Below are 54,862 nucleotides of genomic sequence, written 5' to 3' on the forward strand. Positions count from 1 at the left end.
GTCATAGCGCAGCGACTGGTAGGCCGCGTCCTCGATGATGGCGATGTCAAGTTCCTCGGCGAGCTTCAGCAGCCGTTCGCGCGTGGCCCGGTCGACAGTCTCGCCGGTCGGATTGCAGAAATCGGCAGACAGATAGGCGAACTTGACCTCGCCGCCGAGGTTTTCGGCGGTCGCCTTGTAGCTTTCCGGTGTCCGGTTGCCGAGCGTCAGCTGGTCGTAGTTCGGCTCATAGGCGTTGAAGGCCTGAAGCGCGCCGAGATAGGTCGGCCAGCTGACCAGCGCCGTATCCTTGGGCGACAGGAACAGCTTGCCGAGATAGTCGAGTGCCTGCTGCGAGCCCGAGGTGATGAAGATGTTGTCGGCCGTGCAGGCGACGCCGATCTTCTCCATCTCGCCCTTCAGCCATTCGCGCAGCGGCTTGTAGCCCTCGCTGACCGAATACTGCAGCGCGGCCGTCACCTGGTCGCCGCTGAAGATGTCGGCATAGGCCGCCTTGAATTCCTGGTCGGGAAAGAGTGCCGGGTCGGGAATGCCGCCGGCAAAGGAGATGATGTCCGGCCGTTCCAGAAGCTTCAGCAGCTCGCGGATTTCGGAAGCGCGCATGCGCGACGAGCGCGTCGCAAAGATATGGTCCCAATTCAGCACAGGGGTTTCCTCGTAGTTTTTTATGATGATGAAAAGGACCACATAAAAGGCGATATGTCAACAATGCTGACCTATCATGCTTCGCAAGATTTTGCATGTTTGGTCTGGCTTGGCCGAAATTATCGTACGCCAGATACAGGCCCTGCGCACGATTCGACTTAAAGGGGACTCACGTAACGTAAAGTGGAGACACAAGTGCCAGAACCCCGGCGCAGAAAGGATTTGCTTAAACATTCTGCATTAGCGTGACGCCATACAAAACAGAGCATTGGCCTGATGTCGGTTCCATTTCATTACCTCCTCCAGTCCGCGGTCGGCCGGGAATACGGATCCGATCGCCATGGCTGGTCGATGCTCGATGATCTTTTCGACATGTGGCCACACGTGACGGCGGCGATCGCCATTCTTCTGACGGCGCTGAACACCTACCTGTTGGGCGATCCGCAATATCTCGGATGGTGCGTGCTGGCGCTCGCGGTGCAGTTGGTCGCCAGGGCCATTGCCAAGCTGGCCTATCGACGGCGCGACCTCGCCGACACGCTCGACCGCTGGCTGCTGGTCTTCTGGTTCACCGCCTCAGGCTCCGGCCTCCTGTGGGGCCTGTCTCTCAGCCTGCTGCTGATCGATGCGACGCCGGATGCACGCGTCACCATCCTCACCGTCGGCTGCGTCATGGTGCAATCGGCCTCCGCGCGGGCCTACATGGCGCCGCTTCCCGCCCTCACGCAATCAGGCCTCATGCTCGCCATGCTGCTCGGCGTCACGGTGGCGCACGGCGATCTGCTGATCGTGCCGATCTGCGTTCTCTTCGTGCTGTTCCAGATCGCCTATATCCGCCGGCTGATCCAGCTCCGGCTGGCGCAGATGCAGGCGGAAAGCGAAAAGAACACACTGCTGAACCAGCTGGAGAGGACGAACTCCGAACTCAAGCTCGCCAATGAGCGCCTGGCGCGGCACGCCCTGACCGATGGGCTGACCGGGCTGCCGAACCGCCGGCATTTCGACCGCAGCCTGTCCGAGATGCTGGCCCGCGCCACGCGACGCCGTCAGTCTTTCTCGCTGGTGCTGATCGACGTCGACCAGTTCAAGCGCTTCAACGACACCCATGGCCACCTGGCCGGTGACGGATGCCTTGCGGCCGTCGGCAAGGCCATGGCGCAAACCATCCGCGGGACGGATGTGATCGCCCGTTACGGCGGCGAGGAATTCGCCCTGCTGCTGCCGGAGACCGGCAAGGACGCAGCCCGCGCACTGACGGAGAACCTCAGACGGGCCATAGCCGCCGTCGACCTGTCGCACCTGCCCGGCAGTCCGGCCTCGGTGACTGCAAGCCTTGGCATCGCCAGCAAGTCTGCCGACGAAATCACCAGCGCCGAGCAGCTGATCGCCTGCGCCGACGAAGCACTCTATGCCGCCAAGCACGAAGGCCGGGACTGCGTTCGCCATGCCGACGATCTCCCGCGCGAGACGACCCTGCGCGCCTGACCGCCCTGCCGACTGCGCTGGCGCTGGTTCCCCCGCCTTTGGGCCAATTGAGCACCCTCTCCAGACAATGAAAAATCCCCGGCTCGTCACCGGGGATCTTCTGATTGCGGTCGCCGTAGCGCTAAAGCGGATCTGCCTTAGTTGCGGGCCTTGTCGACCAGCTGGTTCTTGGCGATCCACGGCATCATGGCGCGCAGCTTGGTGCCGACTTCCTCGATCTGGTGGCTGTCGTTCAGGCGACGGATGCCCTTGAAGCGGGCGCCGCCGGCGCGGTATTCCTGCATCCAGTCCGAGGTGAACTTGCCGGTCTGGATGTCGGTGAGAACCCGCTTCATCTCGGCCTTGGTCTCGGCGGTGATGATGCGCGGGCCGGACACGTATTCGCCCCATTCGGCGGTGTTCGAGATCGAGTAGTTCATGTTGGCGATGCCGCCTTCATAGATCAGGTCGACGATCAGCTTCACTTCGTGCAGGCACTCGAAATAGGCCATTTCCGGCGCATAACCGCCTTCGACCAGGGTTTCGAAGCCGGCGCGGATCAGCTCGACCAGACCGCCGCAGAGGACGACCTGCTCGCCGAACAGGTCGGTTTCGCATTCTTCCTTGAAGTTGGTCTCGATGATGCCCGAACGGCCGCCGCCGACGCCGCAGGCGTAGGAGAGCGCGAGTTCGAGAGCATTGCCGGAGGCGTTCTGGTGAACGGCAACCAGGCAGGGAACGCCGCCGCCCTTCTGGTATTCGCCGCGAACCGTGTGGCCCGGGCCCTTCGGCGCGATCATGACGACGTCGAGCGAAGCCTTCGGCTCAATCAGGCCGAAGTGAACGTTGAGGCCGTGGGCAAACGCGATGGCCGCGCCGTCGCGGATATTGCCGGCGATGTCGGCCTTGTAGATGTCGGCCTGGAGTTCGTCCGGGGTCGCCATCATGATGAGGTCGCCCCACTTGGCGGCGTCGGCAACCGTCATGACCTTGAAGCCGTCGGCTTCGGCCTTCTTGATGGTCGGCGAACCGGCCTTGAGCGCGATCGCGACATTGGCCGCGCCCGAATCCTTGAGGTTCAGCGCATGGGCGCGACCCTGGGAGCCGTAGCCGACGATGACGACGTTCTTGGCCTTGATGAGATTGAGATCGGCATCACGATCGTAATAGACGCGCATTGTATGTTCCTTCCCTATGCTTGTCGGTTGTGGTGACTGTCATTGACCGGCTGGCCGGAACGGGTTGCCCCGTCGCGGCCGGCCAGAACCTTTTCCGTGCCGTAGAGCGTGAGGAAGGCACTGACCGCCTTCTCCGCCCGGGCAGCGAAACTCTTTGTCTGCGGCATGTCGCCCAGCAGCATGCGCACGTGCATGTCTGAGACGATCAGCCCGTACAGCGTCCGATAGGCTTCCTCGCCGTCGGAGAATCGCAGCAGGCCGTCGCGTTGTCCCGCGTCCAGAAGCGCCCTCGCCCGCCGGTCGATCTGCCGGCGGCCGCGCTCGAGCAACAGCGTGCCGAGCTTCGAGCCGTCGCGATTCGTCTGGCCGATCGCCAGCCGGTTGAGCGCCAGCGACACGTCGCCGGCCAGCACGTCCAGCAGGTCGTGGGCAAAGATTTCCAGATGTTCGGTGAGGCTTGCCGCCGTCAGCCGCTCTCCAGGGCGCTCGAAGGTACGAACCTTGCTCGCCTGGTAGGAGATCATTGCCGACAGCAGCCCGTCGCGATCGCCGAACCACTTGTAGAGGCTTTCCTTGGAGCAGTTGGCCGCCCTCGCCAGCCCGGCCGTCGTCAACGCCTTGTCGCCACCCTCCACCAGAAGCCTCAGGGCTTCGGCGAGAACGGCGCTTTGGCGCGGCGTGAATTCGGCGTGGGCGGATTCGGTCTGCACGATTGACATCTCTCAAGTACCGTACGGTACGGTTCTGTTTAAGGACAAATTTCGGGACCGTCAAGAGGCTTCACATCCGCTGTGCGGATCCTCCGGTTACGATTTCGACGGGCATCACATTTATTTGAACGTAATGTCCCATAACTATTTACGCGCCTGGAATGACCACCACAAGCAACACTCATCCATTTGTTTTTAATAGCATTATTCACCGCATAATCGCCAATTTTCGCTTTGCAAGGGGTAGAACCGTATGGTTCGATTGTGCGCAATCAACTCTTGCAATGAGCGAAGAAGAGGCGCAAATCATGTTCATCGAACCACACAGTTCGACCCAAACAACACAGAGTGCAAAAGGAATTTGATCATGAAAATCGCAATCGCAGCAGCGCTCGCCACCCTCGTCGCAGCACCGGCCGCCTTCGCCCTCCAGCCGATCCCGGGCTCCATCACCTATGGCGGCCACCAGGCCCAGCTCGAAAAGGCACCGGCCGGCTCCAACTTCTTCCATGTCTTCTACGGCCCGTATGGCGAGGAAGTCCGTGAAGTCTACCAGGTCAATGCCGACCGCACCGTCTCGCTGGTGGCGCGCACCGTCGCCAATAACGACTGACCCCTGCTCCCGCTGAGGACCCCCGCCCTCAGCTCCACAACCTAACGAAGACCTGATGAGTAGCTATGCCATCAGGAAATGAAATCAAGGAGACATCCCATGAAGACCATTGCAGCAACCGCCCTTCTCGCAACGCTCGTCGGCGCATCGTCGGCCTTCGCGCTTCAGCCGATCCCGGGCTCCATCACCTACGGCGACCATCAGGCCCAGCTCGAAAAGGCCCCGGTCGGTTCGAACTTCTTCCACGTCTTCTACAGCCCGAACGGCAACGAAGTCCGTGAAGTCTACCAGGTCAATTCCGACCGCACAGTCTCGCTGGTGTCGCGCGCCGTCGCCAACAACGACTGACCATCCGCCCCAGCTGAGGACACCCCGCCCTCATCAGCACAACCTCAAGAAGAACTGGTGCGCGATCACGCCATCAGAAAATGCAAACAAGGAGACATCCCATGAAAATCGCAATCGCAGCAGCGCTCGCTACCCTCGTCGCAGCACCGGCCGCCTTCGCCCTCCAGCCGATCCCGGGCTCAATCACCTATGGCGGCCACCAGGCCCAGCTCGAAAAGGCACCGGCCGGCTCCAACTTCTTCCACGTCTTCTACGGTCCCAACGGCAACGAGGTCCGTGAAGTATACCAGGTCAACGCCGACCGCACCGTTTCGCTTGTCTCGCGCACCGTCGCCAACGACGACTGAACGCCCGGCCAGCAACAAGAACAGGCCCCGAAGCGCAAGCTCCGGGGTCGTAATTTTTTGCGGTTCCCGCCCCTTGTCCCATTTTTGGCGTTTGGCGAAGAGGGCTCCCGGCGCTATTGCATGGAGTGCCCGCAACAAGGAACCGCACCGATGCAGCCGCGCCGAACCGCCCTCCTCCTCAGCCTCGCCCTTCTCGCCGCGCCGCAGCTCGCCGCCGCCAAGGAAAACCGCTGCGGCTGGATCCAGAATCCGACGCCGGGCAATTACTGGCTCGACGACTCCGAGGGCATGTGGGTCCTGCTGACCCAGGGCTCGGACGAAGAGCCGCTCGGCATGGAGAACTTCCCCGACATCTCGACCGGCGACTATGTCGCCTCGAACGGCAATTACGGCTACACCTGCGGCTGCATCCAGGCCGAGACCGAACGCAGCACCGACAGCCAGGAAGCCGCCGCCGGCCGGATCACGGCGATCTACGGCGTGAAGCTGCTGCCGCTGAAGAAGTGCCTCGCCGATCCGGCCCTGCCGAAGCCGGAGTGAGCTATACGGCGTGGTCGACCGGCACGGCCAACCCCGCCTTCAGCGTTTCCATCGAGATGAAGGCCGACACGTCGAACAGCTCGATCCGCTTCACCAGGCGCCGGTAGACCACGTCATAGTGCTCAACGCGCGGCAGTACGATCTTCAGGAGATAGTCGTAGGAGCCGGTCAGCCGATGCGCCTCGACGATCTCGGCGAGATCGCTGATCGCCCGGCGAAAGCTCTCAATCCACTCGTCCGAGTGATGCGCCGTCTTGACCAGTGCGAAGACCGTGGTCGGCACGCCGACCCGCTCGCGGTCCAGCACCGCGATGCGCCGCTCGATATGGCCCGTCTCTTCCAGCCGCTGGATGCGCCGCGAACAGGCGGACGGCGACAGCGACACGCGCTCGGCAAGTTCGGCGATGGGAACCGAGGCGTCCCGCTGCAATGCATCCAGAATCTTCCGATCGCGATCGTCGAGCATTTGAGACCCACCTTATAGAATGTTGATGCATTCAATGTGCAGGATCCGGACGGATCACGCAATTGGCGCGCGTCACCCTCTGCACTTTTCGCGAAAAATGCAAACCGTTTGCCCGAAGGCTTGGCCATAATCCCCGACACCAACCAGGGGAACAAGACCATGAAGACAATCGGCCTGATCGGCGGCATGAGTTTCGAGAGCACGGCGGTCTACTATCGCCTCATCAACGAGATGGTCCGCGCCGAGCTCGGCGGCATCGCCTCGGCGGAAGTCCTGATGCACTCGGTCAACTTCGCCGAGATCGTCGGCTACCAGAAGGCCGGCCGGTGGGATCTTGCCGAGAAACGCCTTGCCGACTGCGCGCTCGGGCTTCAGGCTGCCGGCGCCGACTGCATCCTCATCTGCACCAACACCATGCACCTCGTCGCCGACGGCATCGCCGCCCGCCTCGAGGTTCCGCTCCTGCACATCGTCGACGAGACCGCAGCCGCCATCAAGGCCTCCGGTTTCCGCCGTCCCTTGGTGCTCGCCACCCGCTATACGATGGAACATGGGTTCTACACCGACCGCATGCGCGCGCTTGGCCTTGATCCGCGCGTGCCGGATGCCGAGGACCGCACGATCGTCCACGACGTGATCTTCGAGGAACTCTGTGCCGGCACGGTGAAGGAAACCTCGCGCGAGGCCTATATCGCCATCATCGAAAAGGCCAGGCTGGCCGGCGCCGATTGCGTCATCCTTGGTTGCACGGAAATCTGCCTGCTGCTCGATGCCGATGCGCTGCCCCTGCCGGGCTTCGATTCGACCACCATCCATGCGCGCGCCGCGTCCGCCTTCGCGCTCAGCGCCGCACCTGCGATGCGCGTCGCCATTTAGTTGACGGCGTCCACAAACTGATTGTCGAAATGGAATTGCCATGCTAGCGATCGGACCTCACGAAGAGGTCCGATCCATGCCCGAATCCACAGACGCCACGACCATCGAGGCGATGCGCGCCTTCAACCGGTTCTACACCGACCGGATCGGCATCCTCGACCGCGCCTATCTCAAGGCCGACTACACGCTGGCGGAGGCCCGCATCGTCTATGAGATCGGTACGCGGGGACAGGTCCTCGCCGTGGAACTCGTACGCGACCTGCGCCTCGACCCAGCCTATCTCAGCCGCATATTGAAAAAGTTCCGCGAGCGGGGTCTCGTCCTCGTCGCACAAGACCCGACCGACGGCCGAAGCCAGCGTCTATGCCTCACCGACAAGGGGAGGACCGAATTCGGGACGCTGGCCGAGCTGTCCCGCAGCCAGTTGCGTCAGATGGTGGCGCCGCTCGGTAAGGACGAGCAGGCCGCCCTCGTCGCGGCGATGGCGACCATCACCCGCCTGATCGAGCCGCAGGAGCGCGCCGATGCCGCCCCGATCCTGCGCCCGCACCGTCCGGGCGACCTCGGCTGGATGATCCAGTCGCAGACCGAGTTCTATGTCGGCACATTTGGCTGGAACGGGCGCTTCGAGGCGCTGGTCAGCCGGGTCGCCGCCGATTTCCTCGAGCGCTACGACGCAAGACGCGATCATTGCTGGATCGCCGAGCGTGCCGGCATCCGCATCGGTTCCGTAATCGTGATGGACGGCGGAAACGACATCGCCAAGCTGAGAATGCTCTATGTCGACGGATCGGCCCGCGGCCTGGGCCTCGGCAAGCTTCTGGTCGAGCAGTGCGTGCACTTCGCCCGCAATGCCGGCTACCGCCAGCTCACCCTGTGGACCAACGACATCCTGCATACGGCCCGCCACATCTACGTCGCCGCGGGCTTCCGGCTCGTCGCCGAGGAGCGGCACACGATGCTCGGACCTGAACTCAACGGCCAGACCTGGACGCTCGACCTCTGACGGCAGAAAACCTCAGGCGTTGCGCTCGTCGAAGCTACGGCGGGCATCCTTTACGGACAGATAGTTCGTCTCCGCCCATTCCAGCAGAACGCACAGTGCCTTGAACAGCGAATGCCCGAGATCCGTCAGGCGATATTCGACGCTCGGCGGTTTGGTCGGGAACACCGTGCGCAGCGCATAGCCGTCGCGCTCCAGGTCGCGCAGCGTCTGGGTCAGCATGCGCTGCGAAATGTCAGGCACCAGCCGACGAAGTTCGCCGAAGCGATAGGGCTTTTCCGACAGCGCCTGCAGGATGAGGGTCGACCATTTGCCGCCGATGTGATCGATCACCGTGCGCACCGGGCAGTTCTCCAGCTTGGGTCCGTCACCCCCGTATCCGGCGAGTTTTTCTTCAAAACGGGTGATGGCGACGGTCATGGCAGTTCCCTATCGGTAAGGTGGGCACCAAAAACTGCCTTCTTTACAAGCGCTCGTCAATCTCCAATTTAGCGTAACTCTCATTTTGAGAGCAGCTATTCGTTCGGCAGCACCTGCCGCCATCGCCAAAGGAAAGACCATGAGCAAGATCCTCGTCACCGGCGCCGCCGGCCATCTCGGCCGCCTCATCATCAAGCATCTGATCGAAAGCCAGAAGGTAGCCGCTACCGACATCGTCGCCGGCAGCCGCGACACCGCCAAGCTCGCCGACCTGGCGGCCCTCGGCTTGGAACCGCGCCGCGTCGATTTCGACGACAAGGCCTCGCTCGAAGTCGCGTTTTCCGGCATCGACCGCCTTCTGATCGTCTCCACCGACGAACTCGGCACGCCGGGCAAGCGCCTAGCGCAGCACAGCGCCGCCGTCGAGGCCGCCAAGACCGCGGGCGTCGGGCGCATCTTCTACACCTCCATGCCGCAGCCGGAAGATTCGGAGATCACCTTCAAGGGCGATCATCTGGGAACGGAACAGGCGATCAAGGCTTCCGGCCTCGCCTACACCATCTTCCGCAACGGCTGGTACATGGAGAACCTGTTCATGAGCCTGCCGCAGGCGATCGTCAGCGGCCACTGGTACACCTCGGCCGGCAATGGCCGGATCGCCCATATCGCCCGCGAAGACATTGCCCGCGCCATTGCCGCAGGCCTCGCCAAGCCGGCAGAAGGCAACGTCACCTACACGCTGACCGGCGAGACGGCCTATACGACGGAAGAGATCGCCGCCCTGGTGCGCGACGTGACGGGCAAGCCGCTCGCCGTCGTCAACCTGACCGATGCGCAGCTGTCCGAAGGCATGGCCGCCGCCGGCGTTCCGGCACCCTTCATCCCGACCTTCGTGTCCTTCGACGCCAATACGCGCGAAGGCAAGATCGCCATGGCGACGGCCGATGCCGAAACCCTGTCGGGCGCCAAGCGCATGACGCTGAAGGCCTTCCTTGAGGTCAACAAGGCCGCCCTCGGCTGAACAGCCCCCCGGGGCCGGACGATCCGATGCGCGGGACCGCCTTCCGCCGTCAGATCTTCTGGCCGCAGGCATGGCGGAAACGGCGTACCGTTTCCGCCATGCCGAACTCCAGTGCATCGGCCGTCAGGCCATGGCCGATGGAAACTTCAGCCAGCTTCGGAATACGCTTGATGAGTGCCGGAAGGTTGGCGACTGTCAGGTCGTGGCCGGCATTGACGTCGAGACCGACGGAAAGCGCGGCATCGGCCGTGCGACCGAGAAGATCGATTTCTTCGGCAGCTCTCTCCGGATTGTCGTAGCAGCCGCCATAAGGACCGGTGTAAAGCTCGATCCGGTCGGCGCCCGTCTCGCGCGCCTGTTGCACCGCCTCGGCATTGCCGTCGCCGTCGGCAAACAGCGAAACCCGCATGCCCCTGCCCTTCAGCCGCGCAACGACCTCGATCAGGAACGACCGGTGTCTGGCGAAGTCCCAGCCATGGTCCGACGTGGCCTGGCTCGGATCGTCCGGCACGAGCGTCACCTGCTCCGGCTCGGTCGCCTCGCACAGCGACAGAAATTCCTCCGTCGGATAGCCCTCGATATTGAACTCGGCCTGCGGGAACTCATCGTCGATCAGCGCCCTGAGCACGGGCAGGTCGGTGAAGCGGATATGCCGCTGGTCCGGTCGCGGATGAACCGTCAGGCCACTGGCGCCGGCTTGAAGCGCGATGCGGCCGAGATGGGCGACGTCCGGCCACGGCAGATCGCGGCGGTTGCGCAGCATGGCGATGGCATTCAGGTTTACGGAGAGCTTTGCGGGCATTCGGCGGTATCCATGAAGGGTGGCAATCGTCCAGACCTCATTTAGGCGATCACGCAAGGGAAGGCCAACGAGAATCACATATGATCCCATTGACGATACTGATGGATGCGCCGGACCACCCCCTGCGCCTCTGAAATCCCCCCTATTTCCGGTATTGACCGCCCATTGCGACTGCGATTCTCAAGTTTTGCTTTGTGCCATCCGTCACACTCGCTAAGTTGCGATGCAGCAGTTTCACCCAGAACGGATTGCACCTCGTGGCACCTGCCAAGGCGGTCGGCGCGGCGGGGCGGCGGAAAAACCCGGATGGAGACCCAATGACCCAGGTTCGGCGTATCGACGGAGAAAGGACCAGTCTGGCGCTCGCGGCAATCCTGTCGAGCCAGACCTTCGCGCGATCCGAGAGATTGCGGACCTTTCTCAAATTCGTCGTCGAGCACGAACAGCTCGGTCTTGCGCACCAGCTCAAGGGCTACACGATCGGCATGGACGTGTTCAGCCGCGATGGCGCGCTAGATCCCGGCGTGGATGCGCTGGTTCGGGTACAGGCCGGCAAGCTCCGGCGGCTGCTCAATCTCTATTACGCCGACGAGGGGCGCAACGACCCGGTGCGGATCCGCATCCCGCTCGGCGGCTATGTTCCGGTCTACGAATTGGCGACGGAATCGCGCCGCACGCTCGACGCCGTCTTGCCTTCCCTTTCCGCGGCGGACAAGAACGGGGCGGACGCGATCCGCATCGACATGGAGCCCGGCGGCAGCGATCCGGGCGCGGCCAATCGGCCGGCTCACGCCCCGGACCGGCAAATGCATGCCCTTCCGCAGATCTTTATCGTCATCACCTCCGGCAGCGACTGGCGGGCAAAGACCTTCGACAATGCGGTGAGGATTTCGGAGGCGCGGCTCTGCGGCTTCAAGCTGGCGCCGCAGCAGCCCCCCCTGCCGCAGGAGGCCGGCTGCCTCGACTTCCTGCTGCGACTGGATTCCTCGGCCCGCAGCGGTCCGCTCAGCGCACGTCTCGCGCATCCCGCGACCGGTCAGGCCGTCACCCGCCAGTCGCGTTCGGCCAGCGACACCGCGGACAGCCGCCAGATTGCCGCCTTTGCCAATCTTTTCGTCGCCGAGACGATGACACTGTGTGGCGAGGTCTACGCCTTCTGCCGCCGCCATCATCTCTCCTCCGCGCTGATGGATTGCCTCGAGGCAACCTACCAGTACAAGCTCGAGAACTCGCATGACGCCTATCTCGAAGCGAGCCGTCACCAGCAGCGCCTCGCCCACCCCCACCGCCTGCCGGCCTTCATCACCGAACTGTCCGACCTGCTTGCCCTGACAACGCGCCGATCCTGACGGAGCGGGCGGCGCAGCGCACGGATTTGCCAAACCCGATCAAGCCGAATAATCTAGTTTTCTCTATCTATTGCAGCGCAACCTGAAATAAGCTGAGGGAGATCGGCGCGCAGATGAGCGCGGCAGATCGCCGCTTGGGACGGAGCGGTGAATTCGCAGACTTGATGCAACGCTGGACGCGGGGGAGGTCATGGCGGACGGATCGAAAATTCTGCAGAGCGATAGCAAACGGTCAGACGGCGTGATGAACGACGCCGAATTCCTGCCCGACATCCCCCTGCCCCGCGACCTGCCCGCCGAACCGGTCGCCATCGCCGACATGGCGGAATTGTTTGGCGTCACTCACCGCACCCTGCACTTCTACGAGGAAAAGGGCCTGATCAAGGCCCGGCGCATTGGCTTGATGCGCGTCTACACCCGCGCCGACATCGCCCGCATGGCGCTGATCACCGCGTGCCGCGAGGTGGGCATGCCGGTCGCAGTGATCCAGGAACTGATGGAGACGCTGAAATCGGCGCGGTCGCGCGAGCATGCCGATGGGCTGTTCGAGGAAGCCCTGCTCGCCCGAAAGCGCGAACTGACCGCCGGCCTTTCGACCATCCATCGGCAGTTGCAGCAACTCAGTTCGCTGCTGTCGCACGACACGCTGGATGTGCAGGCGGAACGCGCCGTGCTGCGCAAGTCGATCCCGCTGACCGACCTCGAACGTCGCTGTCTCGAACTGATGGCCGAAGGCTATGCATCGCTGCGCGTCGCCCGCGCGCTCGCCTTGACCAGTTCGGAGGTTGCCGCGCTGGAGACGACGATCATCGCCAAGCTCGATGCGCACAACCGCTTCCAGGCGGTCGCCAAGGCGGTCCTGCTGGGCATCGTCGCATCCTGACGAGGCACTTGAATTTCGTCAAAGATGACAGAGATTTAACGGGACAACCGGGCTGGACGGCATTAGCGACTGGAGGAAAGAAACAAACAGATGGTCCTCCCAATGCCCACCTTCCTCGCCCGCTACGCCACGCCCTTCACAACCGGCCTTTTCCTCGTCTCGCTGATTTCCGGTATTGCCCTGTTCTTCCACTTCGGCACCTCCGCTTTCCGCGAGATGCACGAATGGCTCAGCATGGTGCTCATCCTGCCCTTCGTCCTTCACGTCTGGAAGAACTGGCGACCGTTCCTGATGTACTTCAAGCGAGCGCCGATGGCGATCGCGCTCGGCCTGTCGCTCGCCGCCGGCCTTGCCATGGCTTGGCCGGCCCTGACCGGCGAAACCTCCGTTTCGCCGCAGGTCGCCATGATCGAACTCGTCGCCAACGGCACGCCGGCCCAGGTCGCACCACTTTACAACCAGACCGAAGAGGCCTTCATCGCAGCCTTGAAGGAAAAGGGTTTCACCGCGGCTGAAACCGGCAAATCGCTGGTCGACATCGCCACCGCGTCCGGCAAGGGCGAGCGCGACGTCGTCATGACCCTGACCGCTCTGAAGCAGTAAGGTCCACGGCAGGCGCTCACCGGACGATGGTGAGCGTCTCCGCCGCGCGGGTCACCGCGGTATAAAGCCAGCGTTCGCGGGTATCGCGAAAGGCCCAGCTCTCGTCGAACAGCACGACGTCGTTCCACTGCGAACCTTGAGCCTTGTGCACGGTCAGTGCGTAGCCATAGTCGAATTCGTCATAGCGCTTGCGCGTGGCCCACGGGATCTCCGCATCCACGTCCTCGAAGGCGGCCTTCAAAAGCTTGATCTTGGCCGCGCCGCGATCCATGTCGTCGTCTTCCGGCTTGATCAAAAGGTTGATGCCGGGCTTCACCGTCTCGCGCGAAGAAGTCATCACCTGCCACAGCGAGCCGTTGAGCAGCCCCTTCACCTGATCGTTCCTCAGGCACACCAGCTTGTCGCCGGCCTGCGGATAATCGACGGTAAAGCCTTTGAGCTCGCGCAGGCGCTTGTTGTAGCGCCGCCGCGTCTTGTTGGTGCCGACCAGCACCTGATCGGCACCGAGCACCAGATCCTGCGTCACCTCGTTCTTGGAGATCACCTTGGCGGTGCCGTAGTCGCCATACATGATCTCCTTGCCCTCGCGCACATGCATGGCGAGCTGGATGATCGGATTGTCCCGCGCCTGGCGATGGATGTCGGTGAGCAGATAATCCGGCTCCTGGTCGGTAAAGAACCCGCCGCCCGAGACCGGCGGCAGCTGGCCCGGATCGCCGAGCACCAGGATCGGCGTGCCGAAGCTCATCAGGTCGCGGCCCAGCTGCTCGTCGACCATCGAGCATTCGTCGATGACGATCAGCGCGGCCTTGGCCAGCGGGCTCTGCCGGTTGATGGAGAACATCGGCGCGATCGAGGTGCGGCCCGTCTCCTCATCCTCCACGGCTTCCTCGCCGCGCGGCCGGTAGATCAGCGAATGGATGGTCCGGGCATTGGTCGCGCCGCGCGAGCGCAACACCTGCGCCGCCTTGCCGGTGAAGGCCGCAAACAGCACCTCGCCATCGACATTTTCGGCAAAATGCCGGGCAAGCGTGGTCTTGCCCGTGCCGGCATAACCGAACAGGCGAAACACCGGCTGCTTGCCCTCCTTCAGCCATTTGGCAACGGCTTTCAGGGCTTCGTCCTGCTGGGGTGCGAACTGCATGTCTGGTGCTTGGCAGGATTCCCCAGGCTTGGCAAGGCGAAGGCCGGCGCTCAGCCCGACCGTCCAAGGGTTTGCGACGGCGTCTCCCCATAGAGCTCGGCATAGTAGGCTGAGAACCGCCCGAGATGCCAGAAGCCCCATTTCATCGCCACCTCGGAAACCCCGACGCCGGAGCCTCTCAGGGCCAGCAGTTCGCGCCGCGCGCCGTCCAGCCGCCTCTGCCGCAACCAGGCTCCCGGACCAATCCCGACCGTCTCGACGAAGGCGAACCGCAGGAGTTCGGCCGGCACCGCGAGCCGCTTGGCCAGCGCCGTAACCGACATCGGTTCGTTGGGCTGATCCTCGACGATCTCGCGGGCTCGCCGGTAAAGGGCATAGTCATGTATCGACGGCGTCCTGCCAGTGCCCTCGCGCCGCATGATGGCCGCATAGAGAAAGCTCAGCTTGTCGCAGATCAGCTCCGGCAGAAAGCGGGCAAGATCGTCGCCGGGACAGCCCGCCTCGGTTGCAAAGGCCGCCATCAGCGTGAGGAACCAGCCCATCACCGCTTCCGCCTCGGGAAGCTTCTGCGCCGTCGTCACCGAGCTCTGCGGCGCGGCCATGTCGCCGAGCTTGGCCGCATCCACCATGGTGATCAGCACGTCGCTTCCCTCGTCCAGCGCGGCATGCACCTCATGCCCGCCCTTGAGTACGGAAACCTCTGAGGAACCGAGCGAAACGGCGTTGACGCGCCAGGCGTTGCGCTGTGCCAGCGAATGCAGGAAGACAAGGCTTCCCTCCGGCGGACAGGTGGCCTCCTCGACCGCGACATCGACCCGTTCGCGCGAGATCGACACCCCGTCGAACTGCAGCGTCTGCAAGGCGCCCTGGTAGCGACCTGGCCGCAACTGCGAGTAGCGTTGGCTCCAGCCGGCGAGACCGCCTTCCTGTTCGGAGGCGTCGGCAAAAAGGGCATTGGTTACGCGAAACTCGGACATGGCGGGCGGTCCTTCGGGCGGATAACCGGCACAATTGAAAGCGCATGCCGCCAAATAGTCAATCCGAATTTCTGCCCAATATTTAAGCTTAACGATTTCCGAAACTGGATAGCAGGATGCGACAATGAGCCGCTAGCATTGCCAGAGTTCAACATGGAGACCATGCCGTGGCAACGCTGAGCCGACTAGCCCTGGGCGCCCTGTGCGCCGCCGCAACCCTCCCCGCATTTGCCCATGCTGAGGAGTTCACGCCCGAAACCGTGACGCTGAAGGAAACCATCGATCCCGGCCCGAATGTCTTCGTCTATCAGCAGGAACTGAAGGGCGCCGGCTCGATCGCCGTGTTCAGCAAGGACGACCTCGCCTTCAAGGGCTTCATGACCGCCGGCGTCATGGGCCAGATGCTGATCGGCGCCGACGGCAAGACCGCCTACGGCCAGTCCAACTACATGAAGCGCCTGACGCACGGCCCCAATGAACAGGTCCTCGAGATCTACGACATCGCCAAGCTCTCGGCGACGCGCGAAGTGATCCTGCCGCCCAAGGCGACCCAGGCGCTCGGCTACGTGCCGATGCTGCAGCAGACGGCGACCGGCAAGTTCCTGCTCGTGCAGAACGCGACGCCGGCCACCTCGGTCACCATCGTCGACCTCGCCGCAGGTGCCGTGACCGAGGAAATCCCGACACCGGGCTGCTACGGCATCTATCCGTCCGCCTCCGGTGACAAGTTCGCAACCGCCTGCGGCGACGGCACCTTCGTCAGCTTCACGCTCGGCGCGGACGGCAAGATGGCGGAGAAGCTCGCCGGGGAAAAGGCCTTCGACGTGGATGCCGATCCGGTCTTCATCACCGCCGCCCCCTATGACGGCGGCTATGTCTTCGTCACCTATGGCGGCAAGGCGATCGTGCTGAAGGACGCCGACGGCCCGCTGAAGACGGTCGAGACCATCGCCCTCAACGACGGCATCGAAGGCAATTGGGCGCCGGGCGGCTATGAACTGGTTGCCGTCAATGCCAAGACCGGCGTGCTGTTCATCACCATGCATCCGGACGCCAAGGACGGCAGCCACAAGGCCGCCGCACACGAAATCTGGGCCTATGACCTGAAGGCCAAGAAGCTGCTGTCGCGTTCGCCCGTCGAGCACATCGTCTCGATCGCGGTGAGCCCGGACGACAAGCCCGTCCTGTTCGGCACGACCGAGACTGGCTCGCTGCTGCGCTTCGAAACCGATCCGGCCGCAGGATATGCACTGAAAGCCGCCGGCGAAGCCGGTCTCACCGGCTTCCCGCTCGTCGTACAGGTGGTCGAATGACTGAGCCCCTCGTCCCGCCGCTGGTCGCGGCCACCGCAACGGTCTTCATGGCACTGCTCTTTGCCCGCGCGGCCCTGCACAAGGTGTTCGATTTCACCGCCTTCACCGGCTTCCTCGCGGACTATGAACTCGTGCCCGAAAGCGCCGTGCGGCCCGTCGCGATCCTCGTCGCCCTCGCCGAACTGGCAGTGATCCTGACGGCGATCGTCCCGGCGCTGCATGTTGTCAGCGCCGTGCTCGCGGCCGGCCTGCTGCTTGGCTATGCCACCGCCATGGCGATCAACCTCAGGCGTGGCCGCGACCGCATCGAATGCGGCTGCGGCGGCGCGGTCCAGCCGCTCGCCTGGACGCTGGTCTGGCGCAACGCCGCGCTCGCCGCCTTCGCCCTCGTCGGCGCGGGATCGAGCGCCAGCGGCTTCGGCGTGACCGAGAGCGCCGCCGTCATCATCGGCGGGCTCACCTTCTTCACCGCCTATCTGCTGGCCGACCAGATCCTGGCCAATGCCGCCTTCATTCGCCTGAAACGCTAACGCCCAACCACGGAAAGTACAGTTCGATGAATGTCATGGTTTTTTCTCTGGCCTTGCTCTGGGTGGTCGTCCTCTTTCTGATCGTCGCCCTCTTTGCCCTTTCCCGGCAGATCGGCATCCTGTTCGAGCGCATCACACCGCTCGGCGCGCTGGTCAACGACAGCGGCCCGAAGGTCGGGGAGCCGACCCCGCTGTTCAAACTGCCGAGCCTCACCGGCGGCGAGGTATTCGTCGGTCCGCGTCCCGGCCGCTCAACGCTCATCTTCTTCCTCTCGCCCACCTGCCCGATCTGCAAGAAATTGCTGCCGATCCTGCGCTCGGTGCGGCAGGCGGAAAAGGAATGGATCGACGTGGTGCTCGCCAGCGACGGCGACGTCGAGAAGCACAAGCGCTTCATCCAGAACGCCGATCTCGCCTCCTTCCCTTACGTGAACTCGACCGAGCTCGGCCTTGCCTACCGCGTCTCGCGCCTGCCCTTCGCGGTCCTGCTCGATGAAAAGGGCATCATCCGCTCCAAGGGGCTGATCAACAGCCGCGAACAGCTCGAAAGCCTCTTCAACGCCAAGGAACTCGGCGTCGAGTCCATCCAGGGCTACCTGGACGGCTACGCCGCCTCCCGCAGCTGATTTCAGAAAGGAACGAAACCCGTGCTCTCTCTCATCGACAAGTTCACCGACTGGATGGACCGCCTGGCCGAAACCGGCAGCCGCCGCGTGGCCCAGTCGAGCGGCCGCCGCTCCTTCCTCGCCCGCTCCGGCGCAGTCCTGGTCGGCGGTGCCCTGCTCCCGGTCCTGCCGTTTGACCGCACCTTTGGCCAGGCAACCGCCTGGGCGGCGGAAGAAGGCGACGCCTCCACCTGCGAATACTGGCGCTACTGCGCGCTGGACGGCAACCTCTGCAATTCCTGCGGCGGCTCGCTCACCCAGTGCCCGCCCGGCTCGGAAATCTCCAAGGTCTCCTGGGTCGGCACCTGCACCAATCCAATGGACGGCAAGGACTATCTGGTTTCCTACAACGACTGCTGCGGCAAGGCGATCTGCGACAACAGCCCCTTCTGCAACACCAACGAGCGCGAGCGCCCCGGCTATCGCATGGGCCTGCACAACGACATCAACTGGTGCATGGCCAACGCCTCGCAGGGTTATCACTGCACCGTCGCCGCCCTGGTGGGTCTCGCCGAATGAGACTGACTGCCGCAATCATCCTGCTGGCGGGCCTCGGCTCGCCGGCAGCAGCACTCGCCGAAGACGGAGCCGCCCTGTTCGAGGCCTCCTGTTCCGCCTGCCACCAGTCCGGCGGGATCGGCACGCCGGGCATCGCTCCGCCGCTCAACGACCCGGCGCTGTGGCAGCGCCTCGGTGCCAAAGCCCCGGACTATGTCGCGGGCGTCATGATCTCGGGACTTTCGGGCACCATCACCGCCGGCGGCCAGATGTATGCCGGACTGATCATGCCGTCCCATGCCGCGATCTCCGACGCGGACCTGGCGGCGATCGGCACCTATATCCTCTCGAAGGTCAACGCGACCGGCCTTGCGCTGGACACGGCCCATCTCGAAGCCGCACGCCAGGCCAAGCCCTCGCATGCCGACCTGCGCAAGCTCCGCAAGGGATCAACGCAATGACGAAACGCCTCGCTCCCGCAATCGCCCTCGCCACCCTGCTCTCGGCCTCGCTCGGGTGGTCGCCCGCCGCCCGTGGCGAGAGCGCGGGGCCTCTTTCGGCCCGGGCAAACTACATCCTGCGCTGCACCGGTTGTCATGGTCTCGAAGGCGCCGGCAGCGAGATCGGCGGAATCCCCGATTTTCGCGGCTATGTCGGCGCCTTCTCGCGCACCGAGGACGGCCGCGCCTATCTCATGCATGTGCCCGGCGTGGTGAACTCCAGCCTCACCAATACGGAGATCGCCGCGGTGATGAACTACGTCATGCAGACCTTCGGCGGAAAATCCCTGCCGGCCGACTTCAAGCCGTTCACGGTGGAGGAAGTCGATGCGTTGCGCACCCATCCGGTCGAGGACGTCGTCGCCTACCGTCGCGACGTGGTGAAGGCGCTGACGGCCGCAGGCATCGCCACCGCCGGCTATCCCTGGCCGTAGTTTTGCGGCCGATAAAATATCTTTTGCCCGGGCGGGAATAAAACTGCCCCTTGCGATGTCCAATGCACAGGCAAGCCCAGAACGGCGCCTGCCGCAAACCTCTTCGGAGAAGACATCCATGAGAAACCGCATTCTCCTCACCATCGCGCTCGCCGCCTTTGCCGGCTCCGCGCTCGCCGCCCCGGTCAAGACCGTCAAGAGCGACAAGGGCCAGGTCGTCGCCGCCGACAACGGCATGACCCTCTACACCTTCAAGAACGACAAGAAGGGCGTTTCCAACTGCTATGACGACTGTGCCAAGAACTGGCCGCCCTTCATCGCCGCTTCCGGCGTCCAGGCCGAAGGTGCATATTCGCTGGTGACCCGCAAGGACGGCGCCATGCAATGGGCCAAGGACGGCAAGCCGCTCTACTTCTGGGTCAAGGACATGAAGGAAGGCGACGCCACCGGCGACGGCGTGAAAGGTGTCTGGGATGCCGCAAGGCCCTGACGGCGATAGCCGGAAGCCGGGGAGCTCCTCCCCCGGCTCCGGCCCGTTCGAAAACGACGTGCTCGCGCTGCTGCCGCAGCTCAGGCGCTATTCGCGCAGCCTTGCCCGCTCGGAAGCCGAAGGCGACGACCTCTTGCAGGATTGCGTCGAGAAGGCGCTGGTCAACCGGCGTCACTGGCGCGGCGTCAACCTCAAGGCCTGGACCTATGCGATCATGACCAATCTCTACCGCAACCGCTATCGCCGCAACGCGCGCCATCCCGCCGTCAGCATCGATGAGGCGGTCGATCTGCCGGCGGCAGAGATCCACGGCGACCCGCTCGAGCGCGACCGGCTGGTGGCGGCCCTCGACAGCCTGCCCGAAGAGAACCGCGCCGTGCTGATGCTGGTCACCGTCGAGGGCTACGGCTATCAGGAGGTGGCCGACATGCTCGATCTGCCGATCGGCACCGTCATGTCCCGCCTGTCGCGCGCCCGACAGCGCCTGCGCGATCAACTGAACGACAGCAACATCATCTCGTTGCGGAGACCGCGATGACCGACCAGAATACCCCCGTCAGCGAAAACGACCTGCATGCCTATGTCGACGGCTTTCTCGATCCGGATCGGCGGCGTGAGGTCGAGGCCTGGCTGGACGCCAATCCGGACGCCGCCGCGATGGTCGCCGACTGGCGGCAGCAGAACGCGGACATCCGCAGCCTCTTTGCCGGCCGCGCCGAGGCACGGGCGGAAGATGCCGTCCTTGTTTCCAAGGCGGGAGATCGGGCGGAGCGCGGGTCTGCCCGCAACCTTCGGCCGCTCTGGCAGGTCGCCGCCGCCGTGATGCTCTTCGTCGGCGGCGCGATTGCCGGCCAGTTGGCGCCGCCCTTTTTCACCGGCGAACCGCAACCGGCACTGCAGGCCATCGCCGCCCTGCCCGACCAGTCACGCTCGGCCTTCCTGATCTATGCCAGCGACGTCCGTCATCCGGTCGAGGTCGGCGCCGACGAGCAGCAGCATCTCGCCGCCTGGCTCGGCAAGCGGCTCGACACGCCCTTGCGCATCCCCGATCTCACGGCCGTCGGCCTGAAACTCGTCGGCGGTCGGCTGGTGCCCGTCAGCGGCAAGGCCGGCGCGCTGCTGATGTACGAGGACGATGCCGGCGAACGGGTCACCGTTCTGCTCGGCCGCAACGAGGAGAACCGCGAGACCAGCTTCCGCTACGCCAGCGACGCGGGTCTCGAGACCTTCTACTGGATCGACGGCCCGATCGGTTATGCCGTGACCGGCGAGATCTCGCGCGCAAGGCTGCAGCAGGTGGCCGACGAGTGTTACCGGCAGTTCGAAACCTGACGGCAGGCGGGCCGGAACGCGCCCGGCCCGGCAAGCTCGGATCCCGCCCGCTCAGCCGGCGACCGCCAGCTCGACCGCCGCCGACGTGCCGCCGCCCTGCGTGCCCGCCACGACGACGACCGGAAGCTTGCCCGGCCTCTCCAGGTCCTCGGACGACAAGGTGACGACCAGCAGACCGGCATTCTTGAACACGCTGTCCCGCGTCTTGTCACCAACCTTGACCGTGGACTTGGCATCGAAGCCGCTGCCTTCCACCTTGAGCGTCAGGTCCGGGTCGTGCACCTTCTTGGCGGCGGGATCGAGCCTGTCGATCTTCGGTCGCGCCACCGGCGGCTTCTCGGCCGTGCGGAACACCGCCTTGAAAATCTCTTCCAGCTTGTCGGAGGCCTCCTTGGCGAACATGCCAGCCAGCGCGCCGAGTGCGGCAAAGCCGAAGGGATTGGCCGTATCCATCACGGCGCCGCTGTCGCTGAGCGAGGCCGAGAACAGCCCGCCGCGCACCACCAAGTAGAGGAACAGCGCGAGCCCCATGCCGATCGGCACCTTCATCAGGTACCACCAGGTCCAGCTCGGTTCGTAGCGGCCGAGGCCGTGGAAATTGGCGTAGGTGCGCGCCGCCGAAACGGCACTGCCAAGCGCACCCGAGACGAGCACGATCATCAGCAGCCGGACCTCGACCTGATCGGTGAAGTTCCACAGCGACCGGATCTCCGGCACCGTCTTGCCCGGCGGCGTGAACGGGCTCGGCCAGATCGCCACCAGCAGGCAGGTGAGAAGGATCGGCAGGATCAGCAGATAGACGCCGAGCGTCCGCTCGCGCCGCTTCTCCGTCGCCAGCGCCGCGTTGGTTTCCGCATCCAGGCTCTGCGCCTGTTGATTGCTTCCCGTCGGATTCGTCGTGTCCCCAGCCATCCCGTCCCCCGGGTTGCATCGCCCGCACCCGATAGGAACGATACTCCAAGGCGGAACAAATGCAACCGATCCGCGAGAACGCCTTTAGGATGAACGCAGCGGATCGTTGGTCAGCAGGATCGGGCTGCCATGCGGCGTGGCCTCCGCCGCGCGTTTCCAGCTTTCCTGCAGCGACAGCACCGTCTCCGGCTCGGCGAGCCCCTTTTCGGCAAGAAGCGTGGTCAGCGCCGAAACCCAGCCGTCGAAATAGTCCGAACCGTCCTCGGCGCGCCCGGGCTGATGCAGTTCCGCCGATAGCGTCACCGCCCATTCGGCCCAGCTGAACAGGCCCCGCTCGTGCAGATGCACGGTCATGGCAAAGGCCTGCGCATGCCACGGCTCGGCAAACACCGGATCGCCCTCCGACGACTTCGGCAGGCCGGGCGACTGGCTCAATGCAGACGGAGTTTCACAGACGCTCAAGATAGCTCTCCCACGCGTCGATCGAAACGCTCAGCGTCGGATCGCTGCCGTCACCCCAGATCTCGGCGGCATCGAACACCACGGTATAGACCCATTGCGGGTTCTCGCCGTTTCCATGGGCATTGTCGTCGGGGAAAACGAAGCTGCCCTGTACCGCCTCGATCCTGCCGACCTTGTCGCGCGCATAGCGCGGCAGGCGCGTATGGGTCTCCGGATGGAAGTTACGGGTCCTGACCCGGTCGCCGGCGGTAAACTTCGGCTCGACATGCAGCGGCCGGTCGCACGGGCCGCCGCGGGCGAGCACGCCGGCCACCATATCGGCCTTCAGGATGCGCATCGGCGCGGCGCCCTGCGTCAGGCTCTTCCCCGAACGAAGCTCGTCGCGCGTGGCAAATCCGTGCCGCTCCAGCAGCGTCTCCAGCGCCCGGATCCAGATCTCGTAATAGCTCGCCGAGAGATAGTCGGCGGGCGGAATGCTTTCGCGCGCGTGGCGGCTCTCGTCGATGTTCCACGCCCCGAAGGCGCCGCAGGACAGCGTCAGGCCGAGCGCGCGCTTCTCCCACGCCGCATGGAAGATCGGCTCGTCCTTTTCCGGCGCGACAGGGCCAAAACCCATCTGCCCGCCGAGATCGTGCGGCCCGTTCACGATACGGCTCCCGGCGCAAGCGCCAGGCCCGTGCCGATCATCGAATCGCGGGTGACGAGGCCGGCCAGCACCGTCTCGTCCAGACCGTCCGTGCCGGCGGGACGCTCGGGCACGACGAGGTAGCGCAGTTCCGCCGTCGAATCCCAGACGCGGATCTGCGTTTCCGGGTTCAGCGTCACGCCGAATTCATCAAGCACGGCGCGCGGATTGATCACAGCGCGCGAACGATAGGCCGGCGCCTTGTACCAGACCGGCGGCAGCCCGAGCACCGCCCACGGGTAACAGGAACAGAGCGTGCAGACGACCATGTTGTGGGTGTCCGGCGTGTTGAACACGGCGCGCATGTGTTCGCCCTGGCGGCCGGTATAGCCGAGGCTGGCAATCGCCGCGGTCGCATCGGCGCGCAGCCATTCGGCGAAGTCCGGATTGGCCCAGGCTTTCGCCACCACCCGCGCCCCGTTGCGCGGCCCGACCCTGGTTTCGTAGGTCTCGACGATGGCGTCGATCGCCGCCGGATCGATCAGCCCCTTTTCAGTCAGCAGGGTTTCCAGCGCCCGCACCCGCGCCTGCATGTCGCCATAGTGGTTGTCGTGGTGATGGTGCCCATGCCCATGGTCGTGTCCGTGGTCATGCCCATGGTCGTGGTCGTGATGATTGTGGCTGTGGTCGGACAAATCGCTCTTCCCCTCTGGCGGCGCCCAGTCTTAAGCACGTCCGGGCCCTTGGCAAGAGCACGGGCGACCGCTAGCGCAGCATCGGCCAGAGGCTGGCGACGAGAAGAACGGCCATGGTGATGTTGAACCATTTGAGCCGCACCGGTACGGAGAGCCATTCGCGCAGCACCGAGCCGAAACCTGCCCAGGTCGAGACGCTCGGCAGGTTCACCGCGGCAAACACCAGTCCGATGACGACCACGCTCCAGACATAGCTGTTCGGATCGACATAGACGGCCATGGCGGTCACGGCCATGACCCAGGCCTTCGGGTTGACCCACTGGAAGGCCGCGGCCCCCAAAAAAGTCATCGGCCGGGTCGAGGCCTTGCCTTCGCCGAGCGTGCGCGAGGAGCCGATCTTCCAGGCGATGTAGACGAGGTAGATGCCGCCGGCGATCTTGAGGCCGGTATAAAGGATCGGCACGGTTGCCAGCAGCGCGCCGAGCCCAAGCCCCACCCCGATCAGAAGAGACAGAAAACCGGCCCCAATGCCCAGCATGTGCGGGATCGTGCGGCGAAAGCCGAAATTCACCCCCGAGGCGAACAGCATCATGTTGTTCGGCCCCGGCGTGATCGAGGTGGCGAAGGCAAAGGTCACAAGGGCGGTCAGCGTCGCCGTATCCAAGGCAGGTCTCCCGAAGAATCTGCGGCACGATAGTCGGCTAGGTTCCGCACCGCCACCGCAGATTTGTCACCATGGCAATCCGCCAAGGATTGAAACCGCCGGACGCTCGACTAAGCTGGAGAACCGCCACCGATGAGGAGTCCCGATGCACGATCCGATCCCGACCGTCCCCCTGCCCTCCGGCATCGACATCCCAGCGCTCGGCCTCGGGACCTGGCAGATGGGCGAGGTGAAGGCCCGGGCCAATGACGAGATCGACAGCCTCAGGCTCGGCCTCGATCTCGGCATGACCCTGATCGACACGGCGGAAATGTATGGCGAGGGCGGCGCCGAACGGATCGTCGGCAAGGCGCTCGAAGACCGTCGCGACGAGGTCTTCCTGGTGAGCAAGGTCTATCCGTGGAACGCCAGCCGCACAGGCACCATCGCCGCCTGCGAGGCGAGCCTGAAACGGCTCGGCACCGACCGCCTCGACCTCTATCTCCTGCACTGGCGCGGAGAACATCCGCTCGAAGACACCGTCGCCGCCTTCGAAGAGTTGAAGGCCGCCGGCAAGATCGGCGCCTGGGGCGTCTCCAATTTTGACACCGCCGACATGGAGGAATTGCTGGCCGTACCGCAAGGCGAGAAATGCGCGGTCAACCAGCTGCTCTACAACCTGTCACGACGCGGCATCGAATACGATCTTCTGCCCTGGTGCCAGAGCCGCGGTATTCCGGTCATGGCCTATTCGCCGATCGAGCAGGGCCGGCTCGTCCACCATCCCGAACTGGTCAGCATTGCCAAGGCCTACCAGGCCACCCCCGCCCAAGTCGCGCTCGCCTTCCTCCTGGAGCGCGACGGCGTGATTGCCATCCCGAAAAGTTCCAACCTCCGGCGCGTGCGCGAAAACCGCGACGCCGTCGACCTCGATATTTCCGACGAGGATTGGGCCGTCCTCGACGCCGTCTTCCCGCCTCCGGCGCGCAAGATGGCGCTCGACATGCTGTAAAGGCGAAGACACCTCCATCTCCCAGCAGGAAGACAGGCATGAGCATTCTCGTCCTCGGCGCCTCCGGTTTCATCGGCCAGGTGGTTTCCCAGACCTTGTGCGACGAGGGCCACGCCGTGACCGGCCTCGGGCGCGATATCGCCCGCGCAAGCGCCCGCCTGCCCGCCATCGCGTGGATTGCCTGCGACCTCGCGCGGCTGCGCCGCGCCGCTGACTGGCAACCCTTGCTGGAGGGCGCAACGGCCGTGGTCAATTGCGCCGGCGCGCTGCAGGACGGCCTTCGCGACGATCTCGCTGCCGTTCAGCGCGACGCCATGCTGGCGCTGCAATCCGCCTGCGCCGAACGCGCCGTGCCGCCGATGATCATACAGATCTCGGCGCCGGAGAATCTGGCCGCCGCCGGCACCCGGTTTATCGACACCAAGCTGGAGGCCGATACCGCCCTTGCCCGGTCGGGCTTGGCCCACGTGATCCTGCGCCCGACCGTGGTCGTCGGCCGCAATGCTTATGGCGGCACGGCGCTGCTGAGGGCAATTGCCTCCACGCCCCTCGTGCTCCCGCTTGTCGATCCGCACAGTCCGCTGAATGCGGTGCATGTGGCCGATGTCGCCCGTGCCGTGGCGGACGCGATCGCCGGCCGCATCCCGAGCGGCAGCGATCTGGTCGTCGCCGGCCGGCCGACGCGCAGCCTGGAGAAGATGGCACGTTTCTATCGCGCCTGGCTCGGCCTGAAGCCCGCACAGGTGTTGCGCCTGCCCGCCATGGCCGCGCGCCCGCTTACCCTCCTCGCCGATCTCGCGGGCCGTCTCGGCTGGCGCTCTCCGCTGCGATCGACGGCCATACGCATCAGCGGTTTCGGCGTTGCACCGGCGGCGGACCGGGAGACCTTGTGGACCTCCGATCCCCTGATCCGCCTGCGTGGCGAACCGGCCGCAGCCCAGGACCTCTGGTTCTCGCGGCTCTACCTGTTGAAACCCCTCGTCATCCTCACCCTTTCGCTGTTCTGGATCACGTCCGGCAGTATCCCGCTCCTGGCCCTGACGCGGACGGCCGGCCTGTTCGGCGCCGGTCTTTCGACGGACACCGCTCTCGCCGTCACCCTTGCGACCTCGCTGCTCGACATTGCCCTCGGGCTCGCCGTCCTCGTGCAACCCTTCGCCCGGCGCGCGCTTCTCGCCATGCTCGCGGTCTCGTTCGCCTATCTGCTTGGCGGCACGATCATCCAGCCCGCGCTCTGGCTCGATCCGCTGGGCCCGCTGGTCAAGATCTTTCCGTCGATCGCGCTGACGCTCTGTGCGCTCGCCATCCTGGAGGAGCGCTGACATGCTGGAGGACCTGCTGCGCCTCGCCCATGTCATCGGCGCAACCGTGCTGTTCGGCACCGGCGCCGGTATCGCCTTCTTCATGCTCATGGCCAACCGGACCCGCGACGCCCGGCTGATCGCCCATGTCTCCGGCACGGTGGTGATCGCCGACACGCTCTTCACCGCCACGGCCGCAATTCTCCAGCCGATCACCGGGGCCTGGCTTGCCCACCTGATCGGCTGGCCGCTGACGACGGGGTGGATCGCCTTGTCGCTCATCCTCTATGTCGTGGTCGGCCTGTTCTGGCTGCCCGTCGTCTGGATCCAGATCCAGTTGCGCGACATGGCCCGGGTCGCGGCGGCGCGAAGCGGCCCCCTGCCGGAGCGCTATCACTGCCTCTACCGCGTCTGGTTCGCCTTCGGCTTTCCCGCATTTCTCTCGATGATCGGCATTCTCTATCTCATGTTGATCAGGCCCGATCCGGTTCTCTAAGCCGTTGACAGAAATGACCCTTCTTGGCACTAGGAATTGACCTGACTGCCGGAGGAAAAGGCCGGCAATTAGGAAAATAGCTAATTAGAGACTTGCGCTCGCGCCGAGCCGGGAAAGAAACGGGGATCCTGACACGTGAAGAAAAGCCGCTCAGTAAAGACCGCGCGGATCGACATGGCGCGGACGACACAGCAGGTTTTCCAAGCGCTGGCCGCCGCGCCGCGCCGCGCGATCCTCCAGCATCTCGCCGCCTCCGGCCTCACCGCCGGCGAAATCTCCTCGCGCTTCGACATGGCAAAACCATCCGTCTCCCAGCACCTCACCATCCTCGAAACCGCCGGCCTGATCAGCCGCGAAAAGCGTGGCCAGTTCGTCCACTATGCCCTCGTGCGCGATATGCTGGACAAGGTGCTCGTCGGTTTCGTCGAGGAGCTTGGCGCGGCCGGATCGCAAACGCCGCCGCCGGCGAAGACAAAGCCTGCCAGGCCCGCAGGTGTCGACAATGCGAAACCCCGCAAGGTTGCAGAGATCGAAACGGAAAATGCCGAGGCTGAAACCGGCGAGGCAAGAGCCAAGCCGGCACCGGCCCAGATGTCGATGTTCTAGGCAGCTATCCCACCATCATTCGTCTTCAACCCAAGCTGACAGACGCAAAGGCGCCCGTCTTGTATCTCCCTTTTCTCCCCATCGGGGAGAAGTGCCGAGCGCCCTTCGACAAGCTCAGGACGAGGCGATGAGGGGGGCGAAGCCACCATCCACGCAATCAAGACCCCGTCATCCGGCGCTACGCGCCACCTTCTCCCCGATCGGGAGAAGACAAACGGACACAACTCGTCCGACAAGATCGACGGCAGAGACCTCCATCTGCGGACGGCATAGGCTCTGCGAAAGCAAAACGGGCGCCTCGTAGGCGCCCGTTCCCGTTTCTCGCGACGTTGCGGCCTATCACATGCCCTGCGGGCCACGGTTCATCGCGGCAATCCCGGTGCGGCAGATCTCGTTCAGGCCGAGCGGCTTCATGATCGCCACGAACTGGTCGATCTTCGACGACTTGCCCGTGATCTCGAAGATGAAGTGCTCGACCGTCGCGTCGATGACCTTGGCCTGGAAGGCGTCGGCCAAACGCAGCGTCTCGGCGCGGGTCTCGCCGGTGCCGGCCACCTTGACCAGCGCCACTTCCCGCTCGACCGGCCGTTCCTGGCCGAGGTCGCGGGCGCGGACCGTGAGATCCACCACCCGGTGAACCGGGATGATCCGCTCGAGCTGCGCCTTGATCTGCTCGAGCACGCTCGGCGTGCCGCGCGTCACCACGGTAATGCGCGACAGATGCGCCTCGTGCTCGGTCTCCGAGACGGTGAGGCTTTCGATGTTGTAGCCGCGGCCGGAAAACAGGCCGATCACCCGGGCGAGCACGCCCGGCTCGTTGTCGACCAGGATCGACAGCGTATGGCTTTCGACGGCGGCGGTTTCCTTGGCGATGAAATAGGCCGAACCGGTGGGCTGCTGATGTGCGTTCATGTCTCTGTTCCTATTTCAATCGTCAAACCAGCTGGCGGCCCTTGGCGTCGATGGCGTTGGCCACCGCTTCGTCGGTCGCCTCGTCGGGCAGCAGCATTTCATTGTGCGCCTTGCCCGACGGGATCATCGGGAAGCAGTTGGCAAGGTTGGCGACTCGGCAGTCGAAGATCACCGGCTTCTTGACGTTGATCATCTCCAGGATGGCGTCGTCGAGATCGTCCGGCTTCTCGCAGCGCAGGCCGACCGCGCCATAGGCATCCGCCAGCTTGACGAAGTCCGGCAGCGCCTCGGTATAGGAGTGCGACAGTCGGTTGCCGTGCAAGAGCTGCTGCCACTGGCGGACCATGCCCATGTACTGGTTGTTGAGGATGAAGATCTTGACCGGCGCTTCATACTGCACGGCGCAGGACATTTCCTGGATGCACATCTGGATCGAGGCATCGCCGGCAATGTCGATGACCAGGCTTTCCGGATGGGCGATCTGCACGCCGATTGCCGCCGGGAAGCCGTAGCCCATGGTGCCGAGACCGCCTGAGGTCATCCAGCGGTTCGGCTCCTCGAAGCCGAAATACTGCGCCGCCCACATCTGGTGCTGGCCGACTTCCGTGGTGATGTAGGTGTCGCGGCCCTGCGTCAGCGCCGACAGCCGCTCGATCGCGTATTGCGGCATGATGACGTCCTTGGACGGCGTGTAGGCGAAGGAATTGCGCGCCCGCCACTTCTCGACGCTCTCCTTCCACTCGGCCGTCTGGGTAGTGTCCGGCTTCTTCGGCAGCGCCCGCCACAGGCGGACCATGTCTTCCAGCACATGGCCGACATCGCCGGTGATCGGCACGTCGACCCGGACGTTCTTGTGGATCGACGACGGATCGATGTCGATGTGGATCTTCTTCGAGTTCGGCGAGAACGCGTTGAGGCGGCCGGTGATACGGTCGTCGAAGCGCGCGCCGATGCAAACCATGACGTCACAGTCATGCATCGCCATGTTGGCCTCGTAGGAACCGTGCATGCCGAGCATGCCGAGCCAGTTCTTGCCCGAGGCCGGATAGGAGCCGAGGCCCATCAGGGTCGAGGTGATCGGGAAATCGGTGAGCTCGACCAGTTCGCGCAGCAGCTTGGAGGCTTCCGGCCCGGAATTGACGACCCCGCCACCCGAATAGATGATCGGCCGACGCGCATTGGCCATCAGCTCGACGGCTGCGCGGATGGCGTTGATGTCGCCCTGCACCTTCGGCTGGTAGCTCTTCTGGATGATGTGGTTGGACGGCGGCGTATAGGTGCCGGTGGCAAACTGCACATCCTTCGGCACGTCGACCAGGACCGGGCCGGGACGGCCGGACTGGGCGATGCGGAAGGCCTCGTGGATGATGCGGGCGAGATCGTTGACGTCCTTGACCAGCCAGTTGTGCTTGGTGCACGGCCGGGTAATGCCAACGGTGTCGCATTCCTGGAAGGCGTCGGAACCGATCAGCGAGGTCGGGACCTGGCCGGAGATGCAGACGAGCGGAACGCTGTCCATCAGCGCGTCCTGCAGCGGCGTCACCGCATTGGTGGCGCCCGGGCCGGAGGTCACCAGCATGACGCCGACCTTGCCGGTGGAGCGGGCATAGCCTTCGGCCGCGTGGCCGGCGCCCTGCTCGTGGCGCACCAGGATGTGCTGGATGTCGTCCTGCTGGAAGATTTCGTCATAGATCGGCAACACGGCGCCGCCGGGATAGCCGAAGATATGCTCGACCCCATTGTCCTTCAGCGCCTTGAGGACGATCTCGGCGCCCGTCATCTGATTGTCTTTGCCCGTCATGCCTCTTCCCGTCTCATTCTGTCTTGCTGGATTGTCTTTGAAGGGGTGCTACCCCGGTTTCGGCCATAAAAAAAGGCCCCTTTGAGGAGCCTGTTTGTCTGCGCATGGGTGGCTGTCGCCGGGTGGTTACACCACCCTGCCCATGCGCTTTCCCACCACAATAAGGATCTGCGAATTGTTCATGGGAAGAAGTGATAGACAGAAATATGGCAGGCGTCAACGCGGACGAGCCTAAAAACCGGACCGAACGCCCGCAGATCGGGCAGATCTGCAAACTTATCGCGTATAATTATACCCCCTGTTAAAGCCTTGGGCATTAGACTGCGGCCCGATCAGGGAGCAGATATTGCGCAACGATGACCTCCAGACATCCGGGCAGGCCGGCGAGCAGGAACGCCGCGACCAAATGGCACGGGGAAACCGTTTCCTCGGCCGCGTCGTCGCCTGCAACGGTTCGCGCGCGACGATTGCGGCAATAGCCGAGGCCGGCGGCACGGATCTGACCGAACTCTGGTCGGTTGGCCGGCTGATCTCGATCACCGTCGGCAAGAACCGCGTCGTGGCGCTCGCCTATTCCATGCAGACCGGCACGAAGAATTGGGGCGAAGGCGAGGACAACACCTTCCTCATCGAGGTCGAACTGCTCGGCGAAGTGCATGTCGGCGACGACGGCAGCGAGCTCTTCTCCACCGGAATCTCGCGCTATCCTTATCTCGGCGCCATTGCCCATCGCATCCGCGCCGCCGACCTGCTGCGCATCTACGATACCCGCAAGGGCGACACCGCGGTGATCGGCAAGCTCACTCAGGACGAGAGCATCGACGCGACGATCCACGTCCCATCCATGCTGTCGAAGCATTTCGCCGTGGTCGGCTCGACCGGCGTGGGCAAATCGACCGCCGTCTCGCTCCTGCTGCGCAAGGCGATCGAGAGCGATCCGAAGCTGCGCGTGCTGATCCTCGACCCGCACAACGAGTTCGCCGCCGCTTTCCCCGAACACGCCGTCGTCATCGACACCGATACGCTGGACCTGCCCTTCTGGCTGATGCGGCTTGAGGAATTCGCCGAAGTCCTGTTCCGCGGCCGCCCGCCGGTCGCCGAAGAACTCGACATCCTGCGCGACCTGATGCCGGAGGCCAAGCGGGCCTTCCGCGGCAATGAGAGCGCGCTGATGCGCCGCTCCGGCGACAAGAGCTCGATCACCGCCGACACCCCGGTGCCCTACCGCATCGCCGATCTTCTGGCGCTGATCGACGAGCGCATCGGCCGGCTCGAGGGACGCGGCGAAAAGCCCATGCTGCGCTCCTTGAAGATGCGCGTCATGGCGGCGATCAACGACCCGCGTTACCATTTCATGTTCTCCAACAACACGATCAGCGACACGATCATGGAGACGATCGCCCATATCTTCCGCATTCCGGGAGACGATCGGCCGATCGCGACCTTCCAGCTCGCCGGCATCCCGTCGGAAGTGGTCAATTCCGTCGCCTCCGTTCTCTGCCGTATGGCCTTCGAGCTGGCGCTCTGGTCGAACGGCGCGATCCACATGCTGGTCGTCTGCGAGGAAGCCCACCGCTACGTACCCGCCGATCCCAATCTCGGCTTCTTTCCGACCCGCCAGGCGATCGCCCGCATCGCCAAGGAAGGTCGTAAATACGGCGTATCGCTCGGCATCATCACCCAGCGCCCCGGCGAGCTCGACCAGACGATCCTGTCGCAGTGCTCTACCCTGTTCGCCATGCGTCTTGCCAACGACCGCGACCAGGAGATCATCCGCTCGGCGATCCCGGATTCGTCGATCTCCACCACCAGTTTCATCTCATCGATCGGCAACGGCGAGGCGATCGCCTTCGGCGAGGCCATTGCCGTGCCGATGCGCATGCGCTTTTCCCGCGTCGACGAAAGCCACCTGCCGAAGGCGAACGGCGTCACCGCCAAGGTCTCCGACGACAGCCCCGACACCGTCGATCTGCGCACCATCGTCAGCCGCATGCGCGCCATTGCCGGCCCCGACATTTCCGCCTTCCAGCAGAGCTTCGATGCAGGCCAGCCCGCAAGCGTCGACGAGGCGGACGAATATGCGCCGGACGGAGCGGCGGATGAACCGCCAAGAGCGGTCACGCCCGAACGCGAGGCAATGCCCAGTCTCGGCCACGATGCGAGCTTCGAGGAGATCCGACGGGCGCTGATGACGCCGCCGCCGCAATCGACCCCGCCGGTCGTCCGCCAGCCGGAGCCGGCATTTCAGCGTCCGTCCGCGCGGCTCGATACCCCGCAGCCCGACGCCACCCATTTCGATAGGCCGCGGCTTGATACCCCGCCCACCGAACCCTACCGCCCGGACATGCTGCCGCGCACCGCACTGTCGGAGGAGCCCGCCCGCTACGGCCGCCGGCTCGATGATCCGTCGGAGACGGTCCGCGACCCCTATGCCACCCGGACCCAGCCGCAACCGCCACTGGACCGGACCGAACCCGCCCCGTCGATCCGGCGCGAACCGGGTTCTTCGCTGCGCGAGAGCATCCTGAAGAAGCCTCTGTCGAGCCTCTACCGCAAGGATTGACGGGCGAGATCGTCTTGACGGTCTTGCTATCGCTTAGGAGCCCGCCCTCGCAGCTGAAGCGGATCTGTCACAAAAAATTCGTGCGATGTCCCCATCATCACACGATGACCCAGCGCTGCCTCCTTATCATTGATCTGCTCAACGACTTTCTGGACCATTGGGATCGCCAGACGGTCGAGGTCCTGGTTTCCAATACGAACAGACTGGCGAGCGCATTCCGAGAACGCCAGTTTCCCGTCATCTGGGTGAAGCAGGAATTCCGTCCCGACCTCAGCGATGCCTTTCTCGAAATGCGTGATCGCCAGGTCAGGATCTGCATCGAGGGAACCCGCGGCGCTCGCCTGCATCCGGACCTGGACTGCAGGTCCGATGACAGTGTGATTGTCAAGAAGCGCTATAGCGCCTTCTTCCGCACCGGTCTCGACGATCTGCTGCTGCAGAGCGACGTGGACGAAATCACCATCTGCGGCATCAACACCCATGCCTGCGTGAGAATGGCGGCAATCGACGCCTACCAGCGCGATATTCGCGTGGTCCTCGCCAAGGAGTGCATCGGTTCCTACGACAACGCGCACGCGCAGATGTCGCTCTCCTACATGGACGGAAAGATAGCCCGCCTGACGCCGGTTGCCGAGATTTTGGCAGGACTGCCCGCAGTAAACGACCTGGGCGCCGCCTTGTCCGCCGAGGTTTAGTTCAATCGTATCCGTTCAGCCGATCCTCTCCCAGCTCTCGTCCATCTGGTTGCGGAACCAGGTCATCTGGCGTTTGGCATATTGCCGGGTGGCGGCCGAGGCCTGATCGACGACCTGATCCGGCGTCATCTCGCCCCGCAGCAGGGCGGCGATCTGCGATACGCCGATCGCCTTCATCGCCGGCATGTCCGGCGAAAGCCCGAGCTTCAGCAGCGCCTCGACCTCCGCGACCGCGCCGTCGTCGAACATCCGCCCGAACCGCCGGTTGATCCGCTCGTGCAACAGCTTGCGGTCCGGCAGCTTGACGATCTTCCTCGCCCGCTGAGGATCGACGATCACCGGCCCGCACCGGCCCTGGAAGTCGGCGATCGACCGGCCGGTCGCCTCCAGCACTTCCAGCGCCCGCACGATGCGTTGTCCATCCTGGCGGCCGAGCCGCACGGCCATGGCCGGATCCCGGCTTTCGAGCTTCCGATAGAGCGCCTCCGCCCCCTCCGCGATCAGTCGCTCACGCAGCCGCGTACGGATTTCCGCCGGAATGGCCGGCATTTCGTCGAGCCCGCCGGTCAGCGCCTTGAAATAGAGCCCGGTCCCGCCGACGATCACCGGCAGCGCGCCCTTTGCCTTGAGATCCGTAACCAGCGCCGCCACCTCCCGCAGCCAGTCGCCGGTCGAATAGGTGGCACCCGCCGGCACATGGCCGTAGAGATGATGCGGCACGCCCTCCATCTCCGCCTCCGAAGGCCGCGCGGTCAGCACCCTCAGCGTGTCGTAGACCTGCATGCTGTCGGCATTGATGACGTGGCCGCCGTGCCGCTTTGCCAGTTCCAGCGCGAGCGCGGACTTGCCGCTGGCGGTCGGCCCGGCTATCAGGATCGCGTCGCTGTCGTTTTCAGGATTTTCCATCATGGCCTTCGTTGCCACGCTTCTCGCCAATCCGTCAAATCCGATCCTTGAGCCCGCGCTTGCCGAGCGCGCCGCCGAAAGCCTCGCGGCCTCCGGTCTCTACTGGCTCGCCGACGGGATCGCCTGCGACATCGTGCTGAAGGACGGCACCGACGAGAAGGCCGCCGAAGCGGAGCTTCGCGCGCTGATCGGCGATCAGAAGATCGACGTCGCCGTGCAGGACGCCGACACGCGGCGCAAGAAGTTCCTGATCGCCGACATGGATTCGACCATGATCGGCCAGGAATGCATCGACGAACTGGCGGCCGAAGTCGGCCTCAAGGACAAGGTGTCGCTGATCACCGCCCGCGCCATGAACGGCGAGATCGCCTTCGAGCCGGCGCTCCGGGAACGGGTCGCGCTGCTGAAGGGCCTGCCGATCAAGGTGGTCGACGAGGTAATCGAAAAGCGCATCACGCTGACCCCCGGCGGCCTCGAACTGATCGCCACGATGAAGGCCAGGGGTCACTACACCGCCCTCGTCTCCGGCGGTTTCACCGTGTTCACCGCACCAATCTCCGCCCGCCTCGGTTTCCACGAGAACCGCGCCAACATCCTGCTGGAAAAGGACGGCATCCTCACCGGCGAGGTCGCCGAACCGATCCTCGGCAAGCAGGCCAAGGTCGATGCCCTGGTCGACATCTCCGCGCGCCTCGGCATCGACACCCACGAGGCGATCGCGGTGGGCGACGGCGCCAACGACCTCGGCATGCTGGAACTCGCAGGCTCCGGCGTCGCCCTGCACGCCAAGCCCTCGGTCGCCGCCCAGGCGAAGATCCGCATCGATCACGGTGACCTCACCGCCCTGCTCTACCTGCAGGGCTATCGCAAGACCGATTTCGTCACGCCCTGAGCCACAACGGAGAGCGGCCATGGGATTGATCCTCGAAACGCCGCGGCTCGTTCTGCGCAATTGGCGGGACGACGACCGCGACCTGTTTCGCGAGATCAACCGCGATCCCAAGGTCATGGAATTCTTTCCCTTCCGCCGCTCCCCGGAGGAAGCCGACGCGATGATGCAGCGCATGCGTGCCATGATCGACGAGACGGGTCTCGGTTGCTACGCGGTGGAATTGAAGCAGAGTGCCGAGCCGATCGGCTTCTGTGGCCTGTCAAAGCCAGACCTCGCCCCGATCCTGCCCGAGGCGACCGTCGAGGTCGGCTGGCGGCTCGCCACCCGTTTCTGGGGCCAGGGCTACATCACCGAAGCGGCACGCGCGCTTGTCGATTTCGGATTCGCGACCAAGGGCTTATCCGAAATCGTTTCCTTTGCGGTTGAAGCCAACAGGCGCTCGACCGCAGTCATGGAAAGGCTCGGCATGCGCCACGACGCGCAGCGCGATTTCGACCATCCGCGGGTGCCCGACACCCATCCGCATCTGAGACGTCACGTCCTTTACCGGATCAGCCATCCCGAGGTTTGAACAAGGGCGCGCTCAGGCGCCCTTGACGATGTAGCCGCCCGGCGCATTCGCCCAGGGGAAACGCTTCACAGGAGCAACGATGCCGTTCTTGCGGGCAAAATCGTCCCAGGCCCGCGTCTCGCCCGGCCATTTGCTCGTCGCGTATTCGTCGAGGATCAGCACGCCGCCCGGCACCAGCCGGTCCCAGCAATGCTCGAGAATGGTCTTGGTCGGCTCGTAGATGTCGACATCGACATTGATCAGGCAGAAGCGCGATTCCGGGTTCTGCTCCAGCCATTCCGGCAGGGTCTTGGAGATATCGCCCTCGACGATCTGGCCGCGCCCGGTCGGCAGCACGCCGTCCTCGTTGTGCAGCTTGAGGAGTTCGCGGAACTCGTCGAGGAAATTCTCGGAGCTGAGGCCCCCGACTTCTTTCTGCACGTTCGCGTCGTGGACGCCGTCCTCTTCATGCAGGCTCGGAAAGCCGGCAAAGCTGTCGAAGCCGATGACCTTCTTGTGGGTGGCGGTCGGGGTCAGGACCTCGATGAACTTGTGCCAGCTGAAGAAGGACTTGCCGTAGTAGACGCCGAAATCGGCATAGTGTCCCGGCAGTTCCACGGTGAGCTTGAACAACTCGTAATGTGCCAGCTGCCGGATGAAGGAGCGTCGGCTGACATAGGTCGGGAACAGATCGAGATAATGGCGCACGTCGTGCGGCCAGCGGGTGGTGATCTCGTTGAGCTTGTTGAAAAACTTGCTCTCGCCATCCGAGGGGTAGAAAAAAGTGTCCTTCATGTGTCCGATGCGCCTCCCGCCTGGTCGCGTCCGGTCGACACCGCCATCGAAGATGGACCTTGAGTCGTCGTCGCTGCGTCTATGTGCTGAAGGGACCCTAGGCAGCGAAACTTGTCCCAGGCTGTGAGCTTCATCGACTGTGCAAAGCCCTGATTTGTCGCGTTTTGCAACAATGCGGCCGGCGTTAATCATCCGCTCACGCTGTTTGCATGCGCCATCCGCGGTCCGCGCGGTTTCACGGGCTTTTAAGTTCTTGCATTTATTCTAATATCCATGAACACGATCGATCCTGCCCGGTTTCTCCAAAACCTCCGTTCCCTCGGCGGCGCCTTTCTGCGTCTCGGCCAAGCCGGCCAGACCGAGGCCGAGGCCGGCCGCATCCGGGCCGTGCGCATGGCGGCCGTTCTACGCAATACGCCATGGATGATGGCTGCCAACATCGCCAACGCAGTGGTCGCGCTCATTGCCTTTGCCGACAGCGACCGGCTTCCCTGGGTCGCCGCCTGGGCGTCACTCGTGGTTCTGATTGCCGCCGTCACCGGCTGGACCTGGTTCCGCAACCGAAACCTTCCCCCGCGCCAGACGGCTTCTCTCCGGGGTGCCCGCCGGGCAGTGATCTACGCCGTGCTGTTGAGCGGCCTGTGGGCTGCGCTGGTCCTGCTGTTCTATCTGCACGCCACGGACGACCAGCGGCTCGTGATCGTCGCGATCACGGTCGGCATGATAGGCGGCGGCGGTTTCGCGCTCGCGACCATACCGCCGGCCGCGATCACCTTCAGCGTATTGATGGGAATGGGGTCATTGCTGGCCCTGAGCGTCGCGGCAGAGGCCGTCGGCATCAGCCTGTTGGCGCTCTACGTCATCTACACGGCGATCATCGTGCGTTCCTCGCTGGCGCTCTGCGAAAACCTGACGATCCGGGTTCGCGCCCAGATCGCCGCCGACGAACAGCGCGACGTCATCGGTCTGCTGCTCAACGACTTCGAGGAGAATGCCGCCGACTGGCTTTGGGGGATCGACGGGAATCTTGTCCTGCGGCGCGCCTCGTCCCGCTTCTTCGAGCAGCTCCGCTGCACCGAGGCCGAAACCTTCGGCAGACCACTCTGGGACGTCTTGCCCTGCAGCAGCGGCGGCACCTGCCGGGTGCTGCAGAATCTCAATGACGCCGATGCCCTTCGCCTGCAACTGGACAGCCACGCCTCTTTCCGCGACTTCGAGCTCTGCGTCTCGCAGAACGGAGAACCGGGCGTCTGGTCGCTCAGCGCCAAGGCCATGTTCGACGACGGAGGCCGGTTCATCGGCTATCGCGGCGTCGGCCGCGACGTGACCCAGGCCCGCGAGGCCCGCCGCCGCATCGAATACATGGCGCGCCACGACAGTCTCACCGACGTCGGCAACCGGGTACTGCTGAACGACGACCTCAACCGGGCGATCGACCGTCTTGAGCGCTTCGACGAGCATTTCGCCATCCTCCTGCTCGATCTTGACCGCTTCAAGCAGGTCAACGACACGCATGGTCACGGCGCCGGCGATCAGCTGCTGCGCGAGGTGGCCAAGGTGCTGCAATCCGTCTGCGGAGAAACCGACACGCTCGCCCGGCTCGGCGGCGACGAGTTCGCCGTCATCCATACCTCCATGCAGGACCCGCGCGCCGTGGCGATTCTCGCCGACCGGCTGGTCAACGCGCTCTCCCAACCCTTCCCACTGACGTCCGGCACCGCCCGCATCGGCGCCTCGATCGGCATCGCCTGCGCCCCGCTCGACGGCCGCGACGCAGACGCCCTGATGCGCCACGCCGATCTTGCGCTCTATCGCGCCAAGGCGGACGGCCGCAACCGCTTCCACTTCTTCGACACATCGCTCGACGCCGCCGCACGCCGCCGCAACCTGATAGAACAGGAACTGCGCGCCGCCGTGGCGGCCAGATCCCTGACGCTGCACTTCCAGCCGCTGGTCGACAGCCGCAGCGGTCAGGTGGTCTGCGCCGAAGCCCTCCTGCGCTGGCACCACCCGACCCTCGGGGCGATCAGCCCGACGGAGTTCATTCCGATCGCCGAAGACATCGGCCTGATCGAGAAGATCGGCGCCTGGGTCATCCGCGAGGGTTGCATGACCGCAGCCTCCTGGCCCGAGCCGGTGCGGATCGCCGTCAACCTGTCGCCCCGCCAGTTCACCGGCACGGGACTCTATGCCGGCATCGCCGCCGCACTGCGCGACAGCGGCCTGCCGCCGGCCCGCCTCGAGCTGGAAGTGACAGAATCCCTTCTGTTGAAGACGGACACGCTGGTCGAATCGACGCTTGTCGCGATCACAGCCCTCGGTGCGCGCGTCGCCCTCGACGATTTTGGCACGGGTTATTCCTCGCTCAGCTATCTGCGCAAATATCGCTTCGACAAGCTGAAGATCGACCAGTCCTTCATCTCCGACATCGAAACCAATCGCGACAGCCGCGCTATCGTCGATGCGATCATCCGGCTCGGGCACGACCTTGGCATGTCTCTGGCTGCGGAAGGCGTCGAGACCGAAGCGCAGTACGACATCCTGCAGACCCTCGGCTGCGGCGAGATCCAGGGATATCTGATCGGCAGGCCCATGCCGGCAGAAGATATGGAGCGGTTTCTGACGAACGAACGTCAACCTCGGGCGATCCGCCAGATCGCCTGACACGCCCGCCATCGGCAAGCGACCGGACCGCCGCCCCAATGGATGCCTGAAGCTCCGGGACTATTCGAGCGGAATGGCGACGTGGCGCAGATTGCCCTCGGCGTCGGCGATCATCACATAGGCGTTGCGCCGGCCCTCGTTCTTGAGCGCGCTCAGCGTCTGGCCGACATCCTCCGGCGTCTCGACGAATTCCTGGGCCACCTCGACGATCACCTGGCCGGGCTCAAGACCCTTTTCGGCCGCCGGCGAACCCGGCTTGACGGCCGTGATCACCACACCTTCGACGCTCTCGGCGATCGCGTAGGTCTTGCGCGCGGCGTCGTCGAGCGTGCCGAGTTCGAGGCCGATTGCGCCAAGCACGGCCGGCAGCTGCCCATCCGGCGCCGACGGCGACTGTTGTTCACCACCCTCGTCGCCGGGCGCGATCTCCTCGCCGTCGTCCTGCGGCAGGTCGCCGTCCTCCGGCGTCGTGCCCGGCTGCGCCGATGCATCAGCCGCCTGCTCGTCATCGAGCTGCCCAAGCTTGACCTTGAGGTCCTGTTCCTTGCCGTTGCGCAGGATCTTCACCTCGACCTCGGCGCCGACGGCGCTCTCGGCGACGATCCGCACCAGGTCGCGGGTGTCGTCGACGCCCTTGCCATCGAAGCCGACGATCACGTCGCCGACCCGGATCGGGCCATTCTCGACCGGCCCGCCCTTGACCAGCCCGCTCACCAGCGCGCCCCGCGCCTTGCCGATCTTCAGGCTCTCGGCCACTTCGTCGGAAACCGGCTGGATGCGCACGCCGAGCCAGCCGCGACGCGTCTCGCCGAATTCGATCAGCTGCTTGACGACGTTTTCCGCAAGTTCGGTGGGTACCGCGAAGCCGATGCCGATCGATCCGCCGCTCGGCGAGATGATCGCCGTGTTGATGCCGATCACCTCGCCGCTCATGTTGAACAGCGGGCCACCGGAATTGCCCTTGTTGATCGCCGCGTCGGTCTGGATGAAATTGTCATAAGGGCCGGCATTGATGTTGCGGCCGCTCGCCGAGATGATGCCGACGGTGACCGAGCCGCCGAGCCCGAAGGGATTGCCGATCGCCATCACCCAGTCGCCGATGCGCATCTTGCGCGAATCGCCGAACTTCACGGCGGTCAGCGGCGCTGGCGATTCGACCTTCAGCACAGAAAGGTCGGTCTTCGTGTCGGTGCCGACCAGCTTGGCCTTGAGCTTCGAACCGTCCGGGAAGATCACCTCGATGTCGTCGGCACCCTCGATCACGTGATTGTTGGTGACGACGAAACCCGCCGGGTCGATGACGAAACCGGAGCCGAGCGAGTTGACCTTGTTATTGCCGCCATCCTTGCCGCGGTTCTTGAAAAAATCCTCGAACAGCTCCTGGAAGGGCGAGCCTTCCGGCACCTGCTGCACCGGCCCCTCGCCCTCTTCCTTGACGCTCTGCGAGGTGGAAATATTGACGACGGCCCCGAGCAGGCCCTGCGCCAAGTCGGCGACCGATTCCGGTCCCTGCGCCAGCGCCGGACGCGCCGCACCGAGCGAACCGAAAGCCAAGGCCGTCCCGAGCAGCAGAGCCGGAATGAGCGTGCGGGACTTGGCGGCGGTCAGGGTCATGCGGTCTTCCTCTCGCGAACAGGCGTCTTTTTTGGCCGCAGCATAAGGCGGAAAGATGAAAGGGGAAATCAATTTCACCGGAGCGCGGGATCAGCCGGAGCTAGCCGCGGACCAGCCAGACGAGCCCGACGCCGCAGGTCACGGAGATCAGGCCCGCAAGCCGCAACTGCTCCGGCGGAATGGACGGAAGCAGGCGTGCCATCTGCACAAGAAATCGAGGGGCCAGTGCATAGACCAGCCCCTCGATGATCAGGAAAAAGGCAAAACCTGCGAGCAGATCCGCCATGGTCACCGTCAGTTACCGGTGGCCGGTACGGCCGGGGCCGCCGGTGTACCCTCGGAGTCGTTGAAATAACGGAAGAACTCCGAATTCGGCGACAGCACCATCGTCGTTCCGGTACCGCTCAGCGCTCCGGAATAGGCCCGCATCGAGCGATAGAACTCGAAGAACTGCTCGTCACGGCCGAAGGCTTCGCCGAAGACCCGGTTGCGTTCGGCATCGCCCTGACCGCGCAGGATTTCCGAATCGCGCTGGGCTTCCGCCTGCAGCTCGACGACCTGGCGGTCGGCGATCGCACGGCGGCGCTGGCCTTCTTCGTTACCGCGGGCGCGGATCAGTTCGGCCTCGGCCAGACGTTCGGCCTTCATCCGGTCGAAGGTCTGCTGCGAGACTTCCTGGGTCAGGTCGGTGCGGCGGATGCGCACGTCGGAAATGGTGACGCCGAGCGATTCGGCATCGACCCTGAGGTCTTCGCGCACTTCCTGCATCATCGACGAACGCGCGTCGGAGAGCGCCGCCTCGAAGCCGCGCAGACCGTAGACGCGACGCAGCGAAGCGTCGAGGCGGGTGCGCAGTCGCGATTCAGCCGATTCCCGGTCGCCGGAAACCGTTTCGCGGAAGCGGCGTGCATCAGTGATCTTGTAGACCACGAAGGCATCGACTTCATAGAACTTGCCGCCGGAGACCTGGACGCGGATGTTGTCGAGGTCGAAGCGGAGCGCCTGATCCTCGACATACTGGACGCGGTCGGCGTCGGCGAAGGCGAAGGGCAGCTTGAAGTAGAGGCCCGGCTCCTTGTGGACGGCCTGGATCTGGCCGAAGCGCACGACGATCGCCTGCTGGCGTTCGTTGACGACGAAGACCGAGGAGTAGACGAGCAGCAGCACGGCGGCGAGCCCGATCAGGACATAAGCGAGACGATTGGACATGATCAATTGCCTCCCTGCGTCTGGGTCTGGGGCTGCGTCGGGGTCTGGCCCATGCGGCCGATTTCATTGAGCGGCAGGTAGGGAACGACGCCCTGCTGGTTCTCGCCGATGATGACCTTGTTCGAGTTCTTCAGAACCTGCTCCATGGTTTCGAGATAGAGGCGCTTGCGGGTCACGTCCGGCGCCTTGCTGTATTCGTCATAGATGTCGACGAAACGCTGGGCTTCACCCTCGGCCTCCTTGACGACCCGATCCTTGTAGGCGGCTGCCTCTTCGCGGATCTGCGCGGCCTGACCGCGGGCCTGACCAAGCTGCTGGTTGGCATACTTGTTGGCTTCCTCGACGAAACGGTCCTCGTCCTGCTCGGCACGCTGCACTTCGTCGAAGGCATCGGCCACTTCGCGCGGCGGGGCCGCATCCTCGATGGCAACCGCATTGATCGAAATGCCGGCGCCGTAATTGTCCATCGTGCCCTGCATGATCGCCTTGACGTCCGCAGCGATCTGCTGACGGGCGTCGCGGAAGATGTCCTGGGCCGGACGGCGGCCGACCACTTCGCGCATCGCGCTTTCGGCGACCTGCTGCAGCGTCAGCTGCGGGCTTTCGAGGTTGAACAGGAAGGCCTTCGGATCGCTGACCGTGAACAGCACCGAGAACTGCACGTTGACGATGTTCTGGTCGCCCGACAGCATCAGGCCGGCGTTCGACGAGGTCGAAGCCTTGGCGCCGATGTTCTGCTGCTGCTCGGTCACCTTGGTGATCTCGACGGTTTCGAGCGGCCACAGATGGAAGTGCAGGCCCGGCATGGAAATGTCTTCGGTCGGCTTGCCGAAGCGCAGCTCGACGCCGCGCTCGTCCGGCTGGACGGTGTAGATCGCCTGAACCAGCCAGAAGGCCGCAAGGACGAGGACCAGCACAGCGATGACGCCGCCATTGAACCCGCCGGGAACGATGTTCTTCAGCCGGTCCTGACCGCGCCGGATCAGATCTTCGAGATCCGGGGGCGTGTTGCCGCCACCGCCGCCGCGCGGCCGGTTCGGCCCCTGCCCCCAAGGGCCCTTGTTATCGCCGCCGCCGCCGCCCCATGGGCCGCCGCCGTTCTGATTGCTCCAGGGCATTCATACCTCTTAGCTTTGAATTCTCTCCCGATGCCTGCGCGGCTGCCTTGCGGCCCCTCGCGGACGTTAGTCCCGTTATAGGTATCGGCACCGATGCTTTCAACGGAAAGCACCTAACTTCTTCGAGAGATACGGAAAATAGTGCGTTATGCCGCAGGCCTGCGGCGATAGACGGCGTAGCGCGTCGGGTAATTGTCCTTTTCCCCGGCCGGCACGTGCGTTTCCTCGATTTTCTCGAAGACCGCCGGATCGATCGCCGGAAACACCGTGTCGCCGTCGATCACGGCTTCGACATGCGTGACGTGCAGTTCGTCGCAAAGCGGCAGGGCCTGCCGGTAGATCTCGCCGCCGCCGGCAATACAGACCGCATCGACGCCCGAGGTGACCGCGATCGCCTTCGCCCGAGAAATCCCCTCTTCCAGGCTGCCCGCCGTCTCGACGCCCGGCATCTCGATCGCCGGCCCGCGGCTGACGATCACATGCGGCCGGCCGGGCAAAGGTTTGCCGCCGACGGATTCGAAGGTCTTGCGCCCCATCAGCAGCGGCTTGCCGAGCGTCAGCGCCTTGAACCGCTTGAGGTCGGTCGACAGCTTCCACGGCATGTCGCCGTCGCGGCCGATCACGCCATTCTCCGCCATGGCGACAACGATTACGATCTTCGGGTCAGACATGGCCTGCCTTTCGGGGAAACCATCCACCGCCATCAGACGGCGATCGGCGCCTTGATGCTGGAATCGGCTTCATAGCCCTCGAGGCTGAAGTCCTCGAATTGAAAGGCAAACAGGTCGCGCACCTGCGGATTGATCCGCATCGTCGGCAATGCCTTCGGCGCCCGCGAAAGCTGCAGCTTGGCCTGCTCGAAATGATTGGCGTAGAGATGCGCATCGCCGAACGTGTGAACGAAGTCGCCAGGCTCGAGATCCGTCACCTGCGCCACCATCATCGTCAGCAGCGCATAGGAGGCGATGTTGAAGGGCACGCCGAGGAAGATGTCGGCCGAGCGCTGGTAGAGCTGGCAGGACAGTCTGCCGTCGGCGACATAGAACTGGAACAGGCAGTGACAGGGCGGCAGCGCCATCTCGTCGACTTCCGCCGGGTTCCAGGCGGAAACGATATGGCGGCGCGAATTGGGGTTCGTCTTGATGCTCGTCACCAGATTGGCGATCTGGTCGATATGCCCGCCCTTGCCGTCGGGCCAGGAGCGCCACTGCGCGCCGTAGACCGGGCCGAGATCGCCGTTCTCGTCGGCCCACTCGTCCCAGATGCTGACACCATGCTCCTTGAGATAGGCGATATTGGTATCGCCCTTCAGGAACCACAGGAGTTCATGGATGATCGAGCGCAGATGCAGCTTCTTGGTCGTGGTGACCGGAAAACCTTGGGAAAGATCGAAGCGCATCTGGTAGCCGAACACCGAGCGCGTGCCCGTGCCGGTGCGGTCGCCCCGGTCGGAGCCGGTGTCCACCACGTGGCGCAAGAGGTCGAGATACTGCTTCATGGTTTTGCCGCCGATTCCTGTTCGGCGGCAATGTAGCGTTCCCGAGCGGCGGAACCAAGCGGCCCCGCCGGTTTTCCAAGATTGACGTCAGAGGTCGCCCAGTTTGCCGAGTTCCTTGGCGACCAGATAGTAGAAGGTCACCCGCGACTTGGCGTTGTTGCCCTTCATTGCCACGCAGACAGCATCGACGGCCTTGTCGGCGGCGTCGCCCGTCACGCCGAGCTTCTTGCCGCACCACTTCTCCTTGACGCGGGCCAGTTCTTCCGGGTCCGACGCGGACACCAGCGAGGAATCGCGATTGCGAAGGGCAATGCCAAGATGGCGCACAATCTTGTTGACCACCGCTTCGTCGGCGCCGGCATCGTAAAGCTTCACATCTGCGAGATAGTCCGTCATGGCCTTCTTCCTTTCGCTTGAACGCGGGCGTCTCATGCGCGCCCGCTTGATAAGCAGAATGTGAGAACCGCGTGTGACCGTCAAGCGGCCAGGCTTCACCCGGCCGGTCATGGTGCAAAATTCGCCGGCGCCAATTGAGTTTCGGCAAGAATCCGGCGATGAAAGCGGTTCGGCACACACGGTCGCCCCGGACAAATGGAGGCATATCTGAATGGCATTCCAAAGGTTGATCCTGGCGCTGCTGGCGGCGCTTTCCATGGCCAATGCGCCGGTTGCCGCCCGCGCCCAGTCGGGTGCACCCCATCATCTCGTCGGCCTGTGGAATGTCGAAGCCGGCGGACCCGTTGGAAAATGCCAGATCGAGCTGCAAAGCCATAGCTTCGCCGGACGCCTCGCCGCCCGCTCCATCCTGTGCATGGGGCCGCTCGCCTTCGTCAACGGCTGGGCGCCCGAGCGCAACGGTTTTATCCTGATCGGGATTGATGGCCGCCCGATTGCGAGCTTCGCACCGGCGCGCGGCATCATGAACGGCCGGCTCGCCGACGGTTCACTGGTCGTCATGCGACCGGCCGGCGGCCAGCGCACGGATGCTGCACAGCCGGCGCCGGGCGGCGGCGCAAACCCCTGCTATATCCGCGAGGACACCGGCAAGTGTGTAGGCCCCGAGGACACGGTCGCGCCGCGCGGGCCGCATCCGGTCCGGGTGATGATCACCGGCCTGATGAACATCCGCCGCGAACGCAGCCTCGAAAGCCAGGTCGTCGGCCAGGTGAAGGCCGGCCAGTGCATCATCGTCAACGCCTGCTTCGACACCAGATGGGGCGTTCGCTGCGAGATCCCAATGGACGGCGGCGCGACCCGCGGCTTCATCCTGAAGTACTACGAGAAGAAGGGCAGCGACTATGTCGGCTTCGTCAATCGCTGCTGACGAAAACTTCCTTGCGGTTTGCCCTTTTCATCGGTGGATGAAACACCTATATCTCCCTTGCCGGGGCTTGCTCCGGATATGGCGATAAACGGTCGGTGTAATAAGCCTATTGGACCCGGGGGCGGTACCCGGCGCCTCCACCAAAAACCGGTCGGTCTTCGAAGACCGGCTTTTGATGGGGGCGAAATAGGATCGACAAGGGTGTAAAGATCGAACTTTTGCTCGGCATGATACCGCCGTTATCGGGTCACAAGTGTAGTTGCAAACGACAACAACGCTAAGGGTTATGCTCTCGCTGCCTAATGGCGGTGCGGGAAATCCGAACTAAGCCCTCAAGGTTAGCCCCTTGAGGCGGGGTCCGAAGGCACCTGGCAACAGAAGCCTTCACCTTCCCTCCCCTTTGCCTACCCTCCGCTTTTCAAATCGTGTAATATGCATTGTTATGACTCGGGTGACGGGGGGCTTTCCCCGGATGCGGCGTCGTGGCATATAGCCGCGCGAAGACGCCAAGCAAGAGAAAGACAGGATCATATGGGGAACGACCATATTCGCTACGACATTCTGGCTCAGGACGCGCTGCGCGGCGTCATCCGCAAGGTATTGACCGAAGTCGCAGCCACCGGCCGTCTTCCGGGTGACCACCATTTCTTCATCACCTTCCTGACCGGCGCGCCGGGTGTGCGCATCTCGCAGCACCTGAAGGCCAAATATGCCGAGCAGATGACCATCGTCGTCCAGCACCAGTTCTGGGAGCTGAAGGTCACCGACAGCCTGTTCGAGATCGGGCTTTCCTTCTCCGACACCCCGGAAAAGCTGGTCATCCCGTTCAACGCCATCCGCGGCTTCTACGACCCCTCCGTCAACTTCGAACTCGAATTCGACGTGCCGCTGGCGGACGAAGACGAGGAAAGCGCGGAGATCACCGCCTACCCGGTTTCGGCTATCGAACGGACCGAGGACCAGTCCGAGCCCAAGGCTGGCGACGAAGAGAAGAAGCCGGGCTCCGTCGTCTCGCTCGACGCGTTCCGCAAGAAGCAGTAATCTCCGAGAAGATCCGCGCGCCGTCGCCCGATGGCGCGCTCCGTTCCGGGATGAGAGGCATGAGCGCAGACGTCGTCAATCTCCGCCAGTTTCGCAAGGCCAAGACCCGCACGCAAAAGGAAAAGCAGGCGGAACAGAACCGCCTGACCTTCGGCCGCAGCAAGGCCGAGAGGAACCTGACGGACGCGCGCAACGCCAAGGCCGAAAAGACGCTCGACCAGGGCCGCCTCGACAGGTTGGAAGACGAATAGTCGACCGGCAAAAACGATTCCCGATCAAGCACCTGTGCGGTTTTCCGGACTCACCTTGTCAGGCACTTGAATCAATGTCGGAGCCCGAGCCGCGATGATCCGCAAGCACTCGATCACCCTGCACGGCCACCGAACCAGTTTTTCGCTGGAAGAGGAATTCTGGGACGAGCTGAACACCATCGCCGAGCAGCGCCAGATCCCGCTTGCCGCCCTCGTCGTTGAAGTCGACGAAAACCGCGACCCGCGCACAAACCTCTCCTCAGCCGCCCGGCTTTATGTCCTCGCCCACCTCAAGGCAGCAGCGCGGCGTGAACCGTAACGAGCAGCGCGCGAAACATTATACAACTAAACAATTTATTAAGGGGTTCGTCCTAGTCTGGGATTGTCCAACGATAATTGCGTCGATGCCCTCGTATTTTAAGGCTCAGTTGCGCGTAATTGCCCATCGATACAACCGTGTAAACGTGATTTCACAAAGCTCCTTTTTCTTGAGGATTCAAACATGGTAACCGCAATTTCCTCTACCTCGGCCACCACATCCACCACCGCCCTCGACCAGGCCAGTTCCTCCAGCGCCTCGCTGAAGTCGTCGATCGCCAAGCTCGAAAGCCAGATCACCTCGAAGGAAGAGGAACTGGAAAGCGCCGAAACCGACGACGAGGAGTCGGAGATCAACGACGAACTGACCGACCTGCGCGCCTCGCTGGCCAAGCTCGAAGCCCAGCAGGCGCAGATGGAGGCCGCCGAGAACGCCGCCAAGACCACCGCGAAAACGCCCACCGCCGAGCAGGCCAAGCCTGCCCTCCTGTCGGGCGAAAGCGACAAGATCGGCAGCACCAACTACGACGAAGAGACGCCGTTCGGCGAGCGCTACGCCTACGTCTGAGCGAAAACTCCATTGACGAACGATGGAAGGCGGCCGCCAAGGCCGCCTTCTTTATGGCTTCGCGTCGACCTTGGCCGGACACGGCTTGAAGCGAGTCGCGCCGTCGGCGTCGAGGGCACCGGTGGCCGAAAGCGACATCAGCCCCTCGCCGTCCCGCTCGTAGACATGGCGGTCCAGCCAGAAGTCGGCCTCGCCTGAACACAAAAGGTCAACCACAAGGCTTTCCTTGAGCATCGACGCAGCGCCGAAATTGCAGCCGTACTCATAGCCCCGGACCAGCGCCTTGCCCTTGCCCGCATCATATTCGAAGGTCAGCGGCCCCATGTCGCAGGAATATTCCGTGTCCGGTTCGGCGTTCTCGACTGCAAAGCCGTCCTTCGCCCTGGCCAGTTCGGCAACGAAAGCGGTCACCTTGTCGTCGAGCACGGCGCTGGTCTCATAGCCCCAGTTACCGAGCCGCCAGCCGGCCGCCTCGGCGAAATCCTCGAAGCGCTTCTTGCCCTTGCAGGCCGTGGTGTCGTCGCAATCGAGGAAATAATCCTCCATCTGCTTGTCGATCTCCTCCAGCGCCATCAGTTCGAGCGCCGCAGGATAGTAGCCGAGCAGCGCCGCATTGCCGAGCGCCCCGGCGCACACGCCGGCCGTCGACTGTTCGAAACAGGCGCGCATCGACGCAGTCAGCCGCCGTTCGACCACGGGCCTGAAGGCATCCTCGCGCGTCACGTCCCTCGCCTCGCCGTCGCGCAAGCCCATGATCTTCACCGGCGGCACCGATTCGGCATAGCTCGAGAAGGCGTAGAGGAAGCGATCGTCGCGCAGGTCGAATTCGACATTGCCGTCCTCGTCGAGATCGGCCGGAACGACCCCGAAACCGTCGAACGTGCCAAGCTCGACGGTCTTGACCGCGTCGTCGCTCGCATGGGCAAGCGCCACCGCCGTGCAGCAATGCGCTCCGCCGCTGAACGAGGAAAACACCACGCCCGGCTGCGCCCATTGCAGCGGATAGATGCCGATCTGGCCGCGCGCCATCTCGTCCGGGCCGGTCTCCAGCCGGATCACCGTCTCGCCCTTCTCCTTGTGGCGAACCGTGAGCACGGCCGTCGCCGTACCCTCGTCATTCTCCTCGCCGCTCAGCGTCAACGTCCAGTCCTCGCCGCTATAGGTCTTGCCGAAATCGGCGCGCGTCCAGTCGACCATCATGCCGGAGCCGATCGTCACCTCCTGCGCTTCGCTCGTTTCCTCCGTCTTGGTCGGGCCGAAATCGCCGCGATCGAGCGCCCGGGCGCAGTCGGCGATCTGCTTCAGCGTATCGTTGGAGCCGGACAGCGAGAACGGGCCGTAGCTGACATTGTCGAGGCTCAGCGTCATCCGCCCGGCATCGCGCAGCGCGGCCATGAAGCTCGCATGGGGATTGGTCAGGTAGAGCCCGCCGGATCCATTGGTGACATTCGCCCGCATGGTGCCGGTCCATTTGCGCCGATCGGTATGGACGACGACGTCGTAGTCTTCCTCGTTGGTCAGCCAGCCGAGCTTGCTGCTGGCGATCAGCACGACCACGTCCTTGCTGTTCGGCCGCACGAAGAACAGCCCGCCCTTGCCACCCTTCGGCGAGGCGATGCAGACCTTGTCCTGGCGGTCATAGGCCACCGTCCAGCCGCGATTCTCGGCGAACGGCTGATATCGCTCCTCCGAAACCGCCGGGCCGGCAGCGCCGGCCAGAACAAGCAGGAAAACATACGTGAAAACCGTGCGAAACATACTCAAGCCCCCCTTGCCCCGCCGGCTCCCGAGCAGCGGCCAAGTCCAGCCTAGGCCTCGACCCGGCGACAGGCAAGCGGACGTGCGGTCGCAGCATTCAGCCTTTAGTTGACGCCCGGCAGGCCTTCGAACTGCAGCGGCGGCAGAGCGCCGCCGCGGGTGACGCCCTCGCCGGGCGGCACCAGCAGTTGCGGCGCCTCCGCATCGCCGATCGGCGGCGGAGCCTGTTCGGCCGCTTCGGCAGCCTTGCGGCGTGCCTCTTCCTCCACCGCCCGCCGCTCGGCCTCGGCCTTCAGCCGTGCCTCCTCGGCAAGCCTTGCCTCCTCGGCAATCCTTGCCCGCTCGGCCTCAGCCTTGGCGCGTTCCTCGGCGCGGTAGCGATAAAGGGCCGCCTCGCGGCGCAGTCTCTGCTTCTCGAGCACGTTGGACTGCAGCGTCTCGACCCGACGGCGCTCGCGCTCGAAGGCGCGCTGCGACAGGAAGTTGGCCAGGTCGCCGACGTCCAGCTTGCGTTCGGGGCCTGTGACATCGCCGGACAGCAACAGCCGGACACCCGGCTCCGCACCGGCCAGCGCGTCGTCGCCCGCCGCGAAGGCCATGCGGATGTCGGCTTCCGTCCGGCGCTCGGCAAGATCGACCCGCGCCGAACCATCCAGTTTCGCCGCCTCGTTGGCCAGCGACAGCGTCGTGACGCGCAACACCCCGTCGGTGATGTTGAACGGAACCTCGACATTGGCAAAGGCGCTGGACGCGCCGCCGAGCAGGCGCTCGGCAAGGCCCTGCACCTTGTCGGCGGTGACCTCCCCCTCGATCGCATCGGCCTCCGGCAGGATCTTCGGCAGGAGCCTGCTGTCGAGGCGATGCACGGTGAGCGCCGCAACCTTGGCCGTGCCGGAACCATTGGTCGCCTCCAGCAGGCCGCTGACGCTGGCGCCCGTCGCCTCGGCCACGAGGTCGAGATCGAACTTGCCCTCCAGCACGCCCGTCTCGTCCACCCGGCCCAGCGCCTTCTCGACGGCCGTGAGGTCCGCCTGGCGCAGCGAGATCCGCCCCTGATAGAAGCCGTTGCCGTCGGTGTTGGCCACCATCAGCCGGCCGCTCATCGTGCCGCCGAGCCATTGCCCGGCCGCATCCTCGAGCGTCAACTGTCCGCCGGCACCATTGAGCTTGCCGGAGAAACCGGCGATCGGCGTAAACACGCCCGGCGAGAAGCTCTTGGCGGTGAAGGCCAGGTTGAAATCGAAATCGCTGCGCGGCTTCGGCAGCGGCGACGCCGAGACGGCACCCGTACCGGGATCGGTCACGGGCCCCAGCACGCCTTCCGCCAGCCAGGCGAGATCGACGCTGTCGAGCGCGAGTTCGCCGCCGACCTTGGGAACGGCGCCGTTCCAGTCGACGGAGAGCGTCCCGGTGATACGGTTGCCGGCGGCCTCGGCATCGATCGCGGAGATCTGCGCCTTGCCGTCGCCCAGCGCCAGTTCGGCACCGAGCCGCGCCGGCAGCCCCGCCCCGCCCTGGGGCAGCAGGACGCCGGTCATCATCAGATAGGGTTCGAGATCGGGGCTCTCGAGCTTGATCGTGCCGCTCCCCTTCGGGAAGCCCGCCGCCGCGAGCCCGATCTTGCCGCGCGCCGAAAGCGTGGTGCGCCCCGCGGCAAAGGTCAGCGTCGCATCGGCCGGTTCATTGCCGGCGCCGTCGACGCTGAACTGCAGCCGCCCGCCCTCGCCTCCGCCGATCGGCAACGGGTCGAGCCCAGCTTGGCCCAGGAGAATCTGCGCCTGCGGGTTTTCCAGCGTCGCGGCAAGGTTCACCTTCGCATCGCCGGTGAGCTTGGCCAGGTCATCGACCCCGTAGTCAAGGGCGATACGGCTGCCATTCGACGTGCCGGCGACCTTGACGGCCATGCCGCCGCCCGCAGCCTCGCCGAAGACCAGACTGGCCGTCAGATTGCTGTTGCCATACCAGGAGGCGCTTTTAACCAGCCGCGCGGCAAGCGGATGGGCGGGAAGACGCTCGGCAATGAGCGCGAAGAACGGCCCAGGATCAACCGCGGACAAGGCCACCTGCGCCTTGCCCGAGGGCGATGTTACCGGCCCCTTGACCGTGCCGCTCGCTTTCAGCGTCGCCCCGGCCAGATCGCCGATGTTCAGCCGGTCGATTACGACGCCCGTGCCGTCATAGGTGAACACCGTCTCGACCTCGCCGGCCTCCATGCCGTAGCCCGTGAGCCGGCCGACCTTGAGGCGCGTGGCGATCCGCTCGGCGAGCAGCCCACGGTCCGCCTCCTCGCCGACGATGAGACCTGCGACGGCGCGCGCCGCATCAAGGTCGATCTCGTTGCCGGTGAGGTCGATCGACAGCGTCGCCGCCTCCTTGTCGAGCGACTGGCGCTCCAGCCGGCCGTTGAGTTGCGCCGGCCCGATCGCCAGTTCCAGTTTCTCGAAGCGCTGGATCTGCGGCGTCAGGTTGACGGCAGCGGAAAAACCCATGGACTTCAATTGGCGGATGGCAGGATCGACGCTGCCCGAAATCCAGGTGGACAGACCGGAGGGCTGGGTCGAGGCGACCAGCAGGTCGCCGCTGAACGAGGGCGCGGTGCCGAGCACCAGACGCCCCTTGGCCTCCACCTGTGTGCGTCCGGGCAGCACCACGACGGCGCGCTCCACATTCCAGCCACGTCCGTCGGGCCGCACGTCGAGGGTGACGTCGCGCAGCACCGTATCGCCAGCGACGATCGCCGGCAGCCTCAGGCTCGCCTTGCCCGGCAGGTTGGGAATGGGGATCTCGCTCGCCATGGCGATCAAAAGGTCGAGGCGCTCGCGCACCGAGCCGGCTGCGTTGCGCCCGGTCTTGCCCTTGGCGCTGTCATTGGCGAGCCGGTTGACGTCGACCTGCTGGCCCTCCGCCGTCAGCAGGAATTCCGGATTGGCGCCAGTGTCGAGCTTGGCCTCGCCGGTGACGACGTAAGGATCGGCCACCTCGCCCAGTTCAAAGCGATAGGACTTCACCGCGATCCGCTCGTTGGTGAGCTCGAAATCGCCCTTGGCACGCGGCTGCGGCGTCTTCGGATCGGCCTTGGCGGTCTGCATGCCCTTCCACACCGCCTGGAAATGGCCCTGATAATTGGGCTTGCCCGCCTTGAGGCTCAGATTGCCGTCGAGTTCGATATCGAAGGGCCGAGCATCTGGCTGCAGCCTCAGCTTCAGCGAGATGGCATCGACACCGACCTCGGGCTGCAGGCTGGAAAGGAAGAAATGGCCGGGCTCCCCGTCGAGCGCCGCCTTGCCATCGACCGACCACGGACCGGCCAGCGATCGCGCCGACATGTCGGCATCAAGCCCGGTGAGCTTGCGGGTGCGGCCGGTCTGGTCGTCGATGAAATCGATCTCGCCGCCGACGATGCGAACCTTTTCCAGCACCACCGTGCGAGCGGGTATATCGGCGCTGCTGCCGCGCAGCCAGTCGAGCGTGCCGTCGGCGGCAAGCCGGATCCGGGCCTTCGGTTCCTCGATGCGCATGTCGAAGATGCGCGCCTCGCCGGAGAGAAGCGGCGCAAGCTCCGCGTCCATGGAAAAGCGCGCCACATGCACGAGCGGCCTGCCGTCCTGGTCGGCACCGACCGTCACGTCATGCAAGGTGACCGAGGGGAACGGCAGCAGGCGTGCCTCGACCTCGCCGAGCACCGTGACCTTCTTGCCCAGCACGCGGCTTGCCTGGCTCTCGAAATCCTTGCGGAAATCGGTCCAGTCGACGAACAGCGGCGCCAGCAGCGCTCCGAACAGCGCCACGACCAACACCCCGCCGAGGAAAACCAGTATGCGTCCGAGCACGTCTTTCGACTCCCATCACTTCCGGCGCAAAGGTAATGCAATTCCCGGCGGGGGCAAGCCGCGAGGAGCCCTCTTCACATACGGAAGATCTTGCCGGGATTGAAGATATTGTCCGGATCGAGGCTTTTCTTGATCGAACGCATCAGCGGGATGGCCGAGCCCAGTTCCAGCTCGAGATAGCTCATCTTGCCCTGACCGACGCCGTGCTCGCCGGTGCAGGTGCCCTCCATGGCAAGCGCCCGGGCGTTGAGCCGCGCCATGAACGCCTCCGACTTGGCGAGATCCGCCGGGTTCTTGTCGTCGAACAGCATCAGCACGTGGAAATTGCCGTCGCCGGCATGGCCGACGATCGGCGCAAGAAGCCCGGTCTCGCGAATGTCTGCCTGGGTCTCGGCGACGCAATCGGCAAGCCTGGAGATCGGCACGCAGACGTCGGTCGACAGTCCGTTGAGTTCCGGCGCCAGCGCCCGGCCGGCCCAATAGGCATTGTGGCGCGCCTTCCAGAGCTGCGCCCTCTCCTCGGCATTGGCGGTATAGTGGAATTCGTCCGAACCGAACTCCGCGGCGATTTCCCGAAACTGCTCGGCCTGCAGTTCGACCGTCTCCTCGGTGCCGTGGAATTCGACGAACAGCGTCGGCTTTTCCGGATAGG

Annotated in this window: 61 protein-coding genes and 1 other RNA gene (2 of these 62 cut by a window edge); 35 read left to right on the forward strand and 27 right to left on the reverse strand. The window is 64.4% G+C overall.

From position 1 onward, the window contains the following. Window positions 1–645 carry the 5' portion of an aminotransferase-like domain-containing protein gene (locus L867_RS0102775; RefSeq protein ID WP_028735469.1) on the reverse strand. The gene continues 579 nt to the left of window position 1, outside the view, so only the first 645 of its 1,224 coding nucleotides appear in the window; the start codon lies at window positions 643–645; its stop codon lies off the left edge, out of view. Between the two features lie 276 nt (window positions 646–921). Here L867_RS0102775 and L867_RS26285 point away from each other — a divergent pair, with 276 nt between their 5' ends. Further along, a complete protein-coding gene (locus L867_RS26285) occupies window positions 922–2,130 on the forward strand; it encodes a GGDEF domain-containing protein (RefSeq protein ID WP_051438774.1) in 1,209 nt (402 codons plus the stop codon). A 137-nt stretch (window positions 2,131–2,267) separates the two neighbouring features. On the opposite strand, the gene ilvC is transcribed toward L867_RS26285, so the two are convergent. Next, window positions 2,268–3,287, reverse strand: a complete 1,020-nt coding sequence (gene ilvC / locus L867_RS0102785; RefSeq protein WP_028735470.1) for a ketol-acid reductoisomerase — start codon at window positions 3,285–3,287, stop codon at window positions 2,268–2,270. A gap of 14 nt (window positions 3,288–3,301) precedes the next feature. Then, the gene (locus L867_RS0102790) at window positions 3,302–4,006 is read right to left on the reverse strand and encodes a TetR/AcrR family transcriptional regulator (RefSeq protein ID WP_028735471.1); all 705 of its coding nucleotides are present in this window, start codon (window positions 4,004–4,006) and stop codon (window positions 3,302–3,304) included. Window positions 4,007–4,364: 358 nt separating this feature from the next. Here L867_RS0102790 and L867_RS0102795 point away from each other — a divergent pair, with 358 nt between their 5' ends. The 4 genes from L867_RS0102795 (at window position 4,365) to L867_RS0102810 (ending at window position 5,845) form a co-directional block, all read left to right on the forward strand. Next, complete coding sequence (locus L867_RS0102795; RefSeq protein WP_028735472.1) at window positions 4,365–4,610, forward strand: hypothetical protein; 246 nt, start codon at window positions 4,365–4,367, stop codon at window positions 4,608–4,610. 99 nt (window positions 4,611–4,709) lie between these two features. Next, a complete protein-coding gene (locus tag L867_RS0102800; RefSeq protein ID WP_028735473.1) occupies window positions 4,710–4,958 on the forward strand; it encodes a hypothetical protein in 249 nt (82 codons plus the stop codon). Between the two features lie 101 nt (window positions 4,959–5,059). Continuing rightward, window positions 5,060–5,305 (forward strand): hypothetical protein, encoded by a 246-nt coding sequence (locus tag L867_RS0102805; protein WP_028735474.1) that lies wholly within the window; start codon window positions 5,060–5,062, stop codon window positions 5,303–5,305. A 150-nt stretch (window positions 5,306–5,455) separates the two neighbouring features. Further along, entirely contained in the window at window positions 5,456–5,845 is a 390-nt protein-coding gene (locus tag L867_RS0102810; RefSeq protein ID WP_028735475.1) for a DUF4087 domain-containing protein, read from the forward strand. Window position 5,846: 1 nt separating this feature from the next. Here L867_RS0102810 and L867_RS0102815 read toward each other — a convergent pair whose 3' ends face one another. Next, window positions 5,847–6,311 (reverse strand): Lrp/AsnC family transcriptional regulator, encoded by a 465-nt coding sequence (locus L867_RS0102815; RefSeq protein ID WP_028735476.1) that lies wholly within the window; start codon window positions 6,309–6,311, stop codon window positions 5,847–5,849. A 159-nt stretch (window positions 6,312–6,470) separates the two neighbouring features. Here L867_RS0102815 and L867_RS0102820 point away from each other — a divergent pair, with 159 nt between their 5' ends. Together L867_RS0102820 and L867_RS0102825 are read left to right on the forward strand one after the other, a co-directional pair. Continuing rightward, complete coding sequence (locus L867_RS0102820; RefSeq protein ID WP_028735477.1) at window positions 6,471–7,187, forward strand: aspartate/glutamate racemase family protein; 717 nt, start codon at window positions 6,471–6,473, stop codon at window positions 7,185–7,187. Window positions 7,188–7,263: 76 nt separating this feature from the next. Further along, a complete protein-coding gene (locus tag L867_RS0102825; RefSeq protein WP_028735478.1) occupies window positions 7,264–8,193 on the forward strand; it encodes a bifunctional helix-turn-helix transcriptional regulator/GNAT family N-acetyltransferase in 930 nt (309 codons plus the stop codon). Window positions 8,194–8,205: 12 nt separating this feature from the next. Here L867_RS0102825 and L867_RS0102830 read toward each other — a convergent pair whose 3' ends face one another. Continuing rightward, a complete protein-coding gene (locus tag L867_RS0102830; RefSeq protein ID WP_028735479.1) occupies window positions 8,206–8,610 on the reverse strand; it encodes a winged helix-turn-helix transcriptional regulator in 405 nt (134 codons plus the stop codon). 139 nt (window positions 8,611–8,749) lie between these two features. Here L867_RS0102830 and L867_RS0102835 point away from each other — a divergent pair, with 139 nt between their 5' ends. Next, complete coding sequence (locus L867_RS0102835) at window positions 8,750–9,631, forward strand: SDR family oxidoreductase (RefSeq protein WP_028735480.1); 882 nt, start codon at window positions 8,750–8,752, stop codon at window positions 9,629–9,631. Between the two features lie 49 nt (window positions 9,632–9,680). Here L867_RS0102835 and L867_RS0102840 read toward each other — a convergent pair whose 3' ends face one another. Further along, window positions 9,681–10,433: a pyridoxine 5'-phosphate synthase gene (locus L867_RS0102840; RefSeq protein ID WP_028735481.1), complete on the reverse strand. Its 753-nt coding sequence runs from the start codon at window positions 10,431–10,433 to the stop codon at window positions 9,681–9,683. Window positions 10,434–10,750: 317 nt separating this feature from the next. Here L867_RS0102840 and L867_RS0102845 point away from each other — a divergent pair, with 317 nt between their 5' ends. The 3 genes from L867_RS0102845 (at window position 10,751) to L867_RS0102855 (ending at window position 13,268) form a co-directional block, all read left to right on the forward strand. Continuing rightward, complete coding sequence (locus L867_RS0102845) at window positions 10,751–11,782, forward strand: hypothetical protein (RefSeq protein WP_028735482.1); 1,032 nt, start codon at window positions 10,751–10,753, stop codon at window positions 11,780–11,782. Between the two features lie 190 nt (window positions 11,783–11,972). Continuing rightward, complete coding sequence (locus tag L867_RS0102850) at window positions 11,973–12,665, forward strand: MerR family transcriptional regulator (protein WP_028735483.1); 693 nt, start codon at window positions 11,973–11,975, stop codon at window positions 12,663–12,665. A gap of 90 nt (window positions 12,666–12,755) precedes the next feature. Beyond that, complete coding sequence (locus L867_RS0102855; protein ID WP_232363865.1) at window positions 12,756–13,268, forward strand: DUF4405 domain-containing protein; 513 nt, start codon at window positions 12,756–12,758, stop codon at window positions 13,266–13,268. 16 nt (window positions 13,269–13,284) lie between these two features. Here L867_RS0102855 and L867_RS0102860 read toward each other — a convergent pair whose 3' ends face one another. Both L867_RS0102860 and L867_RS0102865 read right to left on the reverse strand, forming a co-directional pair. Further along, entirely contained in the window at window positions 13,285–14,412 is a 1,128-nt protein-coding gene (locus L867_RS0102860; protein ID WP_028735485.1) for an ATP-dependent DNA helicase, read from the reverse strand. A 50-nt stretch (window positions 14,413–14,462) separates the two neighbouring features. Continuing rightward, complete coding sequence (locus L867_RS0102865) at window positions 14,463–15,389, reverse strand: helix-turn-helix domain-containing protein (protein ID WP_028735486.1); 927 nt, start codon at window positions 15,387–15,389, stop codon at window positions 14,463–14,465. A 167-nt stretch (window positions 15,390–15,556) separates the two neighbouring features. Here L867_RS0102865 and L867_RS24410 point away from each other — a divergent pair, with 167 nt between their 5' ends. The 9 genes from L867_RS24410 (at window position 15,557) to L867_RS0102910 (ending at window position 21,151) form a co-directional block, all read left to right on the forward strand. Next, window positions 15,557–16,702 carry an amine dehydrogenase large subunit gene (locus tag L867_RS24410; RefSeq protein WP_051438775.1) on the forward strand — a complete coding sequence of 382 codons (1,146 nt, stop codon included), beginning with the start codon at window positions 15,557–15,559 and terminating at the stop codon, window positions 16,700–16,702. After that, window positions 16,699–17,232, forward strand: a complete 534-nt coding sequence (locus L867_RS24415) for a MauE/DoxX family redox-associated membrane protein (RefSeq protein ID WP_051438776.1) — start codon at window positions 16,699–16,701, stop codon at window positions 17,230–17,232. Before L867_RS24410 ends, L867_RS24415 begins: the two co-directional genes overlap by 4 nt. Window positions 17,233–17,267: 35 nt before the next feature. Continuing rightward, entirely contained in the window at window positions 17,268–17,858 is a 591-nt protein-coding gene (mauD, locus tag L867_RS24420) for a methylamine dehydrogenase accessory protein MauD (protein ID WP_232363866.1), read from the forward strand. Between the two features lie 21 nt (window positions 17,859–17,879). Next, window positions 17,880–18,416 (forward strand): methylamine dehydrogenase light chain, encoded by a 537-nt coding sequence (locus tag L867_RS0102885; RefSeq protein WP_232363867.1) that lies wholly within the window; start codon window positions 17,880–17,882, stop codon window positions 18,414–18,416. Next, a complete protein-coding gene (locus L867_RS24425; protein WP_051438777.1) occupies window positions 18,413–18,856 on the forward strand; it encodes a c-type cytochrome in 444 nt (147 codons plus the stop codon). Before L867_RS0102885 ends, L867_RS24425 begins: the two co-directional genes overlap by 4 nt. Beyond that, a complete protein-coding gene (locus L867_RS0102895) occupies window positions 18,853–19,329 on the forward strand; it encodes a c-type cytochrome (RefSeq protein ID WP_051438778.1) in 477 nt (158 codons plus the stop codon). The genes L867_RS24425 and L867_RS0102895 overlap by 4 nt, the downstream gene beginning before the upstream one ends. A 118-nt stretch (window positions 19,330–19,447) precedes the next feature. Then, window positions 19,448–19,819, forward strand: coding sequence for a COG4315 family predicted lipoprotein (locus L867_RS0102900; RefSeq protein WP_028735489.1), 372 nt, complete (start codon window positions 19,448–19,450; stop codon window positions 19,817–19,819). Then, a complete protein-coding gene (locus L867_RS0102905; protein WP_028735490.1) occupies window positions 19,803–20,357 on the forward strand; it encodes a sigma-70 family RNA polymerase sigma factor in 555 nt (184 codons plus the stop codon). The genes L867_RS0102900 and L867_RS0102905 overlap by 17 nt, the downstream gene beginning before the upstream one ends. Continuing rightward, window positions 20,354–21,151, forward strand: a complete 798-nt coding sequence (locus L867_RS0102910) for an anti-sigma factor family protein (RefSeq protein ID WP_028735491.1) — start codon at window positions 20,354–20,356, stop codon at window positions 21,149–21,151. Before L867_RS0102905 ends, L867_RS0102910 begins: the two co-directional genes overlap by 4 nt. A gap of 51 nt (window positions 21,152–21,202) precedes the next feature. On the opposite strand, the gene L867_RS26290 is transcribed toward L867_RS0102910, so the two are convergent. From L867_RS26290 to L867_RS0102935, 5 genes are all read right to left on the reverse strand, one after another. Then, the gene (locus tag L867_RS26290) at window positions 21,203–22,063 is read right to left on the reverse strand and encodes a hypothetical protein (RefSeq protein WP_051438779.1); all 861 of its coding nucleotides are present in this window, start codon (window positions 22,061–22,063) and stop codon (window positions 21,203–21,205) included. A gap of 84 nt (window positions 22,064–22,147) precedes the next feature. Beyond that, window positions 22,148–22,525, reverse strand: coding sequence for a nitrile hydratase accessory protein (locus tag L867_RS0102920; protein ID WP_028735492.1), 378 nt, complete (start codon window positions 22,523–22,525; stop codon window positions 22,148–22,150). Next, a complete protein-coding gene (gene nthB, locus L867_RS0102925) occupies window positions 22,512–23,171 on the reverse strand; it encodes a nitrile hydratase subunit beta (protein WP_028735493.1) in 660 nt (219 codons plus the stop codon). Before nthB ends, L867_RS0102920 begins: the two co-directional genes overlap by 14 nt. Beyond that, window positions 23,168–23,845, reverse strand: a complete 678-nt coding sequence (gene nthA / locus L867_RS0102930) for a nitrile hydratase subunit alpha (RefSeq protein ID WP_028735494.1) — start codon at window positions 23,843–23,845, stop codon at window positions 23,168–23,170. The genes nthB and nthA overlap by 4 nt, the downstream gene beginning before the upstream one ends. Before the next feature lie 70 nt (window positions 23,846–23,915). Further along, the gene (locus tag L867_RS0102935) at window positions 23,916–24,509 is read right to left on the reverse strand and encodes a LysE family translocator (protein ID WP_028735495.1); all 594 of its coding nucleotides are present in this window, start codon (window positions 24,507–24,509) and stop codon (window positions 23,916–23,918) included. Window positions 24,510–24,654: 145 nt separating this feature from the next. Between L867_RS0102935 and L867_RS0102940 the strand changes: the two genes are divergently transcribed. From L867_RS0102940 to L867_RS28190, 4 genes are all read left to right on the forward strand, one after another. Then, a complete protein-coding gene (locus L867_RS0102940; protein ID WP_028735496.1) occupies window positions 24,655–25,500 on the forward strand; it encodes an aldo/keto reductase in 846 nt (281 codons plus the stop codon). A gap of 38 nt (window positions 25,501–25,538) precedes the next feature. Further along, window positions 25,539–26,822 carry an SDR family oxidoreductase gene (locus tag L867_RS0102945; protein ID WP_028735497.1) on the forward strand — a complete coding sequence of 428 codons (1,284 nt, stop codon included), beginning with the start codon at window positions 25,539–25,541 and terminating at the stop codon, window positions 26,820–26,822. A gap of 1 nt (window position 26,823) precedes the next feature. Then, the gene (locus L867_RS0102950; protein ID WP_028735498.1) at window positions 26,824–27,297 is read left to right on the forward strand and encodes a DUF2269 family protein; all 474 of its coding nucleotides are present in this window, start codon (window positions 26,824–26,826) and stop codon (window positions 27,295–27,297) included. A gap of 135 nt (window positions 27,298–27,432) precedes the next feature. Next, entirely contained in the window at window positions 27,433–27,903 is a 471-nt protein-coding gene (locus L867_RS28190; RefSeq protein ID WP_408605947.1) for a metalloregulator ArsR/SmtB family transcription factor, read from the forward strand. 339 nt (window positions 27,904–28,242) lie between these two features. Here the strand turns inward: L867_RS28190 and ilvN are convergent, their stop codons facing one another. Beyond that, on the reverse strand, window positions 28,243–28,815 hold the full coding sequence (gene ilvN / locus L867_RS0102960; protein ID WP_028735499.1) for an acetolactate synthase small subunit: 573 nt from the start codon (window positions 28,813–28,815) through the stop codon (window positions 28,243–28,245). A 22-nt stretch (window positions 28,816–28,837) separates the two neighbouring features. Further along, window positions 28,838–30,616 (reverse strand): acetolactate synthase 3 large subunit, encoded by a 1,779-nt coding sequence (locus L867_RS0102965; protein ID WP_028735500.1) that lies wholly within the window; start codon window positions 30,614–30,616, stop codon window positions 28,838–28,840. A 346-nt stretch (window positions 30,617–30,962) separates the two neighbouring features. Between L867_RS0102965 and L867_RS0102970 the strand changes: the two genes are divergently transcribed. After that, the gene (locus tag L867_RS0102970) at window positions 30,963–33,179 is read left to right on the forward strand and encodes an ATP-binding protein (RefSeq protein ID WP_028735501.1); all 2,217 of its coding nucleotides are present in this window, start codon (window positions 30,963–30,965) and stop codon (window positions 33,177–33,179) included. 104 nt (window positions 33,180–33,283) lie between these two features. Continuing rightward, window positions 33,284–33,874, forward strand: a complete 591-nt coding sequence (locus L867_RS24440; protein ID WP_051438780.1) for a cysteine hydrolase family protein — start codon at window positions 33,284–33,286, stop codon at window positions 33,872–33,874. Window positions 33,875–33,889: 15 nt separating this feature from the next. Here L867_RS24440 and miaA read toward each other — a convergent pair whose 3' ends face one another. Further along, complete coding sequence (gene miaA, locus L867_RS0102980; protein ID WP_028735502.1) at window positions 33,890–34,780, reverse strand: tRNA (adenosine(37)-N6)-dimethylallyltransferase MiaA; 891 nt, start codon at window positions 34,778–34,780, stop codon at window positions 33,890–33,892. Between the two features lies 1 nt (window position 34,781). Between miaA and serB the strand changes: the two genes are divergently transcribed. Both serB and L867_RS0102990 read left to right on the forward strand, forming a co-directional pair. Next, on the forward strand, window positions 34,782–35,672 hold the full coding sequence (serB, locus tag L867_RS0102985) for a phosphoserine phosphatase SerB (protein WP_028735503.1): 891 nt from the start codon (window positions 34,782–34,784) through the stop codon (window positions 35,670–35,672). A gap of 19 nt (window positions 35,673–35,691) precedes the next feature. After that, the gene (locus L867_RS0102990; RefSeq protein WP_028735504.1) at window positions 35,692–36,243 is read left to right on the forward strand and encodes a GNAT family N-acetyltransferase; all 552 of its coding nucleotides are present in this window, start codon (window positions 35,692–35,694) and stop codon (window positions 36,241–36,243) included. 12 nt (window positions 36,244–36,255) lie between these two features. Here the strand turns inward: L867_RS0102990 and L867_RS0102995 are convergent, their stop codons facing one another. Further along, window positions 36,256–37,017, reverse strand: a complete 762-nt coding sequence (locus L867_RS0102995; RefSeq protein WP_028735505.1) for a TylF/MycF/NovP-related O-methyltransferase — start codon at window positions 37,015–37,017, stop codon at window positions 36,256–36,258. Between the two features lie 273 nt (window positions 37,018–37,290). On the opposite strand from L867_RS0102995, the gene L867_RS24445 reads away from it, so the two are divergent. Further along, complete coding sequence (locus L867_RS24445) at window positions 37,291–39,681, forward strand: putative bifunctional diguanylate cyclase/phosphodiesterase (RefSeq protein ID WP_051438781.1); 2,391 nt, start codon at window positions 37,291–37,293, stop codon at window positions 39,679–39,681. A 60-nt stretch (window positions 39,682–39,741) separates the two neighbouring features. Here L867_RS24445 and L867_RS0103005 read toward each other — a convergent pair whose 3' ends face one another. The 7 genes from L867_RS0103005 to L867_RS0103035 all read right to left on the reverse strand — a co-directional run bounded on the left by L867_RS0103005 (window position 39,742) and on the right by L867_RS0103035 (window position 45,516). Beyond that, window positions 39,742–41,295 (reverse strand): Do family serine endopeptidase, encoded by a 1,554-nt coding sequence (locus L867_RS0103005; protein WP_051438782.1) that lies wholly within the window; start codon window positions 41,293–41,295, stop codon window positions 39,742–39,744. Between the two features lie 100 nt (window positions 41,296–41,395). Continuing rightward, complete coding sequence (locus tag L867_RS0103010) at window positions 41,396–41,581, reverse strand: DUF2065 domain-containing protein (protein WP_028735507.1); 186 nt, start codon at window positions 41,579–41,581, stop codon at window positions 41,396–41,398. An 8-nt stretch (window positions 41,582–41,589) separates the two neighbouring features. Then, window positions 41,590–42,504 carry a protease modulator HflC gene (gene hflC / locus L867_RS0103015; protein WP_037172367.1) on the reverse strand — a complete coding sequence of 305 codons (915 nt, stop codon included), beginning with the start codon at window positions 42,502–42,504 and terminating at the stop codon, window positions 41,590–41,592. 2 nt (window positions 42,505–42,506) lie between these two features. Beyond that, window positions 42,507–43,622, reverse strand: coding sequence for an FtsH protease activity modulator HflK (hflK, locus tag L867_RS0103020; RefSeq protein ID WP_028735509.1), 1,116 nt, complete (start codon window positions 43,620–43,622; stop codon window positions 42,507–42,509). Between the two features lie 146 nt (window positions 43,623–43,768). Continuing rightward, on the reverse strand, window positions 43,769–44,293 hold the full coding sequence (locus L867_RS0103025) for a dihydrofolate reductase (protein WP_028735510.1): 525 nt from the start codon (window positions 44,291–44,293) through the stop codon (window positions 43,769–43,771). A gap of 32 nt (window positions 44,294–44,325) precedes the next feature. Then, a complete protein-coding gene (locus L867_RS0103030) occupies window positions 44,326–45,120 on the reverse strand; it encodes a thymidylate synthase (protein ID WP_028735511.1) in 795 nt (264 codons plus the stop codon). A gap of 87 nt (window positions 45,121–45,207) precedes the next feature. Beyond that, on the reverse strand, window positions 45,208–45,516 hold the full coding sequence (locus tag L867_RS0103035) for a DUF2853 family protein (protein ID WP_028735512.1): 309 nt from the start codon (window positions 45,514–45,516) through the stop codon (window positions 45,208–45,210). Window positions 45,517–45,727: 211 nt separating this feature from the next. Between L867_RS0103035 and L867_RS0103040 the strand changes: the two genes are divergently transcribed. From L867_RS0103040 to L867_RS0103060, 6 genes are all read left to right on the forward strand, one after another. After that, the gene (locus tag L867_RS0103040; RefSeq protein ID WP_028735513.1) at window positions 45,728–46,444 is read left to right on the forward strand and encodes an AprI/Inh family metalloprotease inhibitor; all 717 of its coding nucleotides are present in this window, start codon (window positions 45,728–45,730) and stop codon (window positions 46,442–46,444) included. A 20-nt stretch (window positions 46,445–46,464) separates the two neighbouring features. Beyond that, window positions 46,465–46,833: a transfer-messenger RNA gene (ssrA, locus tag L867_RS26690) on the forward strand. 142 nt (window positions 46,834–46,975) lie between these two features. Beyond that, entirely contained in the window at window positions 46,976–47,485 is a 510-nt protein-coding gene (locus L867_RS0103045) for an SspB family protein (RefSeq protein WP_028735514.1), read from the forward strand. A gap of 59 nt (window positions 47,486–47,544) precedes the next feature. Beyond that, window positions 47,545–47,736: a DUF4169 family protein gene (locus tag L867_RS0103050; protein WP_028735515.1), complete on the forward strand. Its 192-nt coding sequence runs from the start codon at window positions 47,545–47,547 to the stop codon at window positions 47,734–47,736. A gap of 94 nt (window positions 47,737–47,830) precedes the next feature. Then, window positions 47,831–48,055, forward strand: a complete 225-nt coding sequence (locus tag L867_RS0103055) for a ribbon-helix-helix domain-containing protein (RefSeq protein WP_028735516.1) — start codon at window positions 47,831–47,833, stop codon at window positions 48,053–48,055. A gap of 183 nt (window positions 48,056–48,238) precedes the next feature. Next, window positions 48,239–48,622, forward strand: a complete 384-nt coding sequence (locus L867_RS0103060) for a hypothetical protein (protein WP_028735517.1) — start codon at window positions 48,239–48,241, stop codon at window positions 48,620–48,622. A gap of 51 nt (window positions 48,623–48,673) precedes the next feature. Here the strand turns inward: L867_RS0103060 and L867_RS26295 are convergent, their stop codons facing one another. The 3 genes from L867_RS26295 to L867_RS0103075 form a co-directional block, all read right to left on the reverse strand. Then, a complete protein-coding gene (locus tag L867_RS26295) occupies window positions 48,674–50,380 on the reverse strand; it encodes a hypothetical protein (RefSeq protein ID WP_051438783.1) in 1,707 nt (568 codons plus the stop codon). A 104-nt stretch (window positions 50,381–50,484) separates the two neighbouring features. After that, window positions 50,485–54,210: an AsmA family protein gene (locus L867_RS0103070; RefSeq protein WP_028735518.1), complete on the reverse strand. Its 3,726-nt coding sequence runs from the start codon at window positions 54,208–54,210 to the stop codon at window positions 50,485–50,487. 74 nt (window positions 54,211–54,284) lie between these two features. Continuing rightward, window positions 54,285–54,862: the end of an FAD-binding oxidoreductase gene (locus L867_RS0103075; protein WP_028735519.1), read on the reverse strand. The gene runs 832 nt beyond the window's last position; the window shows 578 of its 1,410 coding nt (coding positions 833–1,410); its start codon lies beyond the right edge, outside the window; the stop codon is at window positions 54,285–54,287.

Source organism: Paenirhizobium selenitireducens ATCC BAA-1503 (assembly GCF_000518785.1).
GTDB lineage: Bacteria > Pseudomonadota > Alphaproteobacteria > Rhizobiales > Rhizobiaceae > Allorhizobium > Allorhizobium selenitireducens.

Coding starts and splice junctions, on each gene's coding strand:
- L867_RS26285 (WP_051438774.1), top strand. CDS start 922: ATGTCGGTTCCATTTCATTACCTCCTCCAGTCCGCGGTCGGCCGGGAA.
- ilvC (WP_028735470.1), bottom strand. CDS start 3,287: ATGCGCGTCTATTACGATCGTGATGCCGATCTCAATCTCATCAAGGCC.
- L867_RS0102790 (WP_028735471.1), bottom strand. CDS start 4,006: ATGTCAATCGTGCAGACCGAATCCGCCCACGCCGAATTCACGCCGCGC.
- L867_RS0102795 (WP_028735472.1), top strand. CDS start 4,365: ATGAAAATCGCAATCGCAGCAGCGCTCGCCACCCTCGTCGCAGCACCG.
- L867_RS0102800 (WP_028735473.1), top strand. CDS start 4,710: ATGAAGACCATTGCAGCAACCGCCCTTCTCGCAACGCTCGTCGGCGCA.
- L867_RS0102805 (WP_028735474.1), top strand. CDS start 5,060: ATGAAAATCGCAATCGCAGCAGCGCTCGCTACCCTCGTCGCAGCACCG.
- L867_RS0102810 (WP_028735475.1), top strand. CDS start 5,456: ATGCAGCCGCGCCGAACCGCCCTCCTCCTCAGCCTCGCCCTTCTCGCC.
- L867_RS0102815 (WP_028735476.1), bottom strand. CDS start 6,311: ATGCTCGACGATCGCGATCGGAAGATTCTGGATGCATTGCAGCGGGAC.
- L867_RS0102820 (WP_028735477.1), top strand. CDS start 6,471: ATGAAGACAATCGGCCTGATCGGCGGCATGAGTTTCGAGAGCACGGCG.
- L867_RS0102825 (WP_028735478.1), top strand. CDS start 7,264: ATGCCCGAATCCACAGACGCCACGACCATCGAGGCGATGCGCGCCTTC.
- L867_RS0102830 (WP_028735479.1), bottom strand. CDS start 8,610: ATGACCGTCGCCATCACCCGTTTTGAAGAAAAACTCGCCGGATACGGG.
- L867_RS0102835 (WP_028735480.1), top strand. CDS start 8,750: ATGAGCAAGATCCTCGTCACCGGCGCCGCCGGCCATCTCGGCCGCCTC.
- L867_RS0102840 (WP_028735481.1), bottom strand. CDS start 10,433: ATGCCCGCAAAGCTCTCCGTAAACCTGAATGCCATCGCCATGCTGCGC.
- L867_RS0102845 (WP_028735482.1), top strand. CDS start 10,751: ATGACCCAGGTTCGGCGTATCGACGGAGAAAGGACCAGTCTGGCGCTC.
- L867_RS0102850 (WP_028735483.1), top strand. CDS start 11,973: ATGGCGGACGGATCGAAAATTCTGCAGAGCGATAGCAAACGGTCAGAC.
- L867_RS0102855 (WP_232363865.1), top strand. CDS start 12,756: ATGGTCCTCCCAATGCCCACCTTCCTCGCCCGCTACGCCACGCCCTTC.
- L867_RS0102860 (WP_028735485.1), bottom strand. CDS start 14,412: ATGCAGTTCGCACCCCAGCAGGACGAAGCCCTGAAAGCCGTTGCCAAA.
- L867_RS0102865 (WP_028735486.1), bottom strand. CDS start 15,389: ATGTCCGAGTTTCGCGTAACCAATGCCCTTTTTGCCGACGCCTCCGAA.
- L867_RS24415 (WP_051438776.1), top strand. CDS start 16,699: ATGACTGAGCCCCTCGTCCCGCCGCTGGTCGCGGCCACCGCAACGGTC.
- mauD (WP_232363866.1), top strand. CDS start 17,268: ATGGTTTTTTCTCTGGCCTTGCTCTGGGTGGTCGTCCTCTTTCTGATC.
- L867_RS24425 (WP_051438777.1), top strand. CDS start 18,413: ATGAGACTGACTGCCGCAATCATCCTGCTGGCGGGCCTCGGCTCGCCG.
- L867_RS0102895 (WP_051438778.1), top strand. CDS start 18,853: ATGACGAAACGCCTCGCTCCCGCAATCGCCCTCGCCACCCTGCTCTCG.
- L867_RS0102900 (WP_028735489.1), top strand. CDS start 19,448: ATGAGAAACCGCATTCTCCTCACCATCGCGCTCGCCGCCTTTGCCGGC.
- L867_RS0102905 (WP_028735490.1), top strand. CDS start 19,803: ATGCCGCAAGGCCCTGACGGCGATAGCCGGAAGCCGGGGAGCTCCTCC.
- L867_RS0102910 (WP_028735491.1), top strand. CDS start 20,354: ATGACCGACCAGAATACCCCCGTCAGCGAAAACGACCTGCATGCCTAT.
- L867_RS26290 (WP_051438779.1), bottom strand. CDS start 22,063: ATGGCTGGGGACACGACGAATCCGACGGGAAGCAATCAACAGGCGCAG.
- L867_RS0102940 (WP_028735496.1), top strand. CDS start 24,655: ATGCACGATCCGATCCCGACCGTCCCCCTGCCCTCCGGCATCGACATC.
- L867_RS0102945 (WP_028735497.1), top strand. CDS start 25,539: ATGAGCATTCTCGTCCTCGGCGCCTCCGGTTTCATCGGCCAGGTGGTT.
- L867_RS0102950 (WP_028735498.1), top strand. CDS start 26,824: ATGCTGGAGGACCTGCTGCGCCTCGCCCATGTCATCGGCGCAACCGTG.
- ilvN (WP_028735499.1), bottom strand. CDS start 28,815: ATGAACGCACATCAGCAGCCCACCGGTTCGGCCTATTTCATCGCCAAG.
- L867_RS0102965 (WP_028735500.1), bottom strand. CDS start 30,616: ATGACGGGCAAAGACAATCAGATGACGGGCGCCGAGATCGTCCTCAAG.
- L867_RS24440 (WP_051438780.1), top strand. CDS start 33,284: ATGACCCAGCGCTGCCTCCTTATCATTGATCTGCTCAACGACTTTCTG.
- miaA (WP_028735502.1), bottom strand. CDS start 34,780: ATGGAAAATCCTGAAAACGACAGCGACGCGATCCTGATAGCCGGGCCG.
- serB (WP_028735503.1), top strand. CDS start 34,782: ATGGCCTTCGTTGCCACGCTTCTCGCCAATCCGTCAAATCCGATCCTT.
- L867_RS0102990 (WP_028735504.1), top strand. CDS start 35,692: ATGGGATTGATCCTCGAAACGCCGCGGCTCGTTCTGCGCAATTGGCGG.
- L867_RS0102995 (WP_028735505.1), bottom strand. CDS start 37,017: ATGAAGGACACTTTTTTCTACCCCTCGGATGGCGAGAGCAAGTTTTTC.
- L867_RS24445 (WP_051438781.1), top strand. CDS start 37,291: ATGAACACGATCGATCCTGCCCGGTTTCTCCAAAACCTCCGTTCCCTC.
- L867_RS0103005 (WP_051438782.1), bottom strand. CDS start 41,295: ATGACCCTGACCGCCGCCAAGTCCCGCACGCTCATTCCGGCTCTGCTG.
- L867_RS0103010 (WP_028735507.1), bottom strand. CDS start 41,581: ATGGCGGATCTGCTCGCAGGTTTTGCCTTTTTCCTGATCATCGAGGGG.
- hflC (WP_037172367.1), bottom strand. CDS start 42,504: ATGTCCAATCGTCTCGCTTATGTCCTGATCGGGCTCGCCGCCGTGCTG.
- hflK (WP_028735509.1), bottom strand. CDS start 43,622: ATGCCCTGGAGCAATCAGAACGGCGGCGGCCCATGGGGCGGCGGCGGC.
- L867_RS0103025 (WP_028735510.1), bottom strand. CDS start 44,293: ATGTCTGACCCGAAGATCGTAATCGTTGTCGCCATGGCGGAGAATGGC.
- L867_RS0103030 (WP_028735511.1), bottom strand. CDS start 45,120: ATGAAGCAGTATCTCGACCTCTTGCGCCACGTGGTGGACACCGGCTCC.
- L867_RS0103035 (WP_028735512.1), bottom strand. CDS start 45,516: ATGACGGACTATCTCGCAGATGTGAAGCTTTACGATGCCGGCGCCGAC.
- L867_RS0103040 (WP_028735513.1), top strand. CDS start 45,728: ATGGCATTCCAAAGGTTGATCCTGGCGCTGCTGGCGGCGCTTTCCATG.
- L867_RS0103045 (WP_028735514.1), top strand. CDS start 46,976: ATGGGGAACGACCATATTCGCTACGACATTCTGGCTCAGGACGCGCTG.
- L867_RS0103050 (WP_028735515.1), top strand. CDS start 47,545: ATGAGCGCAGACGTCGTCAATCTCCGCCAGTTTCGCAAGGCCAAGACC.
- L867_RS0103055 (WP_028735516.1), top strand. CDS start 47,831: ATGATCCGCAAGCACTCGATCACCCTGCACGGCCACCGAACCAGTTTT.
- L867_RS0103060 (WP_028735517.1), top strand. CDS start 48,239: ATGGTAACCGCAATTTCCTCTACCTCGGCCACCACATCCACCACCGCC.
- L867_RS26295 (WP_051438783.1), bottom strand. CDS start 50,380: ATGTTTCGCACGGTTTTCACGTATGTTTTCCTGCTTGTTCTGGCCGGC.